Below are 56,170 nucleotides of genomic sequence, written 5' to 3' on the forward strand. Positions count from 1 at the left end.
ACACGTCAACCGGATCAAGATGCTCAAGCGTCAGATGTTCGGCCGCGCTGGCTTCCATCTCCTCCGCAAACGAGTTCTATTGGCGTGACGGAGAGTGGTCGCGTCACAGAAGTTGAGCCAGAACCGGCACTCGTGAACAAAGCCGAACCCGTCTTCGTAGCGGGAGAACGTCTTGTGGACGTGGCGGGCATCGGGATCGACGGTGGAGACCATCCGGTCATAGGCGGTGCGGCGGGCGATGCGCCACCGCCCGTCGGTACCGTCAAAATCGTCAGCGGGTTCGACGTCCTGCCCGGCCACCAGGGCCATGGCATCCCTCGCAGTTCGAGTTCCTGCGCTTCCTGCGCGACCACCCCGGGTCCCGAGTGGCGAACCTCGCCGCCGAGTTCGCCACCGGGATCGGCGCAACCAGCAAGGGCGTCGACCGCCTGAAGAAGCAGGCATGGGTCGTACGGCGAACCAACCCATCGGATCGCCGCTCATCACTGCTGGACCTGACCGACGACGGCCTGAAACTCGTCGAGGCCACGGAGGCGACCTTCGCCGAAACGCTGGCCGAGCTGACCGCAGACGTCCTCGACGGCCCCTCGGGACTCGCCGCTGCACAGGCCCTTTCTGCGCTGCGTTCCGCGCTCGAACACGACCGGATCGGCCTGCCCACAGGCTGACCGTGCGATCAGCGCCCCGAAGGGGCGCGGGGAACTGCGCGACCGGCCACGGACGGCCCGCAGCCGCCGGACCGCATGTCCGGCGGACACGAGGCGGCTTCCGTTCGTCAGCCGCATTGGCGTTGCCACCCTGACCGGCCGCAGCACAGCTGCCAAAGCGTTCTCCACGCGATGTGTTTCCACCCTTGAGGCACACCACGACAGATCGCGTCACAGCTAGAACATCACTTAACACTCCCCCATTCAGCGCACCGACCTCAGTACCCTAGAGTCGTCACGCTGAGTAGCCGCCACCCAAAGCTGATACAACGTCAGCAAAGTCAGCATTAGGTCAGCATCAGTACCGCCACAGACCGCGACCGACCGCCAGAGACCGCCAAGGTCAAGACTTGCCTTCCCTGCCGCTGACCTGCGGAAATACAGGTCAGCGACCTAACCGACCGTCGCTGAAGGAGCCCCCCGTGAAAATGCTCATCAACGTCCCCGAGACCGTGGTCGCCGACGCGCTGCGCGGTATGGCCGCCGTGCATCCCGAGCTGACGGTCGACGTCGAGCGGCGGGTCGTCGTGCGGCGGGACGCGCCTGTCGCGGGGAAGGTGGGGCTGGTCTCCGGTGGGGGGTCCGGGCATGAGCCGTTGCATGCCGGGTTCGTGGGGGCGGGGATGCTCGACGCGGCGTGTCCCGGGGAGGTGTTCACCTCGCCCGTGCCCGATCAGATGGTGCGGGCGGCCGCGGCCGTGGACAGCGGCGCGGGTGTGCTGTTCATCGTGAAGAACTACACGGGCGACGTGCTCAACTTCAACATGGCCGCCGAGCTCGCCGAGGACGAGGGCATCCAGGTCGCCAGCGTGCTGGTGAACGACGACGTCGCCGTGACGGACAGCCTCTACACCGCCGGGCGGCGCGGCACCGGCGCCACGCTGTTCGTGGAGAAGATCGCGGGCGCGGCGGCGGAGCAGGGCGCCCCGCTGGAGCGGGTGGAGGCGATCGCGCGCCGGGTGAACGAGGCGTCGCGGAGCTTCGGGGTCGCCCTCACGGCCTGTGCCACCCCGGCCAAGGGCGGGCCGACCTTCGATCTGCCCGAGGGGGAGCTGGAGCTGGGCGTGGGCATCCACGGCGAGCCGGGGCGGGAGCGGCGGGCGATGATGACGTCCGGTGAGATCGCGGACTTCGCGGTGGACGCGGTGCTGGAGGACCTCCGTCCGGGCGGCCCGGTGCTGGTCCTGGTGAACGGCGCGGGCGGCACCCCGCTGCTGGAGCTCTACGGGTTCTCCGCCGAGGTCCACCGGGTGCTGCGCGAGCGCGGGGTGCCGGTCGCGCGGACGCTTGTCGGGAACTATGTGACGTCGCTGGACATGGCCGGCGCGTCGGTGACGCTGTGCCAGGTCGACGACGAGCTGCTGCGGTTGTACGACGCCCCCGTACGGACGCCCGCGCTGCGCTGGGGGATGTGAGCGGGGGGAATGGGATCAGCGGCCCTCGTCACGCGCCCGGTTCGGCCCCGTACCAGACGGTCGTGACGTTGCAGAACTCGCGGATCCCGTGCCCCGACAGCTCCCTCCCGTAGCCCGAGCGCTTCACGCCGCCGAAGGGCAGGGCGGGGTGGGAGGCGGTCATGCCGTTGAAGAAGACGCCACCGGCCTCCATGTCCCGGACGAACCGCCGCTGTTCCTCCTCGTCGCGCGTCCAGACGTTGGAACTCAGCCCGAAGGGGCTGTCGTTGGCCACGGCGATCGCCTCGTCGACGCCGTCCACGCGGTACAGCGTGGCCACCGGGCCGAAGGCCTCCTCGCGGTGGACGCGCATCTCGGGGGTGATCCCGGCGAGGACGGTCGGCTCGTAGTACCAGCCGCGCTCGTGCCCGGGCGGCCTGCGCCCGCCGCACAGGGCCGTGGCGCCGCGCCGCAGCGCGTCGTCGACGAGCTCCTCCAGGTCGGCGCGGCCCCGCTCGGTGGCGAGGGGGCCGACGTCGGTGGAGCCGTCCATGGGGTCGCCGACGGTGAGGCCGTCCATCAGGGCGGTGAAGCGCTCGGCGAAGGCGTCGTAGACGTCGGTGTGGACGATGAAGCGCTTGGCGGCGATGCAGGACTGGCCGTTGTTCTGGACGCGGGCGGTCACGGCCGTCCGTACGGCACGGGCGAGGTCGGCGGACGGGAGGACGATGTACGGGTCGCTGCCGCCGAGCTCCAGGACGGTCTTCTTGACCTCGTCCCCGGCGACGGCGGCCACCGCGCGGCCGGCCGGTTCGCTGCCGGTGAGGGTCGCGGCGGCGACCCTGGGGTCGCGCAGGACGGCTTCGACGGCGCCCGAGCCGATCAGCAGGGTCTGGAAGCACCCCTCGGGGAATCCGGCGCGCAGGAAGAGGTCCTCCAGGTAGAGGGCGGTCTGCGGCACGTTCGAGGCGTGTTTGAGCAGCCCGACGTTGCCCGCCATCAGGGCGGGGGCGGCGAACCGGACGACCTGCCAGAGCGGGAAGTTCCACGGCATGACCGCGAGGATCACGCCGAGCGGGCGGTAGTGGACGCGGGCGGTGGACGCCCCGGCGTCGCGCGCCTCGGCCTCGGGCGGCACCTCATCGGCCAGCAGGGCCTCGGCGTGCCCGGCGTACCAGCGCATCGCCTTCGCGCACTTCGCGGCCTCCGCGCGGGCGGCGGCCAGCGGTTTGCCCATCTCGGTCGTCATGGTGCGGGCGATGTCGTCGCGGTCGTCGTCGAGGAGCTCGGCGGCGTGCCGCAGCAGCCGGGACCGTTCGGCGAAATCGGTCGTGCGGTGGTGGCGGAAGGCCGCGTCGGCCGTGGCCAGGCGTCGTTCGACGTCCTCGGGGCCCAGCTCGGCGAAGGTCTTGAGGGTCTCGCCGGTCGCGGGGTTCACCGTTGCGATGGGCATGCCTCGACTCTGCGGCGCTCCGCCCGGCCGCGCAAGGCGTACACGCGCCAGGCGGGGAGCCGAGCCCCGTTCGGAGGCGGGGTCGCCATACGGCACGCACAGGTGAGGGCGGTGTGGCGGAACGTTCCGCCACACCGCCCTCACCCTGCTCTCCCGCTATCTCGGCGGCTGGTCGGTGGCCTCGTCGGTGGCTCTGGCCGGGCCTGGCAGCCGGGCCGGGTCGTGCTGCCGGATGGCGTCGAGGGCCTCGTTCGCCGGGGCCGGGGTCTCCCGGCCGGGTACGGGGGTGTTGGTGGCCTGTGAACCGGAGGGCACCACGGGTACGACGGGCGCAGCCGCCCGTTTGACGACGGTCTTGCCCACGACCGGCTTGCCCACGACCGGCCCCTCCACCACCGGCGCTCCGGACGGCACCGGGAGTCCCGGCAGCATGCCGCCGCGCTGGAGCAGGGCCACCGAGGCCGCCGAGGCCATCCCGAAGGCGAGGCAGACCAGCCAGGGCAGCCACCACAGGCCGGTGCGCCCGCCGAAGTCCATGGCCCGGCCGACCACGGCGTTGCCCGCGGTGGCCGCGAGACCCGAGAAGACGTAGAAGAGCCCGAAGTACGTACCGGTCAGACTCTCCCGCCCGAACATCGGCACCATCTCCAGCACGGTCGGGTGGGCGACCATGATGCCGAAGAAGAGCAGCACCGAGCCCGCCACCATCACCGTCATCCGCGCCACCGCCTCGCTCGTGCCGGCCGGGGCCTCGCCACCGCAGACGAGCAGCGGGGGCACGAAGCTGAGGCCCATCACGACCAGGCCGGAGCTGATCCAGCGGGTGCCGCCGCCGTTGCGCTGGAGCGCTCTGGTGATCCGCAGCTGGAACAGCATGTTGGCGAGGGCGCCGGCGGCCAGCAGCACTCCGGCCGAGCCCTTCCAGCCCGAGGCGCTCAGCGCCCCTTCGGGCAGGAGGAGGTAGAGCTGGTTCTCCATCGTGAACATGCCGATGGTGGAGAAGGAGAACAGCAGGAACCGGCGGTTGCAGAAGGCCTCGCGCCAGTCGCCGAGGACGGAGGCGGAGGGCCCGCGGGGCGGCTCCCCCTTTGTGGGCAGGACCAGCGCCTGGGCGACCGTCAGCACCCCGAAGATCGTCGCCGCCACCACGGCGCACAGCCGGAAGTCGGTCAGGAACAACACGCTCCCGAGCAGCAGTCCCATCAGTGAACCGATGGTGGCGTAGACGTTGAGGAGAGCGAACGACTCGGCCTTGCGGTCGCCCGACTCGAAGGCGACGTAGGTGCGGACGGCCGGGTAGAACAGTGCGGCCGCCAGCCCGGTGAGCACCGAGGCGCCGAGCAGCAGCGGCAGCGAGCCCCCGAAGGCGAAGAGGGCGAAGCCCACGGTACGCAGGGCACAGCCGGTGATGATCACCACGCGTGGCCCCAGCCGGTCGGTGGCGGAGCCACCGAGGATGAACAGGCCCTGCTGGCTGAGATTCCGCGCCCCGAGCACCAGCCCGATGAGCGCGGCCGACATTCCCAGGCCCTGCTCCAGATATGCCGCGAGAAACGGCATCAGGAGGTAGAAGCCAATGTCGATCCCAAACTGATTGAGCAATAGCAATCGCAATGCGAGTGGGAACTCGCGCGTCGCCCGAATGTTTCTCATGCGCGTTCCTGAATCCAGCCCGGGCAGGCTGAAGCACCCTGAACCAAAGGTGCGCCTTGCTCCGGGGGTTTGACTGTGCGTCAAGCGGCAGGGACGGCGGCCAGGGGGCTGCCCTTGGACTTCTTCCTGATCAGAAGCCTGTTCAAGGGCCAGAGCGCCCCGGCGTCCAGATCGTCGGCTCGCTTTCCCGTTCACAGGAACGGTCGCACTCGCTGACGGTGAGAGGGCGGTCGATCATATGCTTTTGCGATGCATCCTCACTGACCCCCGACTGCTCTCGGAAGAATGAGCAGAGGACACATTAGCAAAGCAACCTCTTTCCCAACAGTGCGCGCGTACAGCCTTGGACGGCATCGGGATCAAAGGATCTGTAGCGAATTTGCTGTCCCGGCTTTTTCTTCGAGCGCTGGAACGAGGGTGCTGACGAACTGACCTACGATCACACCGGGCCGCGCCCCGGAGCGCACGCCGGGGCCACCTCTGCCTGACAACGCATCAGGACGCTGAGTGACGAGGCGTCAGCCCTCGCCCAACTCCCCGCCGGACCCCGCGAACCACGTCGGCGCGTCCATCGCGGCCTGCTTGATCCGCGCCACCGCGAACGACTCCATCGGCGGCAGCGCGTCCACCGCGAACCAGCCGACCTCCAGCGACTCGTCGTCGTTGACGCGCGCCTCCCCGCCCACCGCGCGGGCCAGGAAGCAGGTGTCCATGAACTGGCAGACGTCCCCATTGGGATAGACGACCCGCTGCAGGGCCTCGACCAGAAGCACCCGCTCCGGCACACACCGGACCGAGGTCTCCTCGAACACCTCTCGCACGATCGCCGCGGCGGGCTGCTCACCCGGCTCGGGAATCCCCCCGATGATCGACCACTCCCCGGTGTCGGAACGCAGCCCGAGCAGCACACGGCCCTCCTCGTCGAGGACGACCGCGCTCACTCCGGGCATCCAGAGCAGCTTGTCGCCGATGAGGGTCCGGAGGTCGCGGATGAAGTCGGGGATCGCCATGCGCCGAGGCTAACCAACGGGACCCGGACGGAGCGCATCCACCCCACGGACGTACCCACAGGGCGCATTCACCCCGCGGACGTACACACGAGGGGCGCCCGGAATCGTCCGCGCGCCGGGCCACGCCGCGCCGGGTCACGCGTGCGCGGAGCGACCGCCGCCCAGCATCCGGAGCCGGTCGCGGATCACGCGCACGGCGGCCTCGGCGTCGTCCACGGTCACCGTGTACATACGACCGTCCCCGAGCCGGACCACAAAGCCCTCGCCCCGCCGGACGACCACACCCGTGCCCTTCTCCGGGCGCCAGCGATAGCCCCAGCCGCCCCACTGGCGCGGTGTGACGCGGGGGTCGAAGTCCGCGCCGACCACATGGGTCAGCGGAATGCGGGTGCGCGGTACGCCGATGTGACCGCAGCGGATCTCCAGGGTGTCCTTGTCGACCCGCACGGCCACATGCACGAAGGCGATGGTGCCGTACAGCATCAGCAGGCCCGCCGCCACACAGCCGACGACGGCCATCACCAGGGGGGCGAGCCCGGACGTCCACGCGCTGTCGACGGCCAGGTCGACGCCGAGCGCCACGCACGCAGCGCCGACGGCGGCCAGCAGCCACTGGACGCGGTTGGTCGCGCGCCCCGTCCAGACGGCGGGCGTCGCGGGACCGGGCTGCCCGGGCGCTTCCGGCCGCTCGTCGCCACCGGGGTGCGACGCGCTCCCCGGCTCCCGCGGGTCCTCGGAGTGGTCCCTCATACCGGGCAGCCTACTCACGTTCCGCCACGGCGGCAGGGGTGCGCGCGGACGCGACGCGAACGGTGCGTAACGGACGGGTCAGGAGCGCGCGGCGCTCACGGGGCCGAGCGCGCGGCCCTCGGCGTAGCTCAGCGAGGCCGCTCCCAGCTCCCCCTCGCGGCCGGTGAGCAGCACGGTCAGCCCGCCCGTGGGCGCGGCGTCGGGGTCGGGCGCGGTGCCGGCGCGGCGCAGCGCCTGGGCGGCGACGGCCATGGCGGAGCCGTACAGCTCCACCGGCTCCGCGCCGGGCTCCTGGATCTCGGCGACGGCGGCGCGGATGCGCTCGGCGACCAGTTCGTAGTGGGTGCAGCCCAGGACGAGGCGGCGCACGTCGGCGGGCGTGTTGGCGGCCGCGGCGCGCACCGCGGCGGCGATGGCGTCCGCGTCGGCGTGCTCCACGGCGTCGGCGAGGCCGGGGCAGGGCACCTCGGTGACCTCGACGCCGGCGGCGAAGTCACGGATCAGCCCGCGCTGGTAGGGGCTGCCGGTGGTGGCGGGGGTGGCCCAGATGGCGACGGGGCCGCCGTCGGCCGCGGCGGGCTTGATCGCGGGGACGGTCCCGATGACGGGAAGGCCGGGCTCCAGCTCGGCGCGTATGGCCTCCAGCGCGTGGACCGAGGCGGTGTTGCAGGCGACGATCAGCGCGTCGGGGCGCTGCGCGGCGGCCGCGCGGGCGCAGGCCAGGGCGTGCCGGGTGAGGTCCTCGGGGGTCCGGGGGCCCCACGGCATGCTGGCGGGGTCGGAGGAGATGACCAGATCGGCGTCGGGACGCAGCCGGCGCACGGCGGCGGCCGCTGCCAGCAGGCCGTTTCCGGAGTCGATGAGCGCGATCTTCACCCGGTCACTTTAATCGATGTGCCCGGCGGGCCCGGCCCCGCTGCGGCAGACTGCGGCGGGTGAGCGCGCTGACGTGGATCGCGACGGGTTCCCTGGCCGCGTGGGGCTGGCTGCTGCTGGGGCAGGGTTTCTTCTGGCGTACGGACGTCGGGCTGCCGCCCCGGACCCCGCCCGCGGACTGGCCCGCCGTCGCGGTCGTCGTGCCCGCCCGGGACGAGGCGGAGGTGCTGCCCATGAGCCTGCCGTCCCTGCTCGCGCAGGACTATCCGGGCCCGCTGGAGATCTTCCTCGTCGACGACGGGAGCGCCGACGGCACGGGCGAGCTGGCCAGGGCCCTGGCCGGGGAGCACGGCGGGCCGCCGCTGACCGTGGCCTCGCCCGGGGAGCCCGCCCCCGGCTGGACCGGGAAGCTGTGGGCCGTGCGGCACGGCATGGCACTCGCCCTGGACCGTACCGACGCCGAGTACCTGCTGCTCACGGACGCGGACATCGCCCACGGCCCGGACAGCCTGCGGGAGCTGGTGGCGGCGGCCCGGTCCGGGGGGCTGGACCTGGTGTCGCAGATGGCCCGGCTGCGGGTCACCACCTTCTGGGAGCGGATGATCGTCCCGGCCTTCGTGTACTTCTTCGCCCAGCTGTACCCCTTCCGCCGGGTCAACCGCCCCGGCGGGCGGACGGCCGCGGCGGCCGGCGGCTGTGTGCTGCTGCGCCGCGATGCCGCGCTGCGGGCCGGGGTGCCGGAGAGCATCCGGCAGGCGGTGATCGACGACGTGTCGCTGGCGCGGGCGGTGCGGCGCTCGGGCGGCCGGATCTGGCTGGGGCTGGCGGACCGGGTCGAGAGCGTCCGGCCGTATCCGGGGCTGGGGCCGCTGTGGCGGATGGTCTCGCGCAGCGCCTACGCCCAGCTGCTCCACAACCCGCTGCTGCTGGCGGCCACGGTCGCCGGGCTGGCGGTGGTGTACCTCGCGCCGCCGGTGGCCGTCGTGGCGGGCGCGCTGACCGGCTCCGTCGTACCGCTGGTATGCGGGGGCCTGGCGTGGGCGGTGATGGCGGGGACGTACGCGCCGATGCTGCGCTACTACCGGCAGCCGCTGTGGCTCGCCCCGCTGCTGCCGGTCACGGGGCTGCTGTACCTGCTGATGACCGTGGACTCGGCGGTCCAGCACCACCGGGGCCGGGGCGCGGCCTGGAAGGGGCGGACATACGCCCGCCCGGAGGCCGCGCCCTGACCGCCGCGTGCTTCGCGACCCGGGGCCCGCTCGGGCGCCCCCGGGTCATTTGCGGCCGGGAGTCCAGTTCAGGCCCCAGTCGTAGGCGCGGTCCAGGGTCCGCTGGGGGCTGACGCCGCGGTCGGGCACGAGATAGCGGGCCTCGCGCTGGACGACGAGCTCGCCGCCGCTGTTGGTGATCAGGGCGAGGGCGCAGACGTTGGAGGCGACGACGCACTCGTCGAGCGAGAAGTCGACCGGCGCCCCGTGCTGCGGCTGGAGGGTGACGGTGGCATGGAGGCCGGCGAAGCTCGTGGCGCCCTCGTAGATCGTGACGAAGACGAGGATGCGCCGGAAGGCGGCCGCCTGGTCGAGGTTGACGGTCAGGTTCTCCCCCGATTCCACCGCCCCGGTCCGGTCGTCGCCGTCGAGGTGGATGTACGGGGGCCGGTGCAGCGAGCCGAAGGAGTTGCCGAGGGCCTGCACCACGCCCTTGGTGCCGTCGGTGAGCTCGAAGAGGGCACCGAGGTCGAGGTCGATCCCGGGCTGGAACGCCATGCCCAGCCGTCGTCCCCAGGTCCTGGGCTGTTGTCGCGTCGTCCAGTTGAGATTGACCCGCAGCGCGCCGGACGTGCCGCCCTGCTTGGCGAGGGAGACCCTCGGGGCCTCCTTGGTGAGCGTGACCTTGGTCAGCCGCACGGGCCGGTCGGGCGCCGGCGCGGTCACGGGGGCCGGTGCGGGAGGCGGTACGGGCGCGGCGGAAGGAACGGGCGCAGGAGCCGGGGCCGGCGGGGCCGGTGGCACCGGGGCGGCGGCCGATGGCCGGTCGACGGTGATGCCGTAGTCCGTCGCCAGGCCCTCCAGGCCGCTGCTGTAGCCCTGCCCCACCGCGCGGAACTTCCACTCCCCCTGCCGCCGGTAGAGCTCGCCCAGCACGAAGGCGGTCTCGACGGTCGCGTCCCGGCTCTCGAAGCGCGCCAGCTCCGTACCGGCCGCCGCGTCCAGGACGCGGATGCCCAGCCCCGGTACCTGCCCGAAGGCGCCGCCGTCGGCGGAGGCGGCGAGCACGACCGATTCGACGGCGGGCTCCAGGGCGGCGAGATCGACGGTGAGGGTGTCGCTCACCGACCCGTCCGCGGCGCGCTTGCCGTCGTGCCGCACGGCGCCCGAGGGATGGACCGGCTGGTTGTAGAAGACGAGGTCCGCGTCCGACCGGACCCGGCCCGCCGAGAGCAGCAGCGCCGACGCGTCGGCGTCGGGCACTCCCGGGCCCGTACGCCAGCGCAGCTCGATCCGTACCACCTGCGAAGGTATCCGGACATTGGCGCCTTTGAGCATTTCCATCCTCAACCCCTCCGAAATCACCCGGCTCTTTACACGATCCCAACGTACCTTGACGACCGATTTCCCCAGGTTCGATGGGATTGGTAAAGCGCCGCCTCTCCGGGCACCGCAAACAACCCCAGTACCCGTCTCCCCAACCAGCACAGCATGGGCTTAACTTATGGGCTATGACCTCCCCCCGCAGCACCTACGGCGGCGGCTACTACGCCTCGTCGTCGTTCCCGGACACCCCCATCTACGACAGCCTCGTCGCCGAGCGGGGCACCCCGCAGATCGCGCCGATCCGGGTGTCCTCCCCGTACGACTTCGGTGGCGCGCCGGCCCCCGCCCCGGCGCAGAGGAACCTTCCCGCGCTGCCGGCCCTGCCCTCCGGGCCCTCCTCCCACCAGGGCCCGCCGGCCGGCTACGCCGCGCCCGCCCCGCAGTACGGCGGCCAGCCCATGGGCATGGGCCAGCCCGTCGCCGCGCAGGCCCAGGGCCCCGGCCCCGGCCTCCAGCAGACGCCCGCGCCGTACATCCCGCAGCAGGCCGCCACGCCGCCCGCCGGCTACGCGGGCCAGGCGCCGCAGCCGGCGCAGCAGCGCCAGGGCGCCGCGTCCATGAGCCCGGCCGGGTTCGACGCGATGCGCCCCGTGGCGCCCCGCCCGGCGCAGGCGCAGTACGAGGACCCGTACGGCGGCGGCCGCCCGTACCCGGAGCAGCGGGGCTACTGACCCGCGCTCCGGGCGCCGGTCCGCCGGGGGCGGCCAACTGTCATATCCGGCTGGCAAGATGGACGCATGTCCACTTCTGTGCTGTCCTCGGTTCATTTCTACCCGGTGAAGTCGATGGCGGGGTGCGCTCCCGGCGAAGCGGCCGTGGAGCCTTGGGGGCTCGCCGGGGACCGCAGATGGCTCGTGGTGGATCCGGACCACCGGATGATCACCCAACGGCAGGAGCCGCGGCTCGCGTTGGCCGCGGCCGAGCCGCTGCCGGGCGGCGGGGTGCGGCTGACCGCCCCCGGCGCCGAGCCCCTGGAGGTGGCCGTGCCCGTCCCGGCCGAGGGGCCGGGCGGCACGGTCGTCGCGGAGATCTTCCGGGACAAGGTGGAGGCGGTGCCCGCGGGCGGGGTCGCCGAGGCCTGGCTGACGGCGTTCCTGGGCACCGGCGCCCGGCTCGTGCACATGGACGACCCGGCCCGGCGCCGCCCGATCGACCCGGACTACGCGCGGCCGGGCGAGACGGTCAGCTTCGCCGACGGCTATCCGCTGCTGGTCACCACGACCGCCTCGCTGCGGGAGCTCAACTCCCTCATCGCCCGGGGCGACCGCGCCGCCGAGGGGCCGCTCCCCATGAACCGCTTCCGCCCCAACGTGGTCGTCGACGGCACCGCGGCCTGGGCCGAGGACGAGTGGCGCCGGGTGCGCATCGGCGAGGTGACCTTCCGCGCGGTCAAGCCGAGCGCCCGCTGCGTCGTGACCACCACCGACCAGCGGACGGCCGAGCGCGGCAAGGAGCCCCTGCGCAGCCTGGCCCGGCACCACCGCGTCGGCGGCAAGGCCGTGTTCGGCAAGAATCTGATACCCGAGCACACCGGGACCATCCGGGTCGGCGATCCGGTCGAGATCCTCGACTGAGCCCTTCTCGTCCCGTCCGGTCCGGCTTGTCCCGGCCGGTCCGACTCGCCCGCGCTATCCATCCTGTCCGGCTCGTCCTTCGTCGTCCCGTCTTCCGTCAACGTGCCGCCGCGCACGGCAGCCGCGGGGGGTGATTTTCCGCTCTCCGTCGCCTTCCTCCGCATGAGGCGCTCGGTGTGAGGTATTTACGGACGCGTAAGGGGGTGAACACCATACGCGCGACGCTTTCCTTCTGGTTGTCCCTGTGGCGTCGGCGGCGCAGTCCGCTGCGGCGCCGGGGCGATGTCCTCGAGGCCTGGGCGGGGGTGGCCGCCGTGGTGCTGATGCTGGTCGCGGGGCCGGCTCTCGGCTGGACGGCGGGTTCCCTCGCCCATGAGGCGCTCCGGGAGACCGTCCGGGACCAGCACCTGCACCGCCATCTGGTGACGGCCACCGCCCTGGCCCCGGTCTCCGGGAGCGCCGACGGCGACGGCCACGAGGGCGGCGCCGGGCGCGACGGCTACCGGCGGGTCCTCGCCCGCTGGCGGGGCCCCGACGGCCTGGAGCGCACGGGTCTGGTGGCCGTCCGTCAGTACGCGCGCCCCGGCGAGCCGTTCCCGCTGTGGACCGACGACCGGGGCGCCGCCGTGAGCCGCCCCATGGACGGCGCGGCCGCCACCGTCCACGCGGTGCTCGCGGGGCTGGGGGCGGCGGGCGCCGCCGCCGGCCTGGTCGAGGGGGCGCGCAGGCTGGTGGTCTGGCGGATCGCGCGCCGCCGGTACGCGGAGTGGGACCTGGCCTGGGAACGCGCCGGGCACACCTGGGGGCGGGCCGGCGCGGGAAGCTGACGAGGGTCCCGGACAGCCAACTCCCGTGCTCCACGCGCGCTACGGTGGTGCGGCCGGTACTCCTCCGTCCCGGATGCACACACACGCGAACGTGGGGGCACAGCAGCACCATGGCACAGGGTTCGAGCACGGGATCGGTCCAGGTGACGCACACGGGCACATCGCGCTGGCGGCGGCGTACGGGCGAGTACGACTCCCTGGCCTCCGCCCTGGAGGCGGCGGCCGACGGCGATGTACTGTCCGTCGCCCCAGGGACGTACCGGGAGAATCTGGTCGTGTCCCGGTCCATCACCCTGCGGGGTGGCGAGGGCGGGCGCGGCGCGGTGCGGATCGCCCCGACCGAGGGCGTCGCGGTGACCGTGCGCGCCTCGGCGACGCTGCGGGATCTGCTGATCGAGGGCCATGACGCGTCCGCGCCGGCGCTGCTCGTCGAGGACGGGGCGCCGGAGCTCGCGGACCTGCGGGTGGTGACGCGCTCGGCGGCGGGCATCGAGGTGCGCGACGGGGCCCGGCCGACGGTGCGCCGCTGTTCCGTCGACAATCCCGGGGGCGTCGGCATCAGTGTGCTGGACGGCGCGGCCGGGCTCTTCGAGGACTGCGAGGTGGTGGCGGCGGGCCAGTCGGGCGTCACGGTGCGCGGCGGCGCGGCGCCACGGCTGGAGCGCTGCCGGGTGCATCACACCCGGGGGGCGGGGCTGTCGCTGACGGGCGAGGGCAGCACCCTGGAGGCCGTCGGCTGCGAGGTGTACGAGATCCAGGGGACGGGCGTCCAGCTGACCTCGCGCGCCACCGGGCTGCTGACGGACTGCCGGGTGCACCGCACGTCGGCCGACGGCGTGACCCTGGACACCGACGCCGTGCTGTCCCTGACGGACTGCGACATCCACGACGTCCCGGAGAACGCGATCGACCTGCGCTCCCGCTCGGTGCTGACGATGACGCGCTCGGCAGTGCGCCGCTTCGGCCGCAACGGCCTGTCGGTATGGGATCCGGGCACGCGGGTGGAGGCCGGTCAGTGCGAGATCCACGACAGCACGGGCGACTACCCGGCGGTGTGGGTGAGCGACGGCGCGGGCGCCGAGCTGGTCTCCTGCCGGGTGCACGACGTGCCGGACGCGCTGTTCGTCCTGGACCGGGGGTCCAGCGCGGACGTCACCGACAGCGATCTGGCGCGGGTGCGCGGTACGGCGGTCTCGGTGAGCGGCGGGGCGACCGCGCGGCTGGCCGACTGCCGGATCCGGGAGGCGACCACGGGCGTCTGGTTCCGGGGGCACGGCAGCGGGGGCACCCTGAGCGGCTGCGCCGTCGACGCGACGTCGACCGGCGTCATCGTCACCAAGGGCGCGGACCCGGTCGTCGAGCGCTGCACGGTGACCTCGCCCAAGGAGGCGGGTTTCTACGTCTCCGCCGAGGGGCGCGGCACCTTCGACGGCTGCCGGGTGACGGGCAGCGCCGGCTACGGCTTCCACGTCATCGACGGCTGCCGGTCGACGCTGACGGCGTGCCGCACCGAGCGGTGCGCGCGCGGCGGCTACGAGTTCGCCGAGGACGGCCCGGTCAGCCAGGGCTGTACCAGCGACGAGGACACCGTGCGGCACCGGGCCGCGGTGCCCGCCGTGGAAAAGGCCGCGCGGCCGCCGGAGCGGGGCGTGCCGGGGGTGCCGGCGCAGCGCTCCCCGGCCATCGCCGACCCGCCGCCCGCCGGGGACTCGCGCACGGCCACGGCGGCGCTGGCCGAACTGGACGGACTGGTGGGCCTGGACAGCGTCAAGCGCGAGGTGCGGGCCCTGACGGACATGCTAGAGGTCGGGCGGCGGCGCCGGCTGGCCGGGCTGAAGGCCGCCTCCCCCCGCCGGCATCTGGTCTTCACCGGCTCGCCGGGCACGGGGAAGACCACCGTGGCCCGGCTCTACGGGGAGATCCTCGCCTCCCTCGGGGTGCTGGAGCGCGGCCATCTGGTGGAGGTGGCGCGGGTGGACCTGGTGGGCGAGCACATCGGTTCCACGGCCCTGCGCACCCAGGAGGCCTTCGACCGGGCGCGGGGCGGGGTGCTGTTCATCGACGAGGCGTACGCATTGTGCCCCGAGGACTCCGGGCGGGACTTCGGCCGTGAGGCGATCGACACGCTGGTGAAGCTGATGGAGGACCACCGGGACGAGGTCGTGGTCATCGTCGCCGGCTACACGTCCGAGATGGAGCGCTTCCTGACCGTCAACCCCGGTGTGGCGTCCCGCTTCTCACGCACCATCACCTTCGGCGACTACGCGCCGGAGGAGCTGCTGCGCATCGTGCGGCAGCAGGCCGACGAGCACGAGTACCGGATCAGCGAGGAGGCGGCCGGGGCGCTGCTGCGGTACTTCACCGACATCCCCAAGGGGCCGGCCTTCGGCAACGGCCGCACCGCCCGCCGGACCTTCGAGGCGATGGTCGAGCGGCACGCGGGCCGGGTGGCGCAGCTGACCGCGCCCAGCACGGACGACCTCACCCTGCTGTACGCGGAGGATCTACCCGATCCGTCGTGAGCCGGGCGCGGTGGCGCCGAGGGCGCTGAGGGGTGTTGGGGGAAAAAGGGGAAGCCGGAAGGGGCTTGAGCGAAACCGATCGCTGTCGTTCGCGCGTGGGAGTATGTGTGCGCATCATGGGCGACGGTCGACCGGGAAGGAGGGGCCGTGTGAGCGACCAGCAGAATCTCCTGGCGGAGCAGCGGCGTGCCCTGATCCTCGACGAGGTCAGGCGGCGCGGTGGTGTACGGGTCAATGAGCTGACGCGGCGCCTCAACGTCTCGGACATGACGGTCCGCCGCGATCTGGACGCGCTGGCCCGGCAGGGCGTCGTGGAGAAGGTGCACGGCGGCGCGGTGCCGGTCGCGGAGGCGACCACCCACGAGCCCGGCTTCGAGGCGAAGTCGGCGCTGGAGCTCAGCGCCAAGGAGGACATCGCGCGGGCGGCGGCCCGGATGGCCGCGCGCGGCGCGGCCATCGCGCTCGCGGGCGGGACGACGGCCTTCGCCCTGGCCCAGCGGCTGGTGGACATCCCGGATCTGACGGTGGTCACCAACTCGGTACGGGTGGCCGAGGTGTTCCACACCTCCCAGCGCACGATGTCGGCGTCGGGGCCGCAGCCCCGCCCGGGCGCGGCCACGGTCGTCCTGACGGGCGGGGTGCGCACCCCCTCGGACACGCTGGTGGGGCCGGTCGCGGACGCGGCGATCCGGTCGCTCCATTTCGACGTGCTGTTCATCGGGGTGCACGGCATATCCGTGGAGGCGGGCCTGTCGACGCCGAACCTCGCGGAGGCGGAGACCAACCGCCACTTCGTACGCTCCGCCCGGCGCGTCGTGGTGCTGGCCGACCACACGAAGTGGGGCACGGTGGGGCTCAGCTCGTTCGCCACGCTGGACGAGGTCGACGTACTGGTGACCGACGCGGGCCTGCCGCCGCGCGCCCGCGCGGAGATCGCCGAGCGGCTGCCGGAGCTGGTGGTGGCCGGCGCCCGGGGCGACGGCGCGGACGTCTGAGGGTCAGCACGGCCAGCGGCCGGTCGACAGAAAGGCGTCGATGGCCATCGCGTAGGGCTGGATGTCCAGCCCCTCCTCGGCGAGCCAGGCGTCGGAGTAGTACTTGTCGAGGTAGCGGTCGCCGGGGTCGCAGATGAGGGTGACGACGCTGCCCGCGCGCCCCTCGGCGACCATCTCCGCGACGATCTTCAACGCGCCCCACAGGCCGGTGCCGGTGGAGCCGCCGGCCTTGCGCCCGAGGGCCGTCTCCAGGGCGCGTACGGCCGCGACGGTGGCGGCGTCCGGGACCTTCATCATCCGGTCGATCGCGGCGGGCAGGAAGCTGGGTTCCATACGGGGCCGGCCGATGCCCTCGATACGGGAGCCGCGCTCGCTGGTCGCGTCGGGGTCGTGGTCCCGCCAGCCCTCGAAGAAGCAGGAGTTCTCCGGGTCGGCGACGCACACCCTGGTGTCGTACTGCATGTAGCGCGTGTAGCGGGCGATGGTCGCGGAGGTGCCGCCGGTGCCCGCGGTGGCGACGATCCAGGCGGGCTCGGGGTGACGCTCCAGCCGTAGCTGGCTGTAGATCGACTCGGCGATGTTGTTGTTGCCGCGCCAGTCGGTGGCCCGTTCGGCGTAGGTGAACTGGTCGATGTAGTGTCCGCCGGTCCGCTCCGCGAGGGCCGCGGCCTCCGCGTACATCGTCCGGGGGTCGTCCACGAAATGGCACCGGCCGCCCTGGAATTCGATCAGCCGGCACTTCTCGCGGCTCGTCGTGCGCGGCATGACGGCGACGAAGGGGACGCCGATCAGCTGGGCGAAATACGCCTCGGAGATGGCGGTGGAGCCGCTGGACGCCTCGATCACCGAGACCTCGGGGCGGATCCAGCCGTTGCAGAGCCCGTAGAGGAACAGCGAGCGGGCGAGGCGGTGCTTGAGGCTGCCGGTGGGGTGCGTGCTCTCGTCCTTGAGGTAGAGGTCGACGCCCCACTCCTCCGGCAGCGGGAATCGCAGCAGATGGGTGTCGGCGGAACGGTTGGCGTCCGCCTGGACCTTGCGGACCGCCTCCTTCAGCCAAAGGCGGTAGGCCGCGTCGCCGCGGTCCACGTCGATGGTGCGCACGGTGCCGGTCACACGCCGCTCCTCATGGTTCCGGATGGGGACTCACACGGATCACCCGGGCGTTTCGATCATAAAGGGGCACTGGTGCGCGGGCCTGCTCACGGGCAGACTGCGCACGGGACAGCGATTTCGGCCGAGGGGCGGTGCACCGTGACGGAACCGGAGTTCAGCGCGACAGGAGTGCGGATAGAACGCGCCCACCGCAATCTGACCCGGGCCGGCCAGGTGAGGATCCAGGACGGCCTGCTACGGCTGCTGACCAGCTACGGCCGGGAGATCGACAGCGCGCCGGTGGACTCGGTGCGGGCCGGCAAGCCGTGGTTCGCCGCCCGGGACCGGGCCCGCGCGACCGTCAACGGCAATCGCTATGTGCTCACCCTGGGCGGCCCGGAGGGCGCCGGGGAGCAGGGCTCTACCACGGGTGAGGCGGAGGTCAACCGCTTCCTGGAGGTGGTGCGATCGGCGCACGGAAGCACGGTGAAGCACTGACGGATGCAGGAGTTGCGAACACGGCCGCGAGAGTCGACCCTTGACTCATATTGGCATCACCGAGGGTCCATCGGCGGTCACCCTGCGGGCCGGGCCGCCGGGCGGGCCGGCCGGAGGCGCCACCGGACCGTGTCGGGCGTGTGTCGCACCGTCCATCGGAATCAGGCTAGCCCTACTTCTTCAGGGAGTCGCAGCCGTGATCAGCCGAGTGAACAAGCACTGCACCGTTGAGCTCCAGGCCCTCCCGCCGCGCATCGGACAAGTGCGCAGAATCGTATCTGCGCAGTTGCGGTACTGGCATCTCGACGCCCTCATCGACCTTGCCGCGCTCGGCGTCACCGAGCTTCTGACCAATGTTCACCAACATGCCGAACCGGACAAACGCTGCACCGTGGAGATCGACCTCGTACCGTCCCGGCTGACGGTCTCCGTACGGGACCACGATCCCCGGCTGCCCTCCCTCGGCGCTGCCGACGCCGGCAGCACCCATGGCAGGGGGCTGGCGCTCGTCGCGGCGCTCAGCTCCAGCTGGGGGGTGCAGCAGCGGCAGGACGGCGGGAAGGTCGTCTGGTTCACCCTCGCCGTACCGGCCGCCGCCCCGGCGGCGCCACCGCGCTCCGCGCGGAGCGCGGGCACCGTCACCCCCTTCGCACGGCCGGGGCGCGCGATGCCGGCCCTGGAGGATCTGGACGGGCTGGAGGACCCCGCGTTCACGGGGACGGCGACCGGGCCGCGCCGCGCGGTGCTGCGCGAGCACTCCCCCGTCCGGTCCGCCGTCCCGGGCTGATACGGCGGACGGGCCGTCAGCCGAGCAGGGCCAGCGGGTCGTCGAGGACGGGCTGCCAGGCCGCTTCGGCCGCGCCGATGAGGCTGTTGAAGTCCAGGGTGCAGGGGAGGATGGGGACGCCACCGCTGCGGCCCCACAGGCTGCGGTCCGCGACGACCGCGCGCAGCCGCTCGGGGTCGGCCTCCAGCAGCTCCCGGTGGAGGCCGCCGAGGAGGATGCGGTCGGGGTTGAGGATGTTCACCAGCCCGGCCAGGCCCAGGCCCAGCCGGTCGACGATCAGCTCGGCGGCGGCCCGGACGGACGGGTCGTCGTACTCCGAGCGCAGCAGGTCACGGGCCTGCTGGAGCAGCGAGACGGTGGGGCCCGGGGTGCGCCCGGCGGCGCTGAGGAAGGCCAGCGGGTCGGTCTCGACGTCGAGGCAGCCGCGGCTGCCGCAGTGACAGGGCAGGCCCGCGGGGTTGACGGTGAGGTGCCCCACCTCCAGGGCCAGGCCCGAACTGCCGCTGTGCAGACGGCCGTCGAGGACGAGCGCGCCGCCCACGCCCCGGTGGCCGGTGGCCACGCACAGCAGATGGCGGGCGCCCCGGCCCGCGCCATGGCGGTGCTCGGCGAGGGCCGCGAGGTTGACGTCGTTGCCCGTGACGCCCGGGACGGGTGAGGCGTCCGGGCGCAGCACCCCGGACTTGGCGAGGGCCTCGGTGAACAGCTCGCGCACGGGGGCGCCGACGGGCCAGGACAGATGCAGCGGGTTGAGGGCGGTGCCCTCGGGCTCGGCGACGGCCGACGGCACGGCGAGCCCGGCGCCCAGACAACGCCGCCCGGACTCCTGAAGCAGCCCGGCCCCGGCCTCGACGACGGCGTCGATGATGCGCGAGGGGTCGGCCGGCACGTCCATGCAGCCGGGCGCCGTGGCGACCATCCGGCCGCCCAGGCCGATCAGCGCCGCGCGATAGCCGTCGGCGTGGATCTGCGCGGCGAGCACCACGGGCCCGTTGGGTGCGATGGTCAGCCGGTGGGAGGGCCGGCCCTGGGAGCCGGCGGCCACCGGACGCGGGTCGACCTGGATCAGGCCGAGCGCCTCCAGCTCCGCGGCCACGGCACCGGCGGTCGCCCGGGTCACCCCGAGCTCGGTGGTGAGCACGGCGCGCGTGGGGGCGCGGCCGGTGTGTACGAGCTCCAGGGCGGGGCCGAGGGCGCCCCGTCCCCGCTCCAAACGTGTTGTCCGAGTCTGCGTCACGCCTCTATTCTGACTTTGTGCCGACGCTAAACAAAATACGGACGGCCATCCTCGGAGGACCGCGAGTAACCTCCGACGCCGACGCCCTCCGTCCCCTTCGTTCAGCCTTGACCCTTTTCTTCGCCCTGGACGGCTTCCTTTTCGCCGGCTGGGTGGTCCGCATTCCCGCCATCAAGCAGCAGACAGGCGCCTCCGAAGGTGCTCTGGGCCTCGCTCTGCTCGGCGTGTCGGCCGGAGCGGTCGCCACGATGACCCTGACCGGACGGTTGTGCCGGCGCTTCGGCAGCCATCCGGTGACCGTCGCCGCAGCCCTGCTGATGTGCCTCGGTATCGCCCTGCCCCCGCTGACACATTCCGCGCTCGCCCTCGGCCTGGTGCTGCTGGTCTTCGGCGCCGCCTACGGCGGTCTCAACGTCGCGATGAACAGCGCGGCCGTCGATCTCGTCGCGGCACTGCGCAGACCCGTGATGCCGAGCTTCCACGCCGCGTTCAGTGTCGGCGGCATGCTCGGCGCGGGGCTCGGCGCCCTGCTCGCCGGCCGGCTGTCGGTGACCGCGCACCTGCTGCTCCTCACCGCGACCGGCCTGGTCGCCGGGGCGGCCGCGGGCCGCGTCCTCCTCGCCCACCCGGCGCCGGGCCCGCCCCGCACCCCGGAACCGAGGGCCGACGGGCGGCGCACCACCACCCGGGAACGCAAACTGATCGCCGTCTTCGGAACCGTCGCCCTGTGCACGGCCTATGGGGAGGGCGCGCTCGCGGACTGGGGCGCGCTCCATCTCCGGCAGGACCTCGCCGCCCCGGCCGGGCTCGCCGCCCTCGGCTACTCCGTCTTCGCGCTCGCCATGACGCTCGGCAGACTGAGCGGCACCGCCCTCCTGGAACGGCTGGGGCAGACGAGGCTGCTGGTGGCCGGTGGTACGACCGCCGCACTGGGCATGCTGCTGGGCTCGCTGGCCCCGTCCCTCTGGGCGGCCCTCGCGGGATTCGCGATCACCGGGCTGGGCCTGGCCAACATCTTCCCGGTCGCGGTCGGCAGGGCCGGTGAGCTGGCCGGTCCGGGCGGCGTCGCCGCCGCGTCCACCTTCGGCTACGGCGGCATGCTGCTGGGACCACCGGCCATCGGGATCCTCGCCGACCGCTTCTCGCTGCCCCTGGCGCTCACCACGGTCGCCGCGCTCGCGGCGGTCTCGGCGCTCGTCGCCTACGCCACCCGCCGGGCGGGCACCGCTGTCAGTGCCGGCTGACACCATGGAGGACGAGACACGGCGACCGAAGGGGGTGGGCGCGATGAGCGGCCAGGACGAGGGCTGGCTCTGCGCCGGCCCACGGTGGAGCGCCTCGGGCCCGGCGCTGGTCTGGCGCCATCCACGACACGGAGAGCGGCTCTCCCCCCTGCCGCCGGACCGGCCGCTGGCCTTCACCACCGGTGACGTCAGGCGATGCGTCGGCGTACGCAGGGGCGGGCGCCACACATCGTGCCCGACCGGCGCGGCGATCCCGCCCTCGGCGGTCTCGGCACAGTGCCCGGAGTGCGCCCGGCTGGACCGCGCCCACTCGGTGGCGGCGGACACGATCGCGGACGACCCCCGCCCGTACGACCTCTACCTCGCCTGGTTCGCCCCCGGCCTGATCAAGGTCGGCATCACCGCCGCCGAACGGCAGGGTGTCCGCCTCCTGGAACAGGCGGCGCTGTCCTCCGCGCTCCTCGCCCGCGGCCCGCTGATGGCGGCGCGCCGGGCGGAGGCGGTGCTGGGCGCGGCGCTCGCGGTCCCGGACCGCTTCCCGTACGCGGCGAAGCGGGCGGCGCGCCACCCCGTGCCCGCGCAGGAGCTGCGGACGGCGGAGCTGGCCCGGCTGCACGACCGGGCCTCGGCCCTGCTGCCGGAGTCCCTGACGGCGCGGCTTTTCTCTCCCGCGCATCACGACACGACGTACCACCTGGACCGGATACGCCCGGGCCAGGCCGTCGTCGAGCTCGGCCCGGGCCGGACGGTCGCGGGCCGCGTGACGGCGGTCGCCGGCCCGGACGTCTACGTGGAGGCGACGGACGGACGCCCTCTCCTGCTGGACGCCCGCCGGCTGGCGGGCTGGCCGCTCACCGCGGCGGACCCGTCCGCCTCGACGACGGCGTCGGCCCGGCCGGAAACGGCGGGCCCGCAGGACGCCCTGTTCTGACGCGCCGTCTCCGGAGAGGGCTGCGTCAGCCCCGGTCGACGGCGCCCAGCACCCGCCGGGCCACCGGGTGGGTCCGTACGATCTCGGCGAGCGTGGTCGAGCCGCGGGTGATCCTGGCGAACGCCTGCCAGGCCGGGCGGAAACCGGTGACGGCGGCGTGGATGAGGCCGGGGCGGCGCTCGAAGACCGTGAGCATCCGGCGTCCCACGCCCATCTCCACGCCCAGCCCCGCCTTGATGGCGAAGGCGTAGTTGAGGGCCTGACGGCGGGCGTCCACGGCGTCCTGCGCCTCGGCGATCCGTACGGCCCACTCCCCCGCCAGGCGCCCGGAGCGCAGGGCGAAGGAGATGCCCTCGCGCGTCCACGGCTCCAGCAGCCCGGCAGCGTCGCCGCAGACGAGCACCCGGCCCCGGGACAGCGGAGAGTCGTCGGCCCGGCAGCGCGTCAGATGCCCGGACGAGATGCTGGGCTCGAAGCCGGCCAGCCCCAGCCGAGCGATGAAGTCCTCCAGATACCGCTTGGTGGCCGCGCCCTCGCCACGCGCCGAGATCACGCCGACCGTGAGGGTGTCCCCCTTGGGGAAGACCCACCCGTAACTGCCGGGAATCGGGCCCCAGTCGATCTGGACGCGCCCGGCCCAGTCCTCGGCGACCGTCGCGGGCACCGGGATCTCGGCCTCCAGGCCCAGATCCACCTGCTGGAGCTTCACCCCCACGTGTGCCCCTATGCGCCCGGCGCTGCCGTCGGCGCCCACCACCGCGCGGGCCAGCACGGTGCTCCCGTCGCCGAGCACGACGGCCACGGTGCGCCGGTCGGGCACGGCCGGGCCGTGCTGCTCCACCCGGGAGACGGTCACGCCCGTGCGCACCTCGGCCCCGGCCGCCTTGGCGGTCTCGACCAGGGCGGCGTCGAACTCGGACCGGTTGATCAGCCCGAACAGCATGTGCCTGGACCGCCGCGTCCGCGTCATCCGCCCGTTCAGCGAGAACGTGACGGCGTGCACGCGATCGCGCAGCGGCAGCTCGAAGCCGGGCGGCAGCGCGTCGCGCGAGGGGCCGATGATGCCGCCTCCGCAGGTCTTGTAACGCGGCAGCTCGGCCTTCTCCAGGAGCAGCACCCGGCGTCCCTCGGAGGCGGCGGCACGCGCTGCCGAGGCACCGGCGGGCCCCGCTCCGACCACCACGACGTCCCACACCGGCCCGCTGTCCCCCATGTCTTCCCGGGCTGCGCTGTCGCTGCTCACCTGTGCTTCTGCTCCCCTCGAACACCGGCTAAGGCTGTCGCCCGCATCCTAAGGCCCGCCCTCGGGCGGCCCACCGGCCGGACCCGGCGACCGCCATGGGAGGATCGGGGGCGATATCGCCCGTACGTACGGACTCAACGCCGCGCCCCCTAGGAGCGTTCCATGGACACGTCCCCGACCCGCCAGCCGGAACCGGCCGCGCTCGCGGCCACCGTCGCAGGCCTTCAGGCCCGCGCCCGGACCGAGCTCGCCGAGCTGGTCGCCTTCAAGTCGGTCGCGGACGAGGCGCAGTTCCCCAAGAGCGAGTGCGAGGCCGCGGCCCGCTGGGTGGCCGACGCGCTGACCGCGGAGGGCTTCCAGGACGTCGCCACCCTCGACACCCCCGACGGCACCCAGTCCGTCTACGGCTACCTCCCCGGCCCGGCCGGCGCCCCGACGGTGCTCCTCTACGCGCACTACGATGTGCAGCCGCCGCTGGACGAGGCCGCCTGGATCTCCCCGCCCTTCGAGCTCACCGAGCGCGACGGCCGCTGGTACGGGCGCGGCGCCGCCGACTGCAAGGGCGGCCTGATCATGCACCTCACCGCCCTGCGCGCCCTCAAGGAGCACGGCGGCATCCCGGTCAACGTCAAGGTCATCGTCGAGGGCTCGGAGGAGCAGGGCACCGGCGGCCTGGAGCGCTACGCCGAGGCCCACCCGGAGCTGCTGACCGCCGACACCATCGTCATCGGCGACGCGGGCAACTTCCGCCTCGGGCTGCCCACCGTGACGGCAACCCTGCGCGGCATGACGCTCGTCCAGGTCCAGGTGGACACCCTTGAGGGCAACCTCCACTCCGGCATGTTCGGCGGCGCGGCCCCGGACGCGCTCGCCGCGCTGATCCGCGTCCTGGACTCGCTGCGCGCGGAGGACGGCTCCACGACCGTCGCCGGCCTGGAGGCGCAGGGCTCCTGGCAGGGCCTCCAGTACCCGGAGGCGGACTTCCGCCAGGACGCCAAGGTCCTCGACGGCGTCGGCCTCATCGGCGACGGCACGGTGGCCGACCGTCTGTGGGCCCGCCCGGCCGTCACCGTCCTCGGCATCGACTGCCCGCCGGTCGTCGGCGCCACCCCGTCCGTCCACGCGAGCGCCCGCGCGCTGATCAGCCTGCGCGTCCCGCCGGGCATGGACGCCGCCGAGGCGACGAAGCTGCTGCGGGCGCACCTGGAGCGGACCACGCCGTGGAACGCCCGCGTGACCACGGAACAGGTCGGCCAGGGCCAGCCCTTCCAGGCCAACACGGACAGCCCGGCGTACACGTCGATGGCCGAGGCCATGCGCGTCGCGTACCCGGGCGAGGAGATGCAGACGGCGGGCATGGGCGGCTCGATCCCCCTGTGCAACACGCTCGCCACGCTCTACCCGGAGGCGGAGATCCTCCTCATCGGCCTGAGCGAGCCGGAGGCGCAGATCCACGCGGTGAACGAGAGCGTCTCCCCGCAGGAGCTGGAGCGGCTTTCCCTCGCGGAGGCGGTCTTCCTGACGAAGTACGCGGAGAGCAAGGCCTGAGCCTCCGCCGCCCCGACGAGCGGTGTCCGGCAGGTCGTCCACGACCTGCCGGACACAACCGGGGTTCAGTGCAGGATCTTCTCCTTGGCCCGCTGGAATTCCAGGTCCGAGATGTCGCCCTTCGCCCGGAGGTCGGAGAGCTTGGCCAGTTCGTCGGCCGCGCTCGTGCTCCCCGGGCCGGCGGCGGCCTCACGGACGTATTCGTCGAACGCCCGCCGCTGGGCCTGGGCGTGCCGTATTTCGCGGTCCCCCATCTCCCTGCCCCGGGCGAGGACGTAGACGAAGACGCCGAGGAACGGCAGGAAGACCGTGAAGAGCAGCCATGCCGCCTTGCCCCATCCGCCGAGCTGGTCGTCACGGAAGATGTCCCCGATGACGCGGAAGAGCAGCATGACCCACAGGACCCATAGGAAGATCCACAGGATGGTCCAGAACGCGCCGAGGACGGGGTAGTCGTAGGCGAGGTTCACATAAGCGCTCATGTCGTTCTCCTGATCTGATCGCCCGTTCGCGGTGGGGCGGACTCCGTGTCCGGGGTGTCCGTCCCCGAGGCCGCCGCGAGGAGGCCGAGCAGCGCGAGGACGGCGACCACGATGCCGAGGACCAGGGCCACGCAGGCGGCGGTGGGGTAGTTCCACAGGATCAGGGCCAGGGCTCCGCCGGCGATGACGACGCCGGTCGTCCAGGCACGGTAGGCCTCCAGCCAGCGGCCCGTGGCACCCGTGCGCACGCCGGCGTGGGCGAGAGCCCTGCCGCCGGCTCCGGTGCCCCGGGTGGTCAACGACCGTACGAAGCGTGCCCCGCGCCCGGGGCCGTAGAGATAGCCGGCCACGGTGGTGATCACCGCCGTGACGAGCACGGTGCGGGTACTGACGCGCAGGAACCGTACGAACGCGTCGTAGATGGTCCTCGCCGCGTCGGCGGGAAGCACGTTCGTGGGAACGGAGTCCAGGTAGACCCTCCGCATGACGGCGAGCGCGACGAGCAGCGCGATCATCATGACGCCGGTGCCGATGGCCGCGGCCATCAGGGCGATCCGGTGCGAGGGTGCCGTCCAGACGGCGATCGCCGCGAGGGCGAGGGTGGTGACGGGCAGCCAGGTGCCGACCACGTCGAGCAGGCGCATCAGGCTCTGCGCCTTGTCCAGCTTGTCCGTCGTGAACAGGGGAACCGTCTTGTCCACGTCCGGGATCGCGGCGGCCTTCTCGTATCCCTCGTCGACCAGTCGCTTCTTGACGTTGTCGACGAGCGTGCCGATGTCCAGGACGACGGTGTCGCCCTTGGCCTGTACGGCGCTGTTGCCCTCGCCGGTGAGGGTCTTCACCACCGCCGCGTGGGCGCGCCGGTTGGCGATGTTCCACGCTTCGGCGAACTGGTCGCTGGTGACGACCTTGTTCACGACCGTGTGGACGGCCGTGGTCATGGCGTTCTTGAGCGGGCCCGTCAGGAGTGAGGTCTTGTCCACGACGGCGGACGGCGCGTCCGTCTTGGCCAGGGTGCGGCCCAGGGCGTCGGTGATGGCGCGGAAGTCGACCTTGTCGACCACCCGGCCGGTCAGCCGGTCGGTCACGGCGTTCTGCACGGACGGCGCGGTCGCGACGGGGGCGACCGTCTGGACGTATCGGTCGGTGTCGGAGATCTGGCTGTTCACCCAGGCGGCCACGACGGCCAGTGGGGCGAGGAGGAAGGTGAGGACCAGCAGCGCGGACGCCGTGACCTTGCGCACCCGCCGGTGACGCATGGTCGCCAGCCTGCGCAATCGCTCGTACTCCTGGCGCTCCGCCGTGCTGAGGGGTTCGGGGGCGGGTGAATGTGCACCGGACGGGTCCATCGCTGCCTCCCTCCACGCGCGACGCGGTGCCTAGGGCGGCTCTCGTTCCATCGTGTTCCTCACCGGGCGGGCCCGCCACGCGAGCGGAAGACGGTCCGGCCGGGTGACCCGAGGCGCCGGAGAACGCCCACCATGCCTTCCGGCCGCTTCCACCGCCCTATGGTGATCTTCGTGCCCGTGCCCGGGCGCACCGGCCCTGGCAGCAGGGAGGAGGCACATGCCGTGAAACGCTGGCGGGCCCTGGCCGTCCTCGGCACGGCCCAGTTCCTGATGGTGCTGGACACCTCGGTCATGAACGTGTCGATCAGCCGGCTGGTCGAGGACTTCCACACCGACGTCACGTCGATCCAGGCCGTGATCACCCTCTACACGCTCGTCATGGCCGCCTTCATGATCACCGGCGGAAAGCTCGGCGACATGACCGGACGGCGGCGCGCCTTCGCCGTCGGCCTCGCCGTGTACGGCGCCGGGTCCGCCCTCACCGCCCTGGCCCCGGCCCTGTGGGTGCTCACCCTCGGCTGGTCGGTGATCGAGGGGCTGGGCGCCACCCTGGTCCTCCCGGCTCTCGCGGCGCTCGTCGCCGGCGCGTACCGGGGCCGGGAAAGGGCGGTCGCCTACGGGGTGATCGGCGGCCTCGCCGGTGCGGGCATCGCGGTGGGGCCGCTGATCGGCGGATGGGTGACGACGTACCTGACATGGCGTCTGGTGTTCGCGGCCGAGGTCGTGGTGGTCGTGGCCATGCTGTGCTGCGTCCGCTGGATCCCCGACTCCCCGCCGGAGTCCCGGCCCCGGCTCGACGCGGTGGGCGTGGCGCTGTCCGCCACCGGGCTCGCCCTCGTCGTACTGGGTGTCCTGCAGAGCGGCGCGTGGGGCTGGCTGCGGCCGCGCCGCGTGCCCTTCACCGTCCTGGGCTTCTCCCCCACTTTCTTCGTCATCGCCGCGGGTGCCGTGCTCCTGTGGCTGTTCCACGCCTGGGAACGACGACGGGAGGCACGAGGACGGGATCCGCTGGTGCGCTTCTCGCTGTTCGGCATCCCGCCGCTGCGCGCCGGCCTGAGCATGCTGATGGCCCAGAACCTCATCCTGCTCGGCCTGTTCTTCACCGTCCCCCTCTACCTGCAGATCGTCCAGGGGTTCAACGCCTTCCAGACCGGGCTGCGACTGCTGCCCACGTCGGTGACGATGCTGTTGTCCGCCCTGTCCGGTCCGGTGCTGGGCAGGATCGCCGGACCGCGCACGATCGTGCGGTGCGGCCTGGCGGTGCTGCTGATCGCGACGCTGTGGCTGATCAGTGCCATCCGGCCCGACATCGACAACCTGTCCTTCGGGGCGGCCATGGCCGTCCTGGGCCTGGGCATGGGGCTGCTCGCCTCCCAGCTCGGCAACGTCACCCAGTCCAGCGTGGCGGAGGCCGAGCGCGGCGAGGCGGGAGGGTTGCAGTACACGGCGCAGAACCTCGGCTCGTCCCTGGGCACCGCGCTCATCGGCTCCCTGCTGATCGGCGCGCTCGTGAGCGTCTTCACGACGCGGATCGAGGACGACCCGAGGATCTCGGACGCGATCCGCCAGGAGACCGGAGTCGCCGTCGAGTCGGGAGTCAGCTTCGTCAGCACGGCACAGATCAAGGACGCCGCCGAACGGTCCGGGTTGTCGCAGCAGGAGACGGACGCCGTAGTGGACGCCTACGCGGGCGCCCAGATCGAGAGCCTCAAGGCGGCCGTCCTGACCGCCTCCGGCATCACCCTCGTCAGCTTCGCCTTCACCCGCCGCCTTCCGACGGCCGCCGCCGGCCACGGGACGGCGTCGTGACGGGCCGCCCGCCCGTGGGGGCGGCCGTGCGTCCCCTGGTCACCGCGACCGCCCTGGTGCTCGCCTACTACCTGCTGCCCATGGACGAGAGGTTCGGGGGCGGGGCGGCGGTGACGCTCGTCCTGGGGCTGGCCGCGCTCCTGCTGCTCTTCCTGTGGCAATTGCGTTCGATCTCGTACTCGCCCCAGCCCCGGCTGCGCGCGGTCGAGACGCTCGCGACGACCGTGCCGCTGTTCCTGCTCCTCTTCGCCACCACGTACTTCCTGCTGGAGCGGAACGTTCCGGGAAGCTTCAGCGAGACCCTCGACCGCACCGGGGCCCTGTACTTCACGCTGACCGTCTTCAGCACGGTCGGCTTCGGCGACATCGTCGCCTCCTCGGAGTCGGCCCGGATCGTCACGATGGCCCAGATGACCGCCGATGTCCTTCTGGTCGGGGTCGCGGCCCGGGTGGTGGTCGGCGCCGTCGAGTCAGGACTGCGCCGCCGCGAGACACCGGACGCCGCTCCTCCCACCTCGGGAGAACAGACATGAGCCCGGCTGTATGAGAAACCGTCGACGCGCTCCGCGTGAACCGTCCTCCGCCCGGCCCATCCGGTCGGTCACGGTCGAGGCGCAGGCACTGCTGCCGATGATCTGGGGCGATCCCGAGCACATGCCCGAACAGCTCGCCTTCTTCGCCGTCCGCCGCTTCGGACACCGGGCGGCCGCGGCGGTCGAACGACGTCGGGAACGCGAGCCCGGCGCGGAGCCCGCCGAACTCAACGCCGGCATCATCAGCCGCGGCACGCGCGTGACGATCGCCGAGGGTGTGGTGGTGGGCGGGCCGTTCATCGTCCTCATCCCGGTGAGCTTCGTGGCGGCACTGCTCGCGCGGGCCCAGATGGTCCTGGAGCTGGCGGCCGTGGCGGGCCACGCCCCGGAGAGCGAGCACCGGGTCGCCGAATTGCTGATCCTCCAGGACGTCTACGCCTCGGTGGACGAAGCGAACGACGCGCTGGCACGTGCGGAGCGGCACCCTCCAGGAGGGCCGGGGCAGCTGCCGCGACGGACGCGATGGCAGTTGATCGTCAAAATGGCGGCACTGCTGGGACTCATCTCCGGCGGAAAACGAAGCAGGGCCCAACAAACCCTGTCCATCGTCTCCTTCTCCTGCCTCTTTCTCATCGGGCTGGCCTTGCCGTGGATCTGGATGCCCGTTCTGGCCGTGTTCTACCGGCAGGCGACATCGCGGCTGGGTGCGAAGGCGGCGATGTTCTACGCACAGGACCCGGCCGCTGTCCGCGCCGGCCACGGACGGCGCCGATGGACCCACCGCGTCCTGAAGGCCCCCGGCATCACCTCCGTACTGCGGTTCGTCGCCCTCGCACTCCTGCCGGTGGCGACGGCGGGTGCGGCGATCCTGACGGAAATCCACGTCGCCGGAGGCCCGTGGGGCACCGGCCTGATCGTCCTGTGCGCGGTCTCCCTGGTGACGGCCGCCATCTGGTACGGACACCGGTGGTCGAGAAATCACTGAGGGAACGGCCGCCCCTGTGTCCTGGCGGGGGATCGCGAACCAGCGCCAACAGCCCTGTGCCGAACCTGTCCGGCACAGGAAGTCGCCAACCTCAGACAGAGAAGCCGGAGATCCTCTGCGGAGTGACCCGGACGACCAACCGGAGGACATCGTCCGACTCGGCGGGCGGATCCTCGCCGAGGTATTTCTGGGAGAGCTTGCGCGGAAGCGACTTCTCCCGGTCCTCGATCAGTTCGGCGGTGCCGCGGATGTCCACGGAGTGGTACGGGTTCTCGACGTCGTAGACGGTGAGGCTGACCCGTGGGTCCCGCGTGAGGTTCCGGGCCTTCTGTCGCCCCGCCGTGGTGGAGAACAGCACCGCGTCTCCGTCCCTCGCTATCCAGACCACCGAGGTCTGTGGCCCGCCGTCCCGATTCAGCGTCGCGACGGTGGCGAAGTTCCTCCCGTCCAGAAGCTTGCGCGTCTCCTCATTGAACGCCACTGACATGGCTTCCCCCTTCTGTCCAGCATTCCGCTTGTTCACTGCTTGCGTGGAACGGATGCGAGGGCTGAGTTCTTCCCGATGCGGGACCACATGGCCGGCACCCGGCCGTGCTGTCACGATCTCGCCGGTTCGGGGCGGTGTCGGAACGATCCGTCCCCCAGGCTGAACCTCGCCGCCGGATATGGTCGTTGGGGCTCGGCCTGCTGACGGACCTGCGTGGAGATCACGGGGCTGGTCGGCACCTACACCGACCCGCGCCACGCGATCGCCTACTCCGACGGAGAGGTACGACGGCAGTTCAACGTCTGCTTCACCGCACACGCGACCGGCGGGAAGCTCGCGATCTCCGACGAGTCCACCGAACTGCGGTTCGTTCACCCCGACGAAATCCCGTCGCTCCCCATGCACCACACCCAACAACTCCGCATCCGACACTTCCTGGAGCACCGGGAACACCCCTACCTGGGGTGATACCCCCAAGCCGGCCCTCCAAGGGCGCGATCGCCGTCGGGCAGGAACCACCCTCCGAAGGGTCACCCAGCTTGGCGCCCGCCCCACCCCGGGGACTGACGCAAGGGGGCGGGGTGGGGTGGACGGGCCCTGGTAGGGGCGTAAAGAGCTCTTCGCCGCTAGAGCCAAATACGGGGCACCCAACACAGCAGTACCAGGCACCGCGAAGAGGTCAGCCCCGTAAGGGCCCGTCCACCCCGCCCCCGACCCACGACGCGCCCACGCCGGCGTCACCCCACCGGCACCCCCGCCTCCAGGTTCATCACCCGCCCCCGCTCCCGCGCCCGCAACGCCCACCTCAACCGCCGCAACCGCACCGGCGGCAACATCGTCGACGCCTCGTCCTCCGTAACGAACCGCCACCCCCGCAGCTCCGCCCCCGGCAGCAACAACCGCCGCGCGTCAGCCGAGTTCAGCCGCCCCCCGTCGAACAGAAACCGCAACCCCCCAAAACCGGGCGGCTTAGGCGGCTCCCAGTCGACGACCAACAGCCGTGGAACCGCACTGAGCTCGATCCCGATCTCCTCGGCCACCTCCCGCATCCCGGCTCGCGCAGGCGCCTCCCCCGGCTCGACCACGCCACCGGGAAACTCCCACCCCGGCTTGTACGTGGGGTCGACAAGCAGCACCCGATCGTCCTCGTCGAAGAGCAGCACCCCCGCCGCGAGCGTCGCCGCCTTCGGCTCGGGCGTCTGGACGATGGGGCAGAAGCCCGCCGTCCCGTTCCGCACGGCCTCGGCGATCCGCTCGGCCGTCTCACGCGGGGTCAGCGCCCCGTTGTCGACGACAAGCGCGTCCCCCCTCAACCAGGACAGCGCCTCCCGATACGGAACAACGTGATCGCGCCCCCACTGCCGTACGGCCTCGCTCCGCACAGGGTCGTCCGGGAACTCGACACGGCCCTCGATCCGCGCCCGAAGGATCGTTTCCTCGGACGTCAGCACCACATGCCGCACCCGGATCGCCCGCGAGGCCAGCGCCCCGAAGATCTCGTCCCGGTACTCCTGCCGCAGCAGCGTCATGGGGACGACGAGCACCCCGCCCACCTCGGCGAGCAGCGCCGACGCGGTGTCCACGACCATCCGCCGCCAGATCGGCAGGTCCTGGTAGTCGCAGACCTCGCCCAGTCTTTTCGGCGGCAGCAGATGCCGCAGCGCCCCGCCGGTCACTTCGGGATCGTAGAGGGTGCTGCCCGGAATGAGCCGGGTCAGTTCCTTGGCCGTGCTGGTCTTGCCCCCACTGAACGCACCGTTCAGCCAGACGATCACGGTTCCCCCTCCTCCGTAGCCCCCGGTGACGGCCCCGGCCCCGTAGCCCCCTGTGACGGGCTCGGGAACACAGTGCCCGCACCACCTTGCCACGGAAACGTGTACGAGCGGCATGGGGCGCGGTCCCGGCCACGGGCCGCCGACGGGCCGCCGAGGAACCACCGGCGCACCCCACGGCAAGCCACCGGACCGGGGCCTGAGCAGCCGTCACATGCCGCTGGCGGTTCCCGGGCCCGTTCCCCCCGTTCCCCCGGCCGGCCCCCACAGCCCCGCCTCCGCGGCGGCCGCGGCGGCCGCACCCACCACGCCCGCGTCGGAGCCGAGCCGGGCAGGGAACACCTCGACGCCCGAGGCGAAGGACAACGCCGCGTAGTCACGCAGGTGTGCACGGAGCGGCGCGAAAAGGACGTCGCCGGCGCCGGCGACACCGCCGCCTATGACCGCCACCTCGATCTCCACGAGCGTCGCGGTGGCGGCGATGCCCGCCGCGAGCGCCCGCGCCGCCCGGGCGAAGGAGGCCAGGGCGACCGGGTCGCCCGCGTGGGCGGCCGCCGCGACGCCGGCCGCGCTCGCATCGCCGTCGGGCCCCGGCCGCCAGCCGGCCTCAAGGGCGCGGCGGGCGATGTTCGGACCGCTGGCGATGCGCTCGACGCACCCACGGGAGCCGCACGGACAGGGATCTCCATCCAGATCGACGCTGATGTGCCCGATGTGACCGGCGTTGCCGGTAGGCCCGGAGCGCAGCCGCCCACCCAGAACCAACCCCCCGCCGACCCCCGTGGAGACCACCATGCAGAGCGCGTCGGCCCGGCCCCGGGCGGCGCCCTGCCAGTGCTCGGCGGCGGCCATGGCGACCCCGTCGCCCACCAGCGTCACCGGCAGCCCGCCCACCCGCCGGGTCACCTCGGCGACCAGCGGAAACCCGCGCCACCCGGGCACGTTGACAGGGCTGACGGTCCCCGCGGACGCGTCGACGGGGCCCGCGCTGCCGATGCCCACCGCCCGGACCAGCGGCCACTCGGCGGACCCGGCCAGTTCGTCGAGGACGGCCGCCACGGCGGCCATCACCGTCGCGCCGTCCTCCCGCGCCGGGGTGGGCCGGCGGGCACGGACGCGCAGCCGCCCCGCACCGTCGACCAGCGCCCCGGCGATCTTGGTGCCGCCGATGTCGAGAGCGGCGACGAGGTCGCCGGAGTCGGTGTGCACGGTGCCGGTCTCTCTCCTGTTCCACGAATCCTGACCCGGTGTTCCACAAATCCTGACCCGGCAAGGCTGCCGCAATCGCGACCGGGTCGCCGCGACCGCCACAAGCTCGTCGCAAGGCCGCCGCAGGGTTTTCGGGACGTCAGTCTCGCCGGGGTTGACAACGTTGTCCAGGGCCTATGCTCGACGTCACTCCGCACATCGGACGCATGGCTCAACCGCCCCTCCGCGCAAAGGACCAGCGATTGTGAACGACGCCGCCACCGGCCGGCTCCCCCGCTACGGCACCCGGCCCACCATGAAGGACGTCGCGGCCCGCGCCGGGGTGGGCCTGAAGACCGTCTCCCGCGTGGTGAACAGCGAGCCGGGCGTCACCCAGGAAACCGAGCGGCGCGTCCAGGAGGCGATCACCGCGCTCGGCTTCCGGCGCAACGACAGCGCCCGCGTCCTGCGCAAGGGCCGCACTTCGACGGTGGGCCTCGTCCTGGAGGACCTCGCCGACCCCTTCTACGCGCCGCTGAACCGTGCCGTCGAGGAGGTCGCCCGCGCCCACGGCGCCCTGCTCATCAATGGCTCCAGCGCCGAGGATCCCGAGCGGGAACGGGAGCTCGCCCTGGCGTTCTGCGCCCGCCGCGTGGACGGCCTGATCGTCATCCCTGCGGGCCACGACCACCGTTACCTGGAACCCGAGATCGCCGCCGGTGTCGCCACGGTCTTCGTCGACCGCCCAGCCGGGCGGATAGCCGCCGACGCGGTGCTCTCCGACAACCACGGCGGCGCCCGCGCCGGTGTCGCCCACCTGATCGCCCACGGCCACCGCCGCATCGGCTTCATCGGCGACCGGCCGCGCATCCACACGGCCGGGGAGCGACTGCGGGGGTATCACGCCGCGATGGCCGACGCCGGGCTGCCCGTCTCCGACGCCTGGGTCTCCCTCGGCCCGACCACCCCCGAGCGCGTACGGGCCGAGGCGGAGCGCATGCTCTCGGGCGAACATCCGGTGACAGCGTTCTTCACAGGAAACAACCGGGTGACGGTCACGATCCTGCGTGTCATCACGCAGTTGCCCCGCCCCGTGGCGCTCGTCGGCTTCGACGACCTCGAACTGGCCGACCTGCTCTCCCCCGGTGTCACGGTCGTCGCACAGGACGCCGCCCGCCTCGGCCGTACGGCGGCGGAGCTGCTGTTCCGCCGACTGGACGGCGCGGAGGACACGCCCCGCAGCGTCGAACTGCCGACCCGTCTGATCGTCCGGGGCTCGGGCGAACTCCCGCCGGTCGAGGGCTGATCCGCCGCAGGACCCCAGAAGCGAAAGCGGGCCCAAAGACAAAGCCCCCGTCAACCAGCCGGCCCGTCAAACCGCCGGCCCGTCAGACAGCCCGCCCCGCCAACCGCTCCAGCGCGGCCCGGTCCAACCCGGTGAGCCCGGTCACCTCAACACCATCCACAGCCCCGCAGTCCAGCCCGCGCAGCAGATGGCCGCTGAGCGCCCGGGCGGTGGCGGGCTCGTCGAGCACGTCGCCCCCGGCCCGTTCCGTGTACGCCACGAGGCGGGCGGCCGCCCGCTCCAGCCCCTCGCGGTAGTAGGAGTACACGGCGGCGTAGCGGGTCGGCAGGTGTCCGGGGTGCATGTCCCAGCCCTGGTAGTACGCGCGGGCCAGCGCCCGGCGGACGAGCCCGTGGTGCAGCCGCCACGCCTCGTGGACGCGCGCGGTCGTGCCGACGGGCAGCACGTTCGTCGAACCGTCCGAGAGGCGGACGCCCGTGCCGGCGGCGGCGACCTGCATGACGGCCTTGGCGTGGTCGGCCACCGGGTGGTCCGGCGCCTGGTGGGCGGCGCCGACGCCGCAGGCGGCGCTGTAGTCGAACGTGCCGTAGTGCAGCGCGGTGACGCGTCCGCCGCCGGCGTCTATCAGCCGGGCGACGGTGGCCCGGCCGTCGGCCCCGAGGACGGCCTGGGTGGTCTCGATCTGTATCTCGAAACGGATGCGCCCCTCCTCCAGCCCGTGCGCCGTCTCGAACTCCCGGGCCAGCCGGGCCATCGCGACGACCTGTTCGGGATAGGTGACCTTGGGCAGGGTGAGCATCAGCCCGTCGGGCAGTCCGCCGGCCTCCATCAGCCCGGTGAGGAAGATGTCGAGGGTGCGGATGCCCCGGTCGCGGACGGCAGCCTCCATGCACTTGACGCGCACCCCCATGAAGGGGGACGCCGTGCCGTCGGCGTACGCCTCCGCCACCAGCCGGGCCGCGCGGGCGGCGGCCGCGTCCTCCTCGGCGTCCGGGCGCGGCCCGTACCCGTCCTCGAAGTCGATCCGCAGGTCCTCGACGGGCTCGCGCTCCAGCTTGGCCCGCACCCGCTCGTACACGGGCCCGGCGAGTTCGCCGGGCAGCCCGAGCACGGCGCCGAAGGCCTTCGCGCCGGGGGCGTGCTCGTCGAGGGCGGCGAGCGCCCGGTCGCCCCATTCGCGGACGGTGCCCGCGGTGAAGACGTCGGCCGGGACATAGACGGTGTGCACGGGCTGGCGGGTGCCGGCGTCGCCCGGATAGCGCCGGGCGAGCTCGGCGTCGACCGCCGCGAGGGAGGTGCCGACGCTCTCCCGTACCGCGCTGGTGAAGGTCGTAGCGACCGCCGAACGCTGCCCCATGGGTGCCCCTCCCCGACCACCACGACCCGCTACCGCGACTTCCGCAGCACGGAATCGACCATCCGTGCAGCGAAGTTAGTCAGCGGACCGGCGGGGGGTCAACACCCCTGCGCACCGGGGCGGTCCGTCGCTCAGAAGTAGTCCCGGACCACGTGCTCGGCGGCCCGGCTCTCCGCCGTGGCCGGGTCCAGTTCGCTCAGCGAGAGCAGATCGGTGTCGTCGCGCAGATACCCCTCCCACGCCTCGGCCATCTTCTCCTGCTGCTCGCGCGGCAACTGTTCGACGTCTTCTCGGCTCGCGGGGCTCAGGGCATGGAGGAACCGCGTCAGGCTGTCAGTCTGCATGCCGTATCTCTTCCAACGCCCGGTCACGGCGGACACCCCGGCCCCCGCCCACATCACCCGGACGGCGGCGGACCCGACGACGGCGCGGGCCCGGAGCGGACTGGACCGTTCGGGTGGTCTTTCGACTGAACGGGTGATTCCAGGGGGATCGCCTCAGCAGAGGCCGCGCGCCGCGCGCCCGCACGGAACGGAACGGAGAGCCCGGTCATGTCTCCTCGCGACGAGCCGCACTTCCCCGACTTCTCCACCTTCATCAGCGGCGTGCACGCCACGGATCACACGCTGTTCAGCGCCGCCCGCCCCACCGCGCGCGTCGGCGCCGAGGATTTCGACGCGATGAAGGCGCACATCCAGTCCCTGTACGCCGGCATCGAGGACGTCCCCCATACCTTCGTGGACGACAACGGCCAGGTTTTCGACTGCGTCCCCGTCGAGAACCAGCCCGCCCTCCGGGGCGTCACCGAGGCCCCGGCCACGCCCGTCGACGCCCCGGCCGCACCCGGCCCCCGCGTCGACCCGCAGAGCCTGCCGCTGCGAGCCCAGCTGCGGTCGGACCGCATCGACAAGTTCGGGCACGCGATGGCGTGCCCGCCGGGCACGATCGCGCTGCGCCGGATCACCCTCGACGAGCTGGCCCGGAGGGGCACCCTCCGGGACTTCTTCCAGAAGAGTCCCCTGGGCACCGGCCGCCACCCCCGGCTCAGTCCGCCCGCCGTGCAGGCAGGCGTCCACAAGTACGCCCACGCCTATCAGGTGGCCGGCAACCTCGGCGGCCACAGCTTCATCAATGTCTGGGACCCCGGCGTCGGCTCGCAGATCTTCTCGCTCTCCCAGCAGTGGTACGCCGCGGGCTCACCGGTGCAGACGGTCGAGTGCGGCTGGCAGGTCTACCCGGGGAAGTACGGCACCACCCAGCCGTGCCTCTTCATCTACTGGACCGCCGACGGCTATCAGCGCACCGGCTGCTACAACCACGACTGCTCCGCCTTCGTCCAGACGAACCCCAACTGGGCCTTCGGCGGCACGCTGGGCCCGGTGAGCGTGCTGGGCGGCGCGCAGTACGAGCTGGAAGTGACCTATTACTTCAACGGCGGCAACTGGTGGCTCTACCTCGGGGGCACCAGCGCGAGCAACGCCGTGGGCTACTACCCGGGATCCCTCTTCGGCAGCGGCCCGCTCGCCTCCGGCGCGGCGTCGGACGTCGACTACGGCGGCGAGGTCGTGGACAACACGGCCTGGCCGCCCATGGGCAGCGGCATGTTCGCCTCGGCGGGCTGGCAGTGGGCCGCGTACCACCGCGACGTCGTCCACTACCCCACCGCGGGCGGCGCGGTACAGGCCTCCCTGACGGCGTCCCAGCCCTCCGCGAACTGCTTCACCTGCGAGGTGCACCACGCCGCTTCCCCGTGGAACGAGTACTTCTTCCACGGCGGCCCGGGCGGCACGGCCTGCACCTGACGGCCCCACCGCGGCGGGAACGCCACAGGGCCCCCAACCCCGGCGCGCGGCCGGAGGCTGAGAGCCCTGTCAGAAGCAGGCGGGGAGCCGATGATCAGCCCTTGCGGGTCTTGATCTCCTCCGTCAGCTGGGGGACGACCTCGAAGAGGTCGCCCACGACGCCGTAGTCGACGAGCTCGAAGATCGGGGCCTCGGCGTCCTTGTTGATGGCGACGATGGTCTTCGAGGTCTGCATGCCGGCGCGGTGCTGGATGGCGCCGGAGATGCCCGCCGCGATGTAGAGCTGCGGCGAGACGGACTTGCCGGTCTGGCCGACCTGGTTGGTGTGCGGGTACCAGCCGGCGTCGACCGCGGCGCGGGAGGCGCCGACCGCCGCGCCGAGGGAGTCGGCGAGGGCCTCGACGATGGTGAAGTTCTCGGCGCCGTTGACGCCGCGGCCGCCGGAGACCACGATCGCGGCCTCGGTCAGCTCGGGGCGGCCGGTGGACTCGCGCGGGGTGCGGGAGACGACCTTGGTGCCGGTGGACGCGCTCCCGAACGAGACGGCCAGCTGCTCGACCGTGCCGGCGGCCGGGGCGGCCTCCGGGGCGGCGGAGTTGGGCTTGACGGTGATGACCGGGGTGCCCTTGGTGACACGGGACTTGGTGGAGTACGAGGCCGCGAAGACGGACTGCGTGGCCACCGGGCCCTCGTCGCCGGCCTCCAGGTCGACGGCGTCGGTGATGATGCCGGAGCCGATGCGGACGGCCAGGCGGGCCGCGATCTCCTTGCCCTCGGCGGAGGACGGGACGAGCACGGCGGCCGGGGAGACGGCCTTGTACGCGGCCTCGAGCGCGTCCACCTTCGGTACGACGAGGTAGTCGGTGAACTCGGGGGCGTCGGCGGTGAGGACCTTGACCGCGCCGTAGTCGGCGAGCGTCGCGGCGGCGGTGTCCGCGCCGGCGCCGAGGTGCACGGCCACGGGCTCGCCGATGCGGCGGGCGAGGGTCAGCAGCTCGAGGGTGGGCTTGCGGACGGCGCCGTCCGCGTGGTCGACGTAGACGAGAACTTCAGCCATGGTGTTGCTCTCCTGCAAGTACGAAGGAAGGAACGGTGGGCGTTCGGGCTCGGAGCTCAGCGCTCGGACCCAGCGCTCAGGCTCAGACGAACTTCTGGCCCGCGAGGAACTCGGCGAGCTGCTTGCCGCCCTCGCCCTCGTCCTTGACGATCGTGCCGGCCGTACGGGCCGGACGCTCCGTGGCCTCGTCGACCTTGGTCCAGGCGCCCTCCAGGCCGACCTCGTCGGCCTCGATGCCCAGGTCGGAGAGGTCCAGGGACTCCACCGGCTTCTTCTTGGCGGCCATGATGCCCTTGAAGGACGGGTAGCGGGCCTCACCGGACTGGTCCGTGACGGACACGACGGCCGGGAGGGACGCCTCCAGCTGCTCGCTCGCGGCGTCGCCGTCACGGCGGCCCGTCACCTTGCCGCCCTCGACGGCCACCTCGGAGAGCAGGGTCACCTGCGGCACGCCCAGGCGCTCGGCGAGCATCGCCGGGACGACGCCCATGCCGCCGTCGGTGGAGGCCATGCCCGAGATCACCAGGTCGTAGCCGACGTGCTCCAGGGCCTTGGCCAGCACCAGGGAGGTGCCCAGCGCGTCGGTGCCGTGGAGGTCGTCGTCCTCGACGTGGACGGCCTTGTCCGCACCCATGGACAGCGCCTTGCGAAGGGCGTCCTTGGCGTCCTCCGGGCCGACGGTCAGGACGGTGATCTCCGCGTCGTCGGCCGCTTCCTTGATCTGCAGCGCCTGCTCGACCGCGTACTCGTCGAGCTCCGAGAGCAGGCCGTCCACGTCGTCGCGGTCGACGGTCAGGTCTTCGGCGAAGTGCCGGTCGCCCGTGGCGTCAGGCACGTACTTCACAGTGACAACGATCCTCAAGCTCACGCCGGCTCTCCTACTGCATCGTCTCTATCAAAGCTGCCTTCGCAGGCAGCATAGGCGCCTGGTGGGGCGGACCCCGATCGGTTCGGCTCCCGCCCTCGACCGGAATGTTACTCGTCAGTACATCGAGGCTGTACACCGAACGCAAGGCCGGTCGACTGTGATCTGCCCAACGCGCGGAGAAGGGATTCCTCAGTCGCGCAAACCGTTGAAGCGACCCTGGTGGTACAGCAGGGGCCGGCCCGTACCCGCCGGGTCTCCGGCGACCGCCTCGGCGAGCACCAGACGGTGGTCCCCGGCCGGCACCCGGGCCACGACGCGGCAGACCATCCAGGCCAGGACGCCCTCCAGCAGCGGCACCCCGTGCGGGCCTGGCCGCCAGCCCGTGGCCGCGCCGAAACGGTCGGCGCCGCTGCGCGCGAAGGTGGCGGCCAGCTCCCGCTGGTGCTCGCCGAGTATGTGGACGCCGACGTGCTCGGCCTCCGCCAGCACGGGCCAGCTGGAGGAGCCGGTGCCCACGCCGAAGGAGACGAGCGGGGGCGTCGCCGCCACCGAGGTCAGGGAGGTGGCGGTGAAGCCGACCGGGCGGGCGCCCTGGGCGGTGATCACCGCCACGCCGGCCGCGTGCCTGCGGAAGACCGAGCGCAGCAGCTCGGGACCGGCGGAAGCGGCGGGATCCGCGGCGTCGAGCCCGGGAGAGGCGGGAGAGCCGGGAGAGACCGTCATGGGGTTGCCCTTCTGCCGAAGCGGACGAAGAGGACGGGGCGGACGGAGAGGACGGAGAGGAGCACGGCGTCAGACCGCCGCGCCCAGTGCCGCGATGACATCGGCCCGCCGCGGCTGCCCGGTGGCGCGCCGTACGACGCGCCCCGTGCCGTCCAGGACGAGCGTGGTGGGGGTGGCGGTGATACCCAGGGCGCGGACGAGCTCCAGACGGTCCTCCGCGTCGATCTCGACGTGCGTGACGCCGTCGACCATGGCCGCGACGTCCGCGAGGACGCGCCGGGTCGCGCGACACGGCTGACAGAAGGCGCTGGAGAACTGGACGAGCGTCGCCCGCTCCCCCAGCTCCGTCACTCCGATCCCGGCGGCGCTCAGCCGCTCCGGCGCGCCTTCCCGTTCGTCCCCTACGGGCACGCTCACCCTCCCTCGTCCGTAACCGGTGTCCACCTCCGGTCTCTGCTTGCAGCATCATCGCCCAGCGGGAAATTTCCCGACGTGACGAGGATCTCGTGGACCCCGGGGGCACCCGGCTGGCCCCTCGGCGGGCATTCAGGCACGATCTGGCGAAAGCCAACCCTACGTACGCGTAACTTAGGCGCTTCAGCACATCAGCGTTTCAGCCGGGAGCACCCTCCCCAGGCCGGAAGGATCTTCCCGATATGGCAGAGCTCGTCTACCCCCCGGTGATCGGTATGGCACGCACCATGTTCAAGGCGCTCGACCTGCGCTTCGACATCCAGGGCAGCGAGCACGTCCCGTCGCGTGGCGGGGCGGTCCTGGTGAGCAACCACATCGGCTACCTCGACTTCATCTTCGCCGGGCTGGCCGCCCGGCCCGCCAAGCGGCTGGTGCGCTTCATGGCCAAGGAGTCCGTCTTCCGGCACAAGGTCTCCGGGCCGCTGATGCGGGCGATGAAGCACATACCCGTCGACCGCTCGGCCGGCCTCGACGCCTACAAGCACGCGCTCTCCGCCCTGCGGTCGGGCGAAATCGTCGGCGTCTTCCCCGAGGCGACGATCTCCACTTCCTTCACGCTGAAGAACTTCAAGTCCGGCGCGGCCCGGCTGGCCCAGGAGGCCGGGGTGCCGCTGGTGCCGGTGGCGCTGTGGGGCACCCAGCGGCTGTGGACCAAGGGCCACAAGCGCGATCTGCGCCGCAACCACATCCCCGTGACCATCCGGGTCGGCGAGCCGGTGACCGCGGATCCGGCCGAGCCCGCCGAGCAGCTCACCGAGCGCGTCCGCGCCCGGGTCCAGGACCTCCTGGAGGCCGCCCAGCGCGCCTATCCGGTCCGTACGGAGGGCCCCGGCGACAGCTGGTGGATCCCCGCCCACCTCGGCGGCACGGCCCCCGTCCCGGCGGTCGCCGGGGCGGATGGACGGCGCTGACCCCAAGAGCTACGCGAATGGGCGCGGGGTACGTACGTCACCGTACGTACCCCGCATCCATAGGTACCGGTAGGGCCGATCGCTACCGCTTGGCCATTTCCTCCGCGATCGCGGCGGTGAAGGCGTCGATGTCGGCCTCGGTGGTGTCGAAGGAGCACATCCAGCGGACGTCCCCGGCGGCCTCGTTCCAGAAGTAGAAGCGGTAGCGCTTCTGGAGGCGCTCGCTCACGTCGTGCGGCAGCCGGGCGAAGACGGCGTTGGACTGCACCGGGTGGAGCACCTCGACGCCCTCGATGCCCCGGACGCCCTCGGCCAGCCGCGCCGCCATGGCGTTGGCGTGCCCGGCGCTGCGCAGCCACAGGTCGCCGGAGAGCAGCGCCTCGAACTGCACGGAGACGAAGCGCATCTTCGACGCGAGCTGCATCGACATCTTGCGCAGGTGCTTCATCGCCCGCACCGCGTCCGGGTTGAGGACGACGACGCACTCGCCGAAGACCATGCCGTTCTTGGTGCCGCCGAAGGAGAGCAGGTCGACCCCGGCGTCCGTGGTGAACGCGCGCAGGGGCAGGCCCAGGGAGGCCGCCGCGTTGGCGATCCGGGAGCCGTCCAGGTGGACCTTCATGCCCCGCTCGTGGGCGTGGTCGCAGATCTCCCGGATCTCCTCGGGGGTGTAGCAGGTCCCGAGCTCGGTGGTCTGGGTGATCGAGACGATCTGCGGCTGGGCCCGGTGCTCGTCCTCCCAGCCGAACGCCTCGCGGTCGATCAGCTCGGGGGTGAGCTTGCCGTGCTCGGTGGGCACGTGGAGCAGCTTCAGCCCGCCGACGCGCTCGGGCGCCCCGCACTCGTCGACGTTGATGTGCGCGGAGGAGGCGCAGACGACCGCGCCCCAGCGCTCGGTGGCGGCCTGGAGGGCCACGACGTTGGCACCCGTGCCGTTGAAGACGGGGAACGCCTGGGCCGTGGGCCCGAAGTGGGCCCGCATCACGTCCTGGAGGTGGGCGGTGTAGTCGTCCTCGCCGTAGGCGACCTGGTGGCCGCCGTTGGCGAGGGCGAGCGCCGCGAGGATCTCGGGGTGCGCGCCCGCGTAGTTGTCGCTGGCGAAGCCGCGCACCTCGGGGTCGTGCCGGCGTATCGCGTCGGTCACGGGCGGGGTCACGGTTGCGGGGTCAGCCACTGACGGGTTCCGTTCACTTCCTGGGCGGGCTTGTCCCAGACGCCGGCGATGGCCTGGGCCAGGTCCTTGACGTCGGTGAAGCCCGCGAACTTCGCGTTGGGTCGTTCGGCACGCATCGCGTCGTGCACCAGCGCCTTGACCACCAGGACGGTGGCGGCGGCCGGCGGGGCGCCCTCGCCGCCCGCCTTGCGGAAGGAGTCGGCGAGGGCCAGGGTCCAGGCCTCGGCGGCGGCCTTGGCGGCGGAGTACGCGGCGTTCCCGGCGGTGGGCTTGCTGGCGCCCGCGGCGCTGATCAGCACGTACCGGCCGTTGCCGCTACGGGCCAGGGGGGCCTCGAAGGCCAGCGAGGTGTGCTGGACGGTCTTGATGAGCAGCTTCTCCAGCAGCTCCCAGTCGGCGAGGTCGGTCTCGGCGAAGGTCGCCGAGCCGCGCCAGCCGCCGACCAGGTGGACCAGGCCGTCGATCCGCCCGAACTCCTTCTCGGTGCGGTCCGCCCAGGCCCGGGCGGCGTCGAGGTCGAGGAGGTCCACAGTGTCGCCGGTGACGGTGGCACCGCCGTGGGCGTAGCGGGCGGCGTCCACGGCCTCGGCGAGGCGCGCGGCGTCCGCGTCGGCGGCGACGACCGTCGCTCCGGCCTCGGCGAGCCGCAGCAGGGCCGCCCGGCCCGCCGGGCCGGCCGCTCCGGCCACCGCCACGACGGCACCGTCCAGCGGGCCGCCGTTCCCGTTCGTCGGAATGCTCATGCCCGTCGCCTCCTTCTCGCGCTCGCTCACGCGGCCACCTGCTCGGCACCGGCCGCGGTGATCCCCTTGGTCGAGGCGATCACGCCGCGCAGCTTCTTGGCAAGGGCCTCGAAGAACATGCTGAGCGGGAATTCGTCCGAGAGCACCTCGTCCACCAGCTTGCGCGGGGGGAGGCTGAGGTCGAGGGCGTCGGGGCCCTTGGCCCACACGGAGCCGGGGTGCGGCGCGAGGTAGGTCGAGACGAGCTCGTAGGCGGCGAACCAGTGGACGAGCTTGGGGCGGTCGATGCCGTCGCGGTAGAGCTTCTCGATCTCGCCGCACAGCTGGTTGGTGACCTGCGGGGCACGGTCCCAGTCGATGTGCAGGGTGTTGTCCGTCCAGCGTACGACGTCGTGCTTGTGGAGGTACGCGAAGAGCAGCTGGCCGCCGAGGCCGTCGTAGTTGCGGACGCGGTCGCCGGTGAGCGGGAAGCGGAACATCCGGTCGAAGAGGACGGCGTACTGCACGTCACGGCCCTGGGCGTAGCCGTCGCCCTCCAGCTTCACGGCCTCCTTGAAGGCGGTGAGGTCGCAGCGCAGCTCCTCCAGGCCGTACATCCAGAACGGCTGCCGCTGCTTGATCATGAAGGGGTCGAAGGGCAGGTCGCCGTGGCTGTGGGTGCGGTCGTGGACCATGTCCCACAGGACGAAGGCCTCCTGGCAGCGCTGCTGGTCGTGCAGCATGGCGGCGATGTCGTCGGGGAGCTCCAGCTTGAGGGTCTCCACGGCGGCCTCGGTGACCCGGCGGAAGCGGGCGGCCTCGCGGTCGCAGAAGATGCCGCCCCAGGTGAAGCGCTCAGGGGCCTCGCGCACGGCGATGGTCTCCGGGAAGAGGACGGCGGAGTTGGTGTCGTAGCCCGAGGTGAAGTCCTCGAAGGTGATGCCGAGGAACAGCGGGTTGTCGTAGCGGGTGCGCTCGAGCTCGGCGAGCCACTCCGGCCAGACCACGCGCAGCACGACCGCCTCGAAGTTGCGGTCGGGGTTGCCGTTCTGCGTGTACATGGGGAAGACGACGAGGTGCTGGAGGCCGTCGGCGCGCTGGGCGGCGGGCTGGAAGGCCAGCAGCGCCGCCAGGAAGTCCGGGACGCCGAAGCCGCCGTCGGCCCAGCGGCGCAGGTCGGCGACGAGCGCGGCGTGGTACTCCACGTCGTGCGGCAGGAGCGGCGAGAGCTGCTCCACAGCGGCTATGACCACCTCGACCTCGGCGCGGACCGCCTCGCCCGGTGGTGCGCCCTCCGCGGCGAGGTCGATGGAGCCGTCGGCGGACTGCCAGGGCCGAATTGTCTCCACGGCGCCCTTGAGGGCAGCCCATGCGGGATGCTCGACAACACGATCCACAGACAAAATGTCGGCTTGCGTTGCCGTCGACGCAAAGATTTCCGTCACGACTAACCCTCCTCTGGAGAACCTGGCGTTAAGACACCGTATCCATGCGAGGTTCTCCGGCTCAAGAGGTGCAGCCATAAATTATCCTGCCGACCCCCCGGTGACGCCGCTGTTTTTCCTGTCGGCCTCCTCCGTCCGGGGCATCAGCTCCGATCATCCGTCCCCCCGGCCCCTGCCGCCACCGGGGCCGTTCTAGGCATGTTCCGGCCATCTTCGGCAAGGAGCCCGGCGTCGCTCAGCCCGCGAGTCCCTTGAGGCCCTTGAGCTCCGTGAGCTCCTTGACCAGCAGCTCGAACTCCAGGTCGTCGCGCTGCGGCACACCGAAGCGCTCGTCCCCGTAGGGGAAGGGGCTCATCTGACCCGTGCGCCGGTAGCCGCGGCGCTCGTACCAGGCGATCAGCTCGTCACGCTGCCTGATCACGGTCATATGCATGGCGCGGGCGTCCCACTCGGCGCGGGCGACGCGCTCGGCCTCCGCCATGACGAGCTTGCCCAGGCCGCCGCCCTGGGCGGTGGGCCGGACCGCGAACATGCCGAAGTAGACGTGGTCACCCCGGTGCTCCAGCTGGCAGCAGGCGAGCAGTTCGCCGTCGCGCTCCGCGATCATCAGCCGGCTGTTCCCGTCGGTGATCACGGCGAGCACGCCCTCGGGGTCGGTCCGCTGGCCGTCGAGCAGATCCGCCTCGGTCGTCCAGCCGGCCCGGCTCTCATCGCCCCGGTAGGCCGACTCGACCAGCCGGACGAGCGCCGGTACGTCATCGGCGGTCGCGATCCGGAAGGCCGGCTCGGTGGTGGGGCGGCTGGCGGTCTCCATGGGCTCCCTGGTCCTCTCCTGCGGTTCCCCGCGCGTCCGGCGCGGGGGTCCTGATGCGCACGTCCTGATGAGTTTCGGGCGTATGAACGACCCTAACGGAGGGGGTGTGCGTACAGTCGCGGGCATGGTGCATGTACTGAGCAGCAGGTTGTTACTGAGACCGACCGATCCCGAGCGGTCGCGGCGGTTCTACGGCGAGACCCTGGGGCTCGCGGTCTACCGGGAGTTCGGCACCGGACCGGAGCGCGGTGTCGTCTACTTCCTGGGCGGCGGCTTCCTGGAGGTCTCGGGCAGGTCGGAAACCCCTCCCACTCCCGGGCTCGAGCTCTGGTTCCAGGTGGCGGACGCGGCGGCGGCGTACGCGGAGTTCCTGGAGCGGGGCGTGGTGGTGCTGGAGCCGCCGGAGAAGAAGCCGTGGGGGCTGATCGAGATGTGGATCGCGGACCCGGACGGCGTGCGCATCGCGGTGGTGGAGGTACCGGAGGGGCATCCGATGCGCTACCGGCCGGCCATCTGAACGTCCCTGCCACTCCCCCTCCCACTCCCCCGCCTGCTCTCCCCGCGCCTCCGCCGCCCGGCGCACCGCGGGCGCGCGCCGGCGCTGCGCGGGCGCACGTACGGGCCCGCCCGTGCTACGGCCGTGCGCCTGTGCGCTCCCGTGTGCGGCGTCCGGCCCGGGCATCCTCCGGAGGTAGGCCCGCGTCGGGAGGTTGCCGTGCACGGACCGCCGCTGGTCGGCTGGGCACTGGTCGCACTGTGCGCCGCCGCGGGCGTGTACTGCCTTCTGCGGGCGCGGCCCGGCGCGGCGGGGGAGCGCCGGGCCGCGGTCGCGGGGGGCGACGCCGTCATGGCCCTCGGCATGGCGGCCATGGCCGTGCCCACGGCCGTCCTGGACACCCCGCCCTGGGGCCACGCGCTCTTCGCCGCGCTGTTCGGGGCGATGGGGCTGCACGCCCTCAACGCCGCCCGCGCGGACCCCGGTCCCCATCATCTGCATCACGCGGTGGGTGCCTTCGCGATGGTCTACATGGCCCTCGCCATGGCGGTCGTTCCGGCCGGCGCCCATGCGGGCCACACCGGCGCGGGTCACCCGCCGGCCGGGACACCGCTGCTCACCGGGCTGTTGCTGGTGTATTTCGCGGTGTACGTCGTCCGCACGGTGGCGGGTGTCGTCCCCGTCCCGGCCGGGGTACCGGTGGTGCGGGCCGGCGCGGGGCGGCCGGAACCGCCCGCCGGAGCCGGGGTGGCCACGGCGTGCCGGCTGTCGATGGCCATAGGGATGCTGGTCATGCTCCTGACGATGTGACAGCCGGACCACGGGCCGCGTGTCCTGTGTCACTTCGCCGCGGTGCCCGTATCCGGGCACGGCACGGCCCTCATAGGCTGACGCCCATGATGGTCCCGCTCGCGCTGCTGGTCCTCGGCGGCCTGGTCGCGGCGCTGGCGCCGCGTGTGCTGGCACGTGCCGACTGGCCCGGCCGGGAACCCGTGCTCGCGTTGCTCGTGTGGCAATGTGCCGTGGCCGCCGTGCTGTTGTGCTGCGCGCTGGCCATGGCGCTGAGCGCCGCCGCCGCGTGGGCGGCGGTGCGCGGTCATGTGTTCGCGCCCGCGCCGCGCGGGGTGATGGAGGCGTACGCCCTGGGCGGGTACGGCACCTGGGCCGCTCCCCTGGCCGTCGTCCTCGCCTGCGGGGCGGTCCGGACGGCGGCGATGCTCACCCACGAGATCCGGACCGCCCGGTCCCGGCGCCGACGGCGCCGCGCGGACCTGCTCGTCCGCGCGCCCCTGCTGCCCGGGGAGGAGCGCGGCGGTGAGCGGCTCGTGGTGCTGGAGGGCGAGCGGGCCGAGGCGTGGCTGCTGCGGGGCGGCGCCGCGCCCCGGCTGGTCATCACGACGGCGGCGCTGCGGCGGCTGAAGGGCTCCCAGCTGGACGCGGTCCTCGCGCACGAACAGGGGCACGCCCGGGCCCGGCACGACTGGCTGCTGCACGTCTCCTCCGCGCTGGCCAAGGGCTTTCCGCGGGTGCCGGTGTTCGCGGCCTTCCGCGACCAGATGCACCACCTGGTCGAGCTGGCCGCCGACGACTCGGCCTCCCGGCGCTTCGGCCGGCTGACGACCGCGCTCGCGCTGGTCGAACTCAACGAGGACCGGGGCGTGTTCGGACCCTGTCCGGCCGGCGTCTCACGGCTCCCGGACCGGGTCGACCGCCTGCTGGCCCCCGCGCCCCGGCTGACGGCCCTCCAGCGGCTGCGCCTCACGGCGATGGCGGCACTGGTGCCGGTCGTCCCCGTGCTGGTGACGTTCGTACCGGGGCTGAGCGCGCTGAACGGGTGAGGCGGAGGACGGGACGAGGACGGCGCCACCCCTCGGCTCGCCCCTCGCCTCGAAGCGGATAGCGCCGCGTGAACCGCTCGACCGCCACACGGTGGATACCGGGCCCGCCCAGTGGAAGAGTGCCGGCATGAGCAATCTCGACCTCCATCCCGCCCCCGCCACCTGAGGCGGCCGCGCCGACGTCTCCGGCCGTCCCGTGCGCCGCCTGCTGCCGAGCCTGGGCCGGCGAATGGTGGGTGCCTGGGCGCTCGTCGACCACCACCGAAAAGCACACTAGGGCCCTCACCAGGCACGATGCTGGTGGGGCCCTATTCATGACCTCAGCGAATCCGGCCGCGGGGCTTCAACGGGACCGGCGGCAGTTCAGGGGCTCGCAGCCGCTCCCCCTCGTACCCGTGGACGTCCCCGAACCGTTCGCCGGCTGTCCAGGACTCACGAGCGCGGGCGATCTCCTCGCCCGTGCGGCCGACGAAGTTCCACCACATGACGATCTTCTCCTCGAAGGGTTCGCCCCCGAGCAGCATCAGCCCGGCATCCGACTCGGCATGCACCGGCAGTTCGGTGCGCCCGCACCCGAGGTAGAGCATGGACCCGGGCAGGACGCGGACACCGTCCACCCGCGCCTCGCCGGACATGGCGAGCACCGCGTACTCGAAGTCGGGCTCCACCGGCAGACTTGTCCGCGTTCCAGCGGCGAGGGCGATGTCGGCACCGACGAGAGGGCTGTAGGTGGTGCCGGGTGAGAGCGTGCCGTCGAGCTCGCCCAGGATCACCGTCGCGGTCACCCCCGGCGCGCTGACCGTGGGCAGATCGGGATGATGTTCGAAGTGCGGTTCCACATGCCGGTGGGCGTCGGGCAGGGCGACCCAGAGCTGCGCGCCGTGAAGGTAGCGGGGATGCGGCCGGGGGCTCTCCTCGGAATGCGCGATGCCCCGGCCGGACGTCATCAGGCCCAGCTCCCGGGGGCGGACGGTCTGAAGGCTGCCGACGCTGTCCCGATGGAGCACCTCTCCTTCGTGCAGCCAACTGACCGTCTGCAGACCCATGTGCGGATGCGGCGGCACCTGCATCCCCGGCTCGTCGGCGATGTCGTCCCGGCCGTAATGGTCGACAAAGGCCCATCCGCCGATCATGCGTCGGCCCAGGTTCGGGAGTAGTCGGCGGACGTAGGTGGATTCACCGAGGGCCACGCGTTTGGGCTCAAGTAGCTCGTGCACCAGTCCGCCAGGCGTATCGGCGCGTCCGCCGCAGAGTGACGGGGCGGGATGCAGATCCAGGTTGCTCATGGTGACAACGTAGCTGCGGTGGGCATTCGTTGGGATGACCAGTGCCCCGGCTCGCATCCTGCGGAGACGAGGAGCCGGGGCGCGGTCATCGCCGTCACATGGAGCAGGTGGCGACGGCTACTCGATCACAGCCGCCCATCTGCCTCGTGAGAGGTGGATGACGCCTCCCGGGGTAATCCGGGCGTGACTGCCGTATACGGGCAGGCCGCCCTCGGCATTCTGCCGGTGCCGGATCCGCTCAAGGATGTCCCAGAGGCGGCGAGGCCCGCTCTGATGGACGACAGGCGAGTCGATGAATTCGGCTGTCGCCCTTGCCCACGAACCGTCCTGGCCGTGACGTGCTTGTCGCCGAGCAACTGGGCCGCGAGTGCGGTGCCGTAGCCCGATCCTGTCCCGACGTCGAGCAGGTCGAGCCCCTTCACAAGCCGGCCGTGCCGGTACATCTGGACGACCAGCCGGGGGTGGGTCGAGGACGAGGTCGCCCGGCCGTTGGCACCCTGCTCCTCCTCGGCGTGGTCGGCGTGAAGGGGACCGATGCGGGTCACCAGCGTCCGATCCGAGTAGGCAGTGCTCAGCCACTTCTCGGGGTCGGCGGGCCCGTCGTGCAGCACCCAGTCGCTGCCTTCGGTACGTGTGGTTCGGGCGATCAGAGGGCGCCGGCGAGAGACGGGGTCGGCGATCTCGCAGGCCAGTCGCTCGGCGTAGGGCTTCCAGTCCACGGGCACCGCCTCACTTCTTGTCGGGGATGTCCTTTTACGCGGGATCGCATGCTTCCTGCTCGGCGGGAGCGCAGTCCGAACCATCCAGGCCGGGATTGCAGTCCGGATCGCAGGGATCTTGTGCCCGCAGCGGTACTCGTTCCATGGTGTCCCGCCATGCCGGGCCGTGGAGGATCTCGATCAGTGTGCCGTTCTTGACGTAGCCGGCGGGCATGAATCGGCTCATCACACAGGGCGCGACGGTGCCGTCGGGCAACACGGCAAGCCGTCCTCGTCCGCACCGTCCGCACAGCTCGTTGGCGTCGGGGGGTCCCGCGTCGGCGGCTCGTCCGATCGCGCGGCTGCGGTCGATGCGGATCTTGGTGACGCCTAGGGCGGCGAGGTCATCACGGGCCTGGGCGACGCGCTGGCCGGGCAGGACTTCGACGATGCCGGCGTGCAGAGGGATGCCCCGGCGGGTAGCTTCCGGTCCGGCGGGAAGCGGCCCGGGTACGGTCGGCCTTCGGGCGGTTCATCGAGGAGGACGACTCCTGAGCCGATCCGCGGTGGCAAGGTCCGAAACTCGCCCACGTACTTTCGTCCCCGGCATTGCCGAGCGCACGACGCCCCACTTGCATGGCTTGCCCCACATCTCGTAGAGGCTCGTAGAGGGGGAACCGTGCGTCGAAGAGCGTCCAGATCGGCACGGCGTGGCTTACCGGGTGCGGCAGCGCTGATCGGCGTTGCCGCACTCGTCGTTTCCGCGGTACCGGCGGCCGGTGCCGCGCCGATGTCGCGAGGCGGCCCGGAGGAGGTGACCCCGGGGCAGCGCACCGACGCCCCCGGGCTCGTACGCGGCATCCGGGAGCCGGTGAGCGCGAAGGGGAGCGCCGCCGACGCGGCGCGCGCCCACCTCGCGGCCAGGGAGGGCCGTTACCGGATCGCCCGCCCGGATCGCGACCTGATGCCCGTACGGACCACGACCGCCGGCGGTTCGGAGACCGTACGTCTGAGGCAGCAGCACCGGGGCGTGGACGTCCTGGGCGGGGAGTACGTCGTCCGGATGGAGAGGAAGGGCGACGAGCGGGTCGTCACCGGCACGTCCGGAAAGTACTTCACCGGCCTGAAGGTCGCCACCGAGCCGGAGGTGGACGCGCAAGCGGCGGTCGAGCTGGCGGTGCGCGCGGTCGAGGAGCGGCTCGCCCCGCCGCGGCCCGGCGACGATCCGGACGACGCCGGGAATCCGCTGACCGGCACGGCCCGCGGCCTCGTCGTCCTTCCCCGGGGTGCCGGCGTGCTCACCCAGCACGTCACCGTACGGGGCGTCGCCCCGGGCACCGGGCTGCCGGTCCTGAGCGAGGTGTACATCGAGGCGAAATCCGGCTATCCGGTCCTCCAGTACAGCGGCATCAAGTCGTTCACCGCCCCCGAGCCGGCCCCGAAGGCCGGGAACGCGCCCGCGCGGTCGCTCACGTCCGTCACGCAGGAGGGCGGGACGAAGGGGTCCGGCGTCAGGCTCGACGGGAAGACCGTCGAGCTCCAGGTGGACCGTGACGAGGCGCGCAAGGAGTACGTGACGCGCGACCGCAGCCGGACCGGGGCCGGTGGCGACAGGAACCTCGTCTCCACCTGGGACGCGCGCGGGCGGATGCGGACCGAGGTGGTGGGCCAGTGGCCCGTTCCCGGTCTCAAGGAGTTCGGCTCGCCGACCCCCGCCTTCGGCCGGGAGGCGACCGACCTGGGCGTGGTCGACGCCCATTGGGCCGCGGGCAAGGTCCACGACTACTACAAGAAGGCGCACGGCCGGGACAGCCTGGACGGCCGTGGCGGGCCCGTCAACTCCCTGGCGGGCCTGGGCCTGCAGAGCGCCTACGCCGAGTGGGACGGCACCAAGGTGATCTACGGCGGCGGCAACCAGGACTACCGCCCGTACTCCTCCGCGCTCGACGTCGTCGGCTACACGCTGACGCACGGCGTCATCGAGAACAGCGCGAGCCTCGTCCCCGCCGCCCAGTCCGGCTCCCTCGGGGAGGCGATCGCCGACTACTTCGGCAACGCCATCCAGACCGACGTGTACGGCCTCCCCATGGACAGCCCGGATTCCGGGCTGATGGGCGAGACGCTGTGCCGGGCGAAGGGCCCCCGCGCGTGCGCCGCCCGCGACATGAACGACGGCCGGACCACCTCCAAGTCCTTCCTCGGCGTGGCGTTCTCCAATGACAACGGCGGCGTCCACCTCAACTCCACCATCTTCTCGGGCGCCCTCTGGGACATTCGCGAGGACCTGGACACCACCCTCGCCGACAGGATCGTCTACAAGGCGCTCACGGAGTACATGACCCCGCTGGACGGCTTCACCGAGGGCCGCAACGCGGTCGTCGCCGCGGCCAAGGACCTCAAGGTCTCCGGCAAGGAACTGCGGGCCGTCGAGCGGGCCTTCGACGCCCACGGCATCGTGCCCGGCTGGGAGCTCGCCCTGGGGGTGGACTCCGACGTGCTGTTCGGCAGGCTCAACGCCGACGCCTCCGTCGGCGTGGGCGGCGGCTGGTGGGTCACGTCGAAATCCAACGACGACGGCTCCGAGCCGTACTCCGTCTGGGCCGGACGCGTGGACGGCACCGGTGAGAAGAGGCTGATCAGCCCCAACGACGGGCGGTACCACTCGCGTCCGGCCACCGACGGCAGGACCGTGGTGTGGACGGCGTCCCGGGGCAGCAGGTCACCGGAGGTCTTTTCCCGGCCGCTCGCCGGCGGCCCCGTCAAGAAGCTCTTCTCGACCGACGCCTACCGGGCCGGCATCACCTCGCTCCGCGTCGAGGGGAAGATCGTCACCTTCGCGTTCCATCCGCTCCGCGGCGGCTCTCGCGTGGTCTACCTGCGGATGGGCGAGACCGACCCCGTCTTCATCGAACCGTCCGGCAGTGGCCGCTGGGCGGGCACGGGCGCCCCGTCGCTCCGCGACGGCCGGATCGCTTTCTCCCACTTCCGCCGCGAGGGGTACGACATCGAGGTCTTGGACGTCGCGACCGGCAAACGGACCGTGATGCGGCAACTCGGCAAACCGCTGTCCGTCGGCTCACCGGCCATCACCGGCAAGTACGTCTACTGGCGGGCCACCGAGGACCCGGACTACACGCTGTACGCGATACGCCGCGCAAACCTCGACGGCACCGGCACCGTCGACATCAACCCCGCCGCGGGCAAGGCCGCGCTGCCGGCCAGCCATCTGACCGCCTCCGACGAAGCGGTGACCGTCGCCACGTGGACGCGCGCCGACCCGGTGCAGAGGCTTTGGCAGCTCTCACCGGACGGCGCACACCTGGGGCGGGTCACCTGCAACCGCGGCGAGCAGCTCGGCTTCGCCTCGGCGGGCGGCAGGCAGGTGCTGTGGATCGACCCGACCACGGGCTACAACGACCTGGTCACCCGCACCCGCCCGGCGGGCACCTGCGGCTGACCGCCACTCGTACGAAGGATCGCCGGCCCCCGGGGCGAAGCCGCCCCGGGGGCCGGGCGCTCCCTACGCGCCCGCCCACTCCCGCAACGCCGCGCGGGTGTCGAAGCGGGCGACGTTGCGGTCCAGGCCGCCGGCCCAGCTGTACTGGTGGAAGGTCCAGGGGTGCTGGACCGCCGGGCGGCCGGGGGCGTGGTCCGGGTCGGCTATCCACAGGCCGTCGCCGGCGTTGTCGGTGGTGTCGCGGTTGAACCAGTAGTCGCGGTTGCAGTAGAGGACGACGCGGTGCCCGGGCGCCGCGTCCTTGACGTCCTCCAGCCAGCGGTCCTTGTCCAGGCACCAGACGTCGGGGTGTTCCCAGTCGAGGGCGAGCACGTCGCCCGCGCGTAATGCGATCTTGTCGAGGAAGTAGCCGGCCTGGGCGGACATCGAGCCGGGTGTGACGTAGTGGTAGTAGCCGACGACGAGCCCGGCGTTCCGGGCCCGATTGCGCTGGGTCACCCACTTGGGATTGGTGTACGAGGTGCCCTCGGTCACCTTGACGAAGACGAAGTCCAGTTCCTGGATCGCGTAGTTCGCGCTGTTGTGGCTGCTGACATCGATGCCGTGAAGCATGGCGCTCTCCTCCGGGTGCCGCGGACGACGGAGCGTCCGCAGTATCGGCCCGGACCGTCGCGACAGCGAGAGTCGTGAACCGGAAACTTCGAAGGAAGTTCCGGATACGGGCTGGTACGGGCCGATACCGGCCTACGGGGCCGCCGGAACGCGCGGCCGGCGGCTGCCCGCGGCGGTGCGCAGCGCCAGCGCGGCCAGGGCCTCGGGGGCTCCGCTCTGTCCCCGGATGCCCGGGAAGGCGTTGATGTCGACGATCACCGGTGCTCCCCCGGCGTCCAGCAGGTCCACGCCGTAGACGTCCAGTGCGAAGACCTCGCCCACCCGCCGGGCCAGGTCCGCCCATCCGGCCGGCAGTTCGCCGGGGCCGAGGGTGCGGGTGCGTTCGCCGGGGACGGAGTCGGCCAGCTCGGAGCGGCGCAGCGCGGCGAAGACCTGGTCGGCGACGACCCACAGCTTGTGGTCCCAGCCGTCGTTGGGGGTGAAGGGCTGGACGACCACGGGCTCGTCCGGCCAGCGGGCGGCGAGCTCCCGCAGCCGCGCGGCGTCGTCGACCCGGGCGACCAGGTCGTGGCGGCGGCTGTGGCGGCTCTTGACCACGACGGGCGCCGCCGGTTCCCCGGCCGCCACCAGGGGGGCGAGCGAGGGCTCGGTGCGGGTGGCCACGAACGGCAGTCCGGCGCGGCGGGCCACGTCCGCCATGGCGGTGCGGTCCTGGCAGAGCTCGGTGGCCGAGGCGGAGTTCAGCACGGGCGCGCCGTGGGTCTCCAGGTACCGGGCGAGGGCCAGGGCGCGGGGGGTGCGGGTCTTCAGGAGGTAGACATCCGCGAGGGACGAAGGGTCGGGGAACCTTTCGGGAGAGTCTTCGCAGCTCTGCGGATCCAGCCATTCCACCCGGTGGTGGGGCGTCAGCAGGGCGGTGGTCGCGGCCAGCAGCGGGTGGTCCGGGTCGGGCGTGAGCAGGCAGATCCTCATGCGTTGCCGCCGATCGCGCGCGCGGGCGCGGTCAGCGCCGGACGGGGCATCGGCAGGAGGTGGCCGGTGCCGCCCGCCTCGGCCAGCCGGAGGACGGCCCGGGCCACCCGGGCGACGGCGTCCGGCACCTGGCGGAAGCTGGGGAAGTCGTTGACGTCGACGACGACGGGGCCGTCGGGGCCGAGGACGATGTCGACCCCGTAGAGGTCGAGGCCGAAGACGGCGCCCACCTCGGTGGCGATGGCCGCGACCTCGGGCGTGAGGGGGACGTGGCGTTCCGTGGGCGGCCGGTCCGGGTGGAGGGGGCTGCGGCGCTCGGTGGCGTACAGCTCGCCGTCGAGGCAGTACACCTTGAGGTCGACGCCGGAGTTGGGGACGTACGGCTGGGCGATCAGCAGGCCGTCCCCGGTGGGTTCGGCGCCGGGGTCGGTGAGGTGTCCGGCGTCCGGGACGAGCCGCACGGCCCGTCCCGAGCTGCCGTCGGCGGGCTTGACCACCAGCGGGAAGGCGTCGGCGGGCAGCTCCGCGAACTCCTCGGCGCGGGCGGCGGCGTAGGTCACGGGGACCGGCAGTCCCCGGGCCTCGGCGAGCACGGCCGCGAGCGCCTTGTCCCGTACG

At 72.4% G+C, this 56,170-nt stretch carries 53 protein-coding genes and 3 pseudogenes (1 of these 56 cut by a window edge); 25 read left to right on the forward strand and 31 right to left on the reverse strand.

Annotation, left to right across the window (positions count from 1 at the left end; genetic code table 11):
- Window positions 1–144: 144 nt before the first annotated feature.
- Window positions 145–309, reverse strand: a pseudogene (locus tag RM609_RS26660) (IS5/IS1182 family transposase); the annotation flags it as partial.
- A 56-nt stretch (window positions 310–365) separates the two neighbouring features.
- Between RM609_RS26660 and RM609_RS26665 the strand changes: the two are divergent.
- Together RM609_RS26665 and dhaK are read left to right on the forward strand one after the other, a co-directional pair.
- Window positions 366–668 carry a MarR family winged helix-turn-helix transcriptional regulator gene (locus tag RM609_RS26665; RefSeq protein ID WP_438828543.1) on the forward strand — a complete coding sequence of 101 codons (303 nt, stop codon included), beginning with the start codon at window positions 366–368 and terminating at the stop codon, window positions 666–668.
- A 461-nt stretch (window positions 669–1,129) separates the two neighbouring features.
- Window positions 1,130–2,122, forward strand: coding sequence for a dihydroxyacetone kinase subunit DhaK (gene dhaK / locus RM609_RS26670; protein WP_311614121.1), 993 nt, complete (start codon window positions 1,130–1,132; stop codon window positions 2,120–2,122).
- 28 nt (window positions 2,123–2,150) lie between these two features.
- Here dhaK and RM609_RS26675 read toward each other — a convergent pair whose 3' ends face one another.
- The 5 genes from RM609_RS26675 to RM609_RS26695 all read right to left on the reverse strand — a co-directional run bounded on the left by RM609_RS26675 (window position 2,151) and on the right by RM609_RS26695 (window position 7,843).
- Entirely contained in the window at window positions 2,151–3,554 is a 1,404-nt protein-coding gene (locus tag RM609_RS26675; RefSeq protein ID WP_311614122.1) for an NADP-dependent succinic semialdehyde dehydrogenase, read from the reverse strand.
- Window positions 3,555–3,710: 156 nt separating this feature from the next.
- Window positions 3,711–5,207, reverse strand: a complete 1,497-nt coding sequence (locus tag RM609_RS26680; RefSeq protein ID WP_311614123.1) for an MFS transporter — start codon at window positions 5,205–5,207, stop codon at window positions 3,711–3,713.
- Between the two features lie 518 nt (window positions 5,208–5,725).
- Window positions 5,726–6,217 (reverse strand): NUDIX hydrolase, encoded by a 492-nt coding sequence (locus tag RM609_RS26685; RefSeq protein ID WP_311614124.1) that lies wholly within the window; start codon window positions 6,215–6,217, stop codon window positions 5,726–5,728.
- A gap of 135 nt (window positions 6,218–6,352) precedes the next feature.
- Window positions 6,353–6,967 (reverse strand): hypothetical protein, encoded by a 615-nt coding sequence (locus RM609_RS26690; RefSeq protein ID WP_311614125.1) that lies wholly within the window; start codon window positions 6,965–6,967, stop codon window positions 6,353–6,355.
- A gap of 78 nt (window positions 6,968–7,045) precedes the next feature.
- Window positions 7,046–7,843, reverse strand: a complete 798-nt coding sequence (locus RM609_RS26695; protein ID WP_311614126.1) for a glutamate racemase — start codon at window positions 7,841–7,843, stop codon at window positions 7,046–7,048.
- A 59-nt stretch (window positions 7,844–7,902) separates the two neighbouring features.
- Between RM609_RS26695 and RM609_RS26700 the strand changes: the two genes are divergently transcribed.
- On the forward strand, window positions 7,903–9,072 hold the full coding sequence (locus tag RM609_RS26700; RefSeq protein ID WP_311614127.1) for a glycosyltransferase: 1,170 nt from the start codon (window positions 7,903–7,905) through the stop codon (window positions 9,070–9,072).
- 45 nt (window positions 9,073–9,117) lie between these two features.
- On the opposite strand, the gene RM609_RS26705 is transcribed toward RM609_RS26700, so the two are convergent.
- Entirely contained in the window at window positions 9,118–10,395 is a 1,278-nt protein-coding gene (locus RM609_RS26705) for a TerD family protein (protein ID WP_311614128.1), read from the reverse strand.
- A gap of 167 nt (window positions 10,396–10,562) precedes the next feature.
- Between RM609_RS26705 and RM609_RS26710 the strand changes: the two genes are divergently transcribed.
- The 5 genes from RM609_RS26710 to RM609_RS26730 all read left to right on the forward strand — a co-directional run bounded on the left by RM609_RS26710 (window position 10,563) and on the right by RM609_RS26730 (window position 16,355).
- On the forward strand, window positions 10,563–11,108 hold the full coding sequence (locus RM609_RS26710; protein WP_311614129.1) for a DUF6643 family protein: 546 nt from the start codon (window positions 10,563–10,565) through the stop codon (window positions 11,106–11,108).
- 66 nt (window positions 11,109–11,174) lie between these two features.
- On the forward strand, window positions 11,175–12,011 hold the full coding sequence (locus RM609_RS26715) for an MOSC domain-containing protein (RefSeq protein ID WP_311614130.1): 837 nt from the start codon (window positions 11,175–11,177) through the stop codon (window positions 12,009–12,011).
- A gap of 203 nt (window positions 12,012–12,214) precedes the next feature.
- Window positions 12,215–12,838: an Rv1733c family protein gene (locus RM609_RS26720; protein ID WP_311614131.1), complete on the forward strand. Its 624-nt coding sequence runs from the start codon at window positions 12,215–12,217 to the stop codon at window positions 12,836–12,838.
- Window positions 12,839–12,948: 110 nt separating this feature from the next.
- Complete coding sequence (locus RM609_RS26725; RefSeq protein WP_311614132.1) at window positions 12,949–15,360, forward strand: right-handed parallel beta-helix repeat-containing protein; 2,412 nt, start codon at window positions 12,949–12,951, stop codon at window positions 15,358–15,360.
- A gap of 149 nt (window positions 15,361–15,509) precedes the next feature.
- Window positions 15,510–16,355, forward strand: a complete 846-nt coding sequence (locus tag RM609_RS26730; RefSeq protein ID WP_311614133.1) for a DeoR/GlpR family DNA-binding transcription regulator — start codon at window positions 15,510–15,512, stop codon at window positions 16,353–16,355.
- Window positions 16,356–16,358: 3 nt separating this feature from the next.
- On the opposite strand, the gene cds1 is transcribed toward RM609_RS26730, so the two are convergent.
- A complete protein-coding gene (gene cds1 / locus RM609_RS26735) occupies window positions 16,359–17,468 on the reverse strand; it encodes an L-cysteine desulfhydrase Cds1 (RefSeq protein WP_311614134.1) in 1,110 nt (369 codons plus the stop codon).
- 138 nt (window positions 17,469–17,606) lie between these two features.
- Here cds1 and RM609_RS26740 point away from each other — a divergent pair, with 138 nt between their 5' ends.
- Window positions 17,607–17,945: a hypothetical protein gene (locus RM609_RS26740; protein ID WP_311614135.1), complete on the forward strand. Its 339-nt coding sequence runs from the start codon at window positions 17,607–17,609 to the stop codon at window positions 17,943–17,945.
- 196 nt (window positions 17,946–18,141) lie between these two features.
- A complete protein-coding gene (locus RM609_RS26745; protein ID WP_311614136.1) occupies window positions 18,142–18,732 on the forward strand; it encodes an ATP-binding protein in 591 nt (196 codons plus the stop codon).
- A gap of 16 nt (window positions 18,733–18,748) precedes the next feature.
- Here RM609_RS26745 and RM609_RS26750 read toward each other — a convergent pair whose 3' ends face one another.
- A complete protein-coding gene (locus RM609_RS26750) occupies window positions 18,749–19,969 on the reverse strand; it encodes an ROK family protein (RefSeq protein WP_311614137.1) in 1,221 nt (406 codons plus the stop codon).
- A 17-nt stretch (window positions 19,970–19,986) separates the two neighbouring features.
- Here RM609_RS26750 and RM609_RS26755 point away from each other — a divergent pair, with 17 nt between their 5' ends.
- On the forward strand, window positions 19,987–21,213 hold the full coding sequence (locus tag RM609_RS26755) for an MFS transporter (protein WP_311614138.1): 1,227 nt from the start codon (window positions 19,987–19,989) through the stop codon (window positions 21,211–21,213).
- 43 nt (window positions 21,214–21,256) lie between these two features.
- Window positions 21,257–22,144 (forward strand): DUF2797 domain-containing protein, encoded by an 888-nt coding sequence (locus RM609_RS26760; protein ID WP_311614139.1) that lies wholly within the window; start codon window positions 21,257–21,259, stop codon window positions 22,142–22,144.
- Between the two features lie 25 nt (window positions 22,145–22,169).
- On the opposite strand, the gene RM609_RS26765 is transcribed toward RM609_RS26760, so the two are convergent.
- Window positions 22,170–23,357: a geranylgeranyl reductase family protein gene (locus RM609_RS26765; protein ID WP_311614223.1), complete on the reverse strand. Its 1,188-nt coding sequence runs from the start codon at window positions 23,355–23,357 to the stop codon at window positions 22,170–22,172.
- A gap of 192 nt (window positions 23,358–23,549) precedes the next feature.
- Between RM609_RS26765 and RM609_RS26770 the strand changes: the two genes are divergently transcribed.
- A complete protein-coding gene (locus RM609_RS26770; RefSeq protein WP_311614140.1) occupies window positions 23,550–24,935 on the forward strand; it encodes a dipeptidase in 1,386 nt (461 codons plus the stop codon).
- 65 nt (window positions 24,936–25,000) lie between these two features.
- Here the strand turns inward: RM609_RS26770 and RM609_RS26775 are convergent, their stop codons facing one another.
- Complete coding sequence (locus RM609_RS26775) at window positions 25,001–25,417, reverse strand: SHOCT domain-containing protein (RefSeq protein WP_311614141.1); 417 nt, start codon at window positions 25,415–25,417, stop codon at window positions 25,001–25,003.
- Entirely contained in the window at window positions 25,414–26,766 is a 1,353-nt protein-coding gene (locus RM609_RS26780) for a hypothetical protein (protein WP_311614142.1), read from the reverse strand. The genes RM609_RS26775 and RM609_RS26780 overlap by 4 nt, the downstream gene beginning before the upstream one ends.
- 222 nt (window positions 26,767–26,988) lie before the next feature.
- Here RM609_RS26780 and RM609_RS26785 point away from each other — a divergent pair, with 222 nt between their 5' ends.
- Genes RM609_RS26785 through RM609_RS26795 form a run of 3 tightly spaced genes read left to right on the forward strand, consistent with a single transcriptional unit; the run spans window position 26,989 to window position 30,093 of the window.
- Window positions 26,989–28,575, forward strand: coding sequence for an MFS transporter (locus RM609_RS26785; protein WP_311614143.1), 1,587 nt, complete (start codon window positions 26,989–26,991; stop codon window positions 28,573–28,575).
- On the forward strand, window positions 28,572–29,108 hold the full coding sequence (locus RM609_RS26790) for a potassium channel family protein (protein ID WP_311614144.1): 537 nt from the start codon (window positions 28,572–28,574) through the stop codon (window positions 29,106–29,108). The genes RM609_RS26785 and RM609_RS26790 overlap by 4 nt, the downstream gene beginning before the upstream one ends.
- A gap of 10 nt (window positions 29,109–29,118) precedes the next feature.
- The gene (locus tag RM609_RS26795) at window positions 29,119–30,093 is read left to right on the forward strand and encodes a hypothetical protein (RefSeq protein ID WP_311614145.1); all 975 of its coding nucleotides are present in this window, start codon (window positions 29,119–29,121) and stop codon (window positions 30,091–30,093) included.
- Between the two features lie 91 nt (window positions 30,094–30,184).
- Here RM609_RS26795 and RM609_RS26800 read toward each other — a convergent pair whose 3' ends face one another.
- A complete protein-coding gene (locus RM609_RS26800) occupies window positions 30,185–30,580 on the reverse strand; it encodes a PPOX class F420-dependent oxidoreductase (RefSeq protein ID WP_311614146.1) in 396 nt (131 codons plus the stop codon).
- Window positions 30,581–30,793: 213 nt separating this feature from the next.
- On the opposite strand from RM609_RS26800, the pseudogene RM609_RS26805 reads away from it, so the two are divergent.
- A pseudogene (locus tag RM609_RS26805) lies at window positions 30,794–31,048 on the forward strand (NUDIX hydrolase); the annotation flags it as partial.
- A gap of 269 nt (window positions 31,049–31,317) precedes the next feature.
- Here the strand turns inward: RM609_RS26805 and RM609_RS26810 are convergent.
- Window positions 31,318–32,355: an NUDIX hydrolase gene (locus RM609_RS26810; RefSeq protein WP_311614147.1), complete on the reverse strand. Its 1,038-nt coding sequence runs from the start codon at window positions 32,353–32,355 to the stop codon at window positions 31,318–31,320.
- A 207-nt stretch (window positions 32,356–32,562) separates the two neighbouring features.
- Window positions 32,563–33,561: an ROK family protein gene (locus RM609_RS26815; RefSeq protein ID WP_311614148.1), complete on the reverse strand. Its 999-nt coding sequence runs from the start codon at window positions 33,559–33,561 to the stop codon at window positions 32,563–32,565.
- Between the two features lie 295 nt (window positions 33,562–33,856).
- Here RM609_RS26815 and RM609_RS26820 point away from each other — a divergent pair, with 295 nt between their 5' ends.
- The gene (locus tag RM609_RS26820; RefSeq protein ID WP_311614224.1) at window positions 33,857–34,846 is read left to right on the forward strand and encodes a LacI family DNA-binding transcriptional regulator; all 990 of its coding nucleotides are present in this window, start codon (window positions 33,857–33,859) and stop codon (window positions 34,844–34,846) included.
- 82 nt (window positions 34,847–34,928) lie between these two features.
- On the opposite strand, the gene RM609_RS26825 is transcribed toward RM609_RS26820, so the two are convergent.
- Together RM609_RS26825 and RM609_RS26830 are read right to left on the reverse strand one after the other, a co-directional pair.
- Complete coding sequence (locus RM609_RS26825; RefSeq protein WP_311614149.1) at window positions 34,929–36,203, reverse strand: DUF6986 family protein; 1,275 nt, start codon at window positions 36,201–36,203, stop codon at window positions 34,929–34,931.
- A gap of 131 nt (window positions 36,204–36,334) precedes the next feature.
- On the reverse strand, window positions 36,335–36,547 hold the full coding sequence (locus RM609_RS26830) for a hypothetical protein (RefSeq protein WP_311614150.1): 213 nt from the start codon (window positions 36,545–36,547) through the stop codon (window positions 36,335–36,337).
- 207 nt (window positions 36,548–36,754) lie between these two features.
- Here RM609_RS26830 and RM609_RS26835 point away from each other — a divergent pair, with 207 nt between their 5' ends.
- Complete coding sequence (locus tag RM609_RS26835; protein WP_311614151.1) at window positions 36,755–38,005, forward strand: neprosin family prolyl endopeptidase; 1,251 nt, start codon at window positions 36,755–36,757, stop codon at window positions 38,003–38,005.
- Between the two features lie 94 nt (window positions 38,006–38,099).
- On the opposite strand, the gene RM609_RS26840 is transcribed toward RM609_RS26835, so the two are convergent.
- From RM609_RS26840 to RM609_RS26855, 4 genes are all read right to left on the reverse strand, one after another.
- Window positions 38,100–39,062, reverse strand: a complete 963-nt coding sequence (locus RM609_RS26840) for an electron transfer flavoprotein subunit alpha/FixB family protein (protein ID WP_311614152.1) — start codon at window positions 39,060–39,062, stop codon at window positions 38,100–38,102.
- 82 nt (window positions 39,063–39,144) lie between these two features.
- Window positions 39,145–39,930: an electron transfer flavoprotein subunit beta/FixA family protein gene (locus RM609_RS26845; RefSeq protein ID WP_311614153.1), complete on the reverse strand. Its 786-nt coding sequence runs from the start codon at window positions 39,928–39,930 to the stop codon at window positions 39,145–39,147.
- A 189-nt stretch (window positions 39,931–40,119) separates the two neighbouring features.
- Complete coding sequence (locus RM609_RS26850) at window positions 40,120–40,653, reverse strand: flavin reductase family protein (protein WP_311614154.1); 534 nt, start codon at window positions 40,651–40,653, stop codon at window positions 40,120–40,122.
- A gap of 69 nt (window positions 40,654–40,722) precedes the next feature.
- On the reverse strand, window positions 40,723–41,064 hold the full coding sequence (locus RM609_RS26855; protein ID WP_311614155.1) for a TlpA family protein disulfide reductase: 342 nt from the start codon (window positions 41,062–41,064) through the stop codon (window positions 40,723–40,725).
- Window positions 41,065–41,309: 245 nt separating this feature from the next.
- Between RM609_RS26855 and RM609_RS26860 the strand changes: the two genes are divergently transcribed.
- A complete protein-coding gene (locus tag RM609_RS26860) occupies window positions 41,310–42,038 on the forward strand; it encodes a lysophospholipid acyltransferase family protein (protein ID WP_311614156.1) in 729 nt (242 codons plus the stop codon).
- A gap of 82 nt (window positions 42,039–42,120) precedes the next feature.
- Here the strand turns inward: RM609_RS26860 and RM609_RS26865 are convergent, their stop codons facing one another.
- The 4 genes from RM609_RS26865 to RM609_RS26880 form a co-directional block, all read right to left on the reverse strand.
- Window positions 42,121–43,212, reverse strand: a complete 1,092-nt coding sequence (locus RM609_RS26865; protein WP_311614157.1) for a threonine aldolase family protein — start codon at window positions 43,210–43,212, stop codon at window positions 42,121–42,123.
- Window positions 43,191–43,955: an SDR family NAD(P)-dependent oxidoreductase gene (locus tag RM609_RS26870; protein ID WP_311614158.1), complete on the reverse strand. Its 765-nt coding sequence runs from the start codon at window positions 43,953–43,955 to the stop codon at window positions 43,191–43,193. Before RM609_RS26870 ends, RM609_RS26865 begins: the two co-directional genes overlap by 22 nt.
- Before the next feature lie 26 nt (window positions 43,956–43,981).
- A complete protein-coding gene (locus tag RM609_RS26875; protein ID WP_311614159.1) occupies window positions 43,982–45,457 on the reverse strand; it encodes a DUF6421 family protein in 1,476 nt (491 codons plus the stop codon).
- Window positions 45,458–45,614: 157 nt separating this feature from the next.
- A complete protein-coding gene (locus tag RM609_RS26880) occupies window positions 45,615–46,193 on the reverse strand; it encodes a GNAT family N-acetyltransferase (protein ID WP_311614160.1) in 579 nt (192 codons plus the stop codon).
- 124 nt (window positions 46,194–46,317) lie between these two features.
- Between RM609_RS26880 and RM609_RS26885 the strand changes: the two genes are divergently transcribed.
- The 4 genes and pseudogenes from RM609_RS26885 to RM609_RS34645 all read left to right on the forward strand — a co-directional run.
- The gene (locus tag RM609_RS26885; protein ID WP_311614161.1) at window positions 46,318–46,710 is read left to right on the forward strand and encodes a VOC family protein; all 393 of its coding nucleotides are present in this window, start codon (window positions 46,318–46,320) and stop codon (window positions 46,708–46,710) included.
- 198 nt (window positions 46,711–46,908) lie between these two features.
- A complete protein-coding gene (locus RM609_RS26890; RefSeq protein WP_311614162.1) occupies window positions 46,909–47,499 on the forward strand; it encodes a DUF5134 domain-containing protein in 591 nt (196 codons plus the stop codon).
- A gap of 86 nt (window positions 47,500–47,585) precedes the next feature.
- Entirely contained in the window at window positions 47,586–48,527 is a 942-nt protein-coding gene (locus RM609_RS26895; protein ID WP_311614163.1) for a M56 family metallopeptidase, read from the forward strand.
- 127 nt (window positions 48,528–48,654) lie between these two features.
- Window positions 48,655–48,789, forward strand: a pseudogene (locus RM609_RS34645) (pirin family protein); the annotation flags it as partial.
- Between the two features lie 58 nt (window positions 48,790–48,847).
- On the opposite strand, the gene RM609_RS26900 reads toward RM609_RS34645, so the two are convergent.
- The 3 genes from RM609_RS26900 to RM609_RS26910 all read right to left on the reverse strand — a co-directional run bounded on the left by RM609_RS26900 (window position 48,848) and on the right by RM609_RS26910 (window position 50,980).
- On the reverse strand, window positions 48,848–49,813 hold the full coding sequence (locus RM609_RS26900) for a pirin family protein (RefSeq protein WP_311614164.1): 966 nt from the start codon (window positions 49,811–49,813) through the stop codon (window positions 48,848–48,850).
- A gap of 125 nt (window positions 49,814–49,938) precedes the next feature.
- A complete protein-coding gene (locus RM609_RS26905) occupies window positions 49,939–50,538 on the reverse strand; it encodes a hypothetical protein (protein ID WP_311614165.1) in 600 nt (199 codons plus the stop codon).
- A 28-nt stretch (window positions 50,539–50,566) separates the two neighbouring features.
- Entirely contained in the window at window positions 50,567–50,980 is a 414-nt protein-coding gene (locus tag RM609_RS26910) for an SPASM domain-containing protein (protein WP_311614225.1), read from the reverse strand.
- 321 nt (window positions 50,981–51,301) lie between these two features.
- Here RM609_RS26910 and RM609_RS26915 point away from each other — a divergent pair, with 321 nt between their 5' ends.
- Window positions 51,302–53,968, forward strand: coding sequence for a M4 family metallopeptidase (locus RM609_RS26915; protein ID WP_311614166.1), 2,667 nt, complete (start codon window positions 51,302–51,304; stop codon window positions 53,966–53,968).
- A 63-nt stretch (window positions 53,969–54,031) separates the two neighbouring features.
- On the opposite strand, the gene RM609_RS26920 is transcribed toward RM609_RS26915, so the two are convergent.
- The 3 genes from RM609_RS26920 to RM609_RS26930 form a co-directional block, all read right to left on the reverse strand.
- On the reverse strand, window positions 54,032–54,580 hold the full coding sequence (locus RM609_RS26920; protein ID WP_311614167.1) for a glycoside hydrolase family 25 protein: 549 nt from the start codon (window positions 54,578–54,580) through the stop codon (window positions 54,032–54,034).
- Window positions 54,581–54,712: 132 nt separating this feature from the next.
- On the reverse strand, window positions 54,713–55,552 hold the full coding sequence (locus RM609_RS26925; protein ID WP_311614168.1) for an ATP-grasp domain-containing protein: 840 nt from the start codon (window positions 55,550–55,552) through the stop codon (window positions 54,713–54,715).
- Window positions 55,549–56,170, reverse strand: partial view of an ATP-grasp domain-containing protein gene (locus tag RM609_RS26930; RefSeq protein ID WP_311614169.1) — the 3' portion only. Its footprint extends 263 nt past the window's final position; 622 of the gene's 885 nt are visible here — the last part of the coding sequence; the start codon falls outside the window, past its right edge; the stop codon is at window positions 55,549–55,551. The genes RM609_RS26925 and RM609_RS26930 overlap by 4 nt, the downstream gene beginning before the upstream one ends.

The sequence above is a fragment of the Streptomyces hesseae genome (genome assembly GCF_031845785.1).
GTDB lineage: Bacteria > Actinomycetota > Actinomycetes > Streptomycetales > Streptomycetaceae > Streptomyces > Streptomyces hesseae.

Bases quoted from the DNA above. Each gene is read 5' to 3' on its own strand.
- RM609_RS26675 (WP_311614122.1), bottom strand. From the start codon at position 3,554: ATGCCCATCGCAACGGTGAACCCCGCGACCGGCGAGACCCTCAAGACC.
- RM609_RS26680 (WP_311614123.1), bottom strand. From the start codon at position 5,207: ATGAGAAACATTCGGGCGACGCGCGAGTTCCCACTCGCATTGCGATTG.
- RM609_RS26685 (WP_311614124.1), bottom strand. From the start codon at position 6,217: ATGGCGATCCCCGACTTCATCCGCGACCTCCGGACCCTCATCGGCGAC.
- RM609_RS26690 (WP_311614125.1), bottom strand. From the start codon at position 6,967: ATGAGGGACCACTCCGAGGACCCGCGGGAGCCGGGGAGCGCGTCGCAC.
- RM609_RS26705 (WP_311614128.1), bottom strand. From the start codon at position 10,395: ATGGAAATGCTCAAAGGCGCCAATGTCCGGATACCTTCGCAGGTGGTA.
- RM609_RS26710 (WP_311614129.1), top strand. From the start codon at position 10,563: ATGACCTCCCCCCGCAGCACCTACGGCGGCGGCTACTACGCCTCGTCG.
- RM609_RS26715 (WP_311614130.1), top strand. From the start codon at position 11,175: ATGTCCACTTCTGTGCTGTCCTCGGTTCATTTCTACCCGGTGAAGTCG.
- RM609_RS26725 (WP_311614132.1), top strand. From the start codon at position 12,949: ATGGCACAGGGTTCGAGCACGGGATCGGTCCAGGTGACGCACACGGGC.
- RM609_RS26760 (WP_311614139.1), top strand. From the start codon at position 21,257: ATGAGCGGCCAGGACGAGGGCTGGCTCTGCGCCGGCCCACGGTGGAGC.
- RM609_RS26765 (WP_311614223.1), bottom strand. From the start codon at position 23,357: ATGGGGGACAGCGGGCCGGTGTGGGACGTCGTGGTGGTCGGAGCGGGG.
- RM609_RS26770 (WP_311614140.1), top strand. From the start codon at position 23,550: ATGGACACGTCCCCGACCCGCCAGCCGGAACCGGCCGCGCTCGCGGCC.
- RM609_RS26775 (WP_311614141.1), bottom strand. From the start codon at position 25,417: ATGAGCGCTTATGTGAACCTCGCCTACGACTACCCCGTCCTCGGCGCG.
- RM609_RS26780 (WP_311614142.1), bottom strand. From the start codon at position 26,766: ATGGACCCGTCCGGTGCACATTCACCCGCCCCCGAACCCCTCAGCACG.
- RM609_RS26795 (WP_311614145.1), top strand. From the start codon at position 29,119: ATGAGAAACCGTCGACGCGCTCCGCGTGAACCGTCCTCCGCCCGGCCC.
- RM609_RS26800 (WP_311614146.1), bottom strand. From the start codon at position 30,580: ATGTCAGTGGCGTTCAATGAGGAGACGCGCAAGCTTCTGGACGGGAGG.
- RM609_RS26820 (WP_311614224.1), top strand. From the start codon at position 33,857: ATGAAGGACGTCGCGGCCCGCGCCGGGGTGGGCCTGAAGACCGTCTCC.
- RM609_RS26825 (WP_311614149.1), bottom strand. From the start codon at position 36,203: ATGGGGCAGCGTTCGGCGGTCGCTACGACCTTCACCAGCGCGGTACGG.
- RM609_RS26830 (WP_311614150.1), bottom strand. From the start codon at position 36,547: ATGCAGACTGACAGCCTGACGCGGTTCCTCCATGCCCTGAGCCCCGCG.
- RM609_RS26835 (WP_311614151.1), top strand. From the start codon at position 36,755: ATGTCTCCTCGCGACGAGCCGCACTTCCCCGACTTCTCCACCTTCATC.
- RM609_RS26840 (WP_311614152.1), bottom strand. From the start codon at position 39,062: ATGGCTGAAGTTCTCGTCTACGTCGACCACGCGGACGGCGCCGTCCGC.
- RM609_RS26850 (WP_311614154.1), bottom strand. From the start codon at position 40,653: ATGACGGTCTCTCCCGGCTCTCCCGCCTCTCCCGGGCTCGACGCCGCG.
- RM609_RS26860 (WP_311614156.1), top strand. From the start codon at position 41,310: ATGGCAGAGCTCGTCTACCCCCCGGTGATCGGTATGGCACGCACCATG.
- RM609_RS26870 (WP_311614158.1), bottom strand. From the start codon at position 43,955: ATGAGCATTCCGACGAACGGGAACGGCGGCCCGCTGGACGGTGCCGTC.
- RM609_RS26875 (WP_311614159.1), bottom strand. From the start codon at position 45,457: ATGGCTGCACCTCTTGAGCCGGAGAACCTCGCATGGATACGGTGTCTT.
- RM609_RS26880 (WP_311614160.1), bottom strand. From the start codon at position 46,193: ATGGAGACCGCCAGCCGCCCCACCACCGAGCCGGCCTTCCGGATCGCG.
- RM609_RS26885 (WP_311614161.1), top strand. From the start codon at position 46,318: ATGGTGCATGTACTGAGCAGCAGGTTGTTACTGAGACCGACCGATCCC.
- RM609_RS26895 (WP_311614163.1), top strand. From the start codon at position 47,586: ATGATGGTCCCGCTCGCGCTGCTGGTCCTCGGCGGCCTGGTCGCGGCG.
- RM609_RS26900 (WP_311614164.1), bottom strand. From the start codon at position 49,813: ATGAGCAACCTGGATCTGCATCCCGCCCCGTCACTCTGCGGCGGACGC.
- RM609_RS26915 (WP_311614166.1), top strand. From the start codon at position 51,302: ATGTCGCGAGGCGGCCCGGAGGAGGTGACCCCGGGGCAGCGCACCGAC.
- RM609_RS26920 (WP_311614167.1), bottom strand. From the start codon at position 54,580: ATGCTTCACGGCATCGATGTCAGCAGCCACAACAGCGCGAACTACGCG.
- RM609_RS26925 (WP_311614168.1), bottom strand. From the start codon at position 55,552: ATGAGGATCTGCCTGCTCACGCCCGACCCGGACCACCCGCTGCTGGCC.